At 65.1% G+C, this 50,963-nt stretch carries 60 protein-coding genes; 15 read left to right on the forward strand and 45 right to left on the reverse strand.

Going from position 1 to position 50,963, the window contains the following annotated elements:
- Positions 1 to 6: 6 nt before the first annotated feature.
- From ABD974_RS08915 to ABD974_RS08930, 4 genes are all read right to left on the reverse strand, one after another.
- Positions 7 to 339 carry a hypothetical protein gene (locus ABD974_RS08915; protein ID WP_345303023.1) on the reverse strand — a complete coding sequence of 111 codons (333 nt, stop codon included), beginning with the start codon at positions 337 to 339 and terminating at the stop codon, positions 7 to 9.
- 130 nt (positions 340 to 469) lie between these two features.
- Positions 470 to 1,339 (reverse strand): pseudouridine synthase, encoded by an 870-nt coding sequence (locus tag ABD974_RS08920; protein ID WP_425562666.1) that lies wholly within the window; start codon positions 1,337 to 1,339, stop codon positions 470 to 472.
- Complete coding sequence (locus ABD974_RS08925) at positions 1,228 to 1,755, reverse strand: hypothetical protein (protein WP_345302961.1); 528 nt, start codon at positions 1,753 to 1,755, stop codon at positions 1,228 to 1,230. Before ABD974_RS08925 ends, ABD974_RS08920 begins: the two co-directional genes overlap by 112 nt.
- A gap of 196 nt (positions 1,756 to 1,951) precedes the next feature.
- Positions 1,952 to 3,070, reverse strand: a complete 1,119-nt coding sequence (locus ABD974_RS08930) for an OmpA family protein (RefSeq protein ID WP_345302962.1) — start codon at positions 3,068 to 3,070, stop codon at positions 1,952 to 1,954.
- A 454-nt stretch (positions 3,071 to 3,524) separates the two neighbouring features.
- On the opposite strand from ABD974_RS08930, the gene ABD974_RS08935 reads away from it, so the two are divergent.
- From ABD974_RS08935 to ABD974_RS08945, 3 genes are all read left to right on the forward strand, one after another.
- Positions 3,525 to 5,615, forward strand: a complete 2,091-nt coding sequence (locus ABD974_RS08935) for an oxidoreductase (RefSeq protein ID WP_345302963.1) — start codon at positions 3,525 to 3,527, stop codon at positions 5,613 to 5,615.
- A gap of 468 nt (positions 5,616 to 6,083) precedes the next feature.
- Entirely contained in the window at positions 6,084 to 6,557 is a 474-nt protein-coding gene (locus tag ABD974_RS08940; protein WP_345302964.1) for a cell wall hydrolase, read from the forward strand.
- A gap of 160 nt (positions 6,558 to 6,717) precedes the next feature.
- On the forward strand, positions 6,718 to 7,329 hold the full coding sequence (locus ABD974_RS08945; RefSeq protein ID WP_345303020.1) for a glutathione S-transferase family protein: 612 nt from the start codon (positions 6,718 to 6,720) through the stop codon (positions 7,327 to 7,329).
- A 69-nt stretch (positions 7,330 to 7,398) separates the two neighbouring features.
- Here ABD974_RS08945 and ABD974_RS08950 read toward each other — a convergent pair whose 3' ends face one another.
- From ABD974_RS08950 to prpB, 3 genes are all read right to left on the reverse strand, one after another.
- Positions 7,399 to 7,875: a potassium channel family protein gene (locus ABD974_RS08950; protein WP_345302965.1), complete on the reverse strand. Its 477-nt coding sequence runs from the start codon at positions 7,873 to 7,875 to the stop codon at positions 7,399 to 7,401.
- Positions 7,876 to 7,958: 83 nt separating this feature from the next.
- Complete coding sequence (prpC, locus tag ABD974_RS08955; RefSeq protein WP_345302966.1) at positions 7,959 to 9,110, reverse strand: bifunctional 2-methylcitrate synthase/citrate synthase; 1,152 nt, start codon at positions 9,108 to 9,110, stop codon at positions 7,959 to 7,961.
- 31 nt (positions 9,111 to 9,141) lie between these two features.
- Positions 9,142 to 10,041, reverse strand: coding sequence for a methylisocitrate lyase (gene prpB / locus ABD974_RS08960; RefSeq protein WP_345302967.1), 900 nt, complete (start codon positions 10,039 to 10,041; stop codon positions 9,142 to 9,144).
- Positions 10,042 to 10,172: 131 nt separating this feature from the next.
- Here prpB and ABD974_RS08965 point away from each other — a divergent pair, with 131 nt between their 5' ends.
- From ABD974_RS08965 to ABD974_RS08975, 3 genes are all read left to right on the forward strand, one after another.
- Positions 10,173 to 11,375 carry a citrate synthase family protein gene (locus ABD974_RS08965; RefSeq protein ID WP_345302968.1) on the forward strand — a complete coding sequence of 401 codons (1,203 nt, stop codon included), beginning with the start codon at positions 10,173 to 10,175 and terminating at the stop codon, positions 11,373 to 11,375.
- Between the two features lie 454 nt (positions 11,376 to 11,829).
- Positions 11,830 to 13,107: a hypothetical protein gene (locus ABD974_RS08970; RefSeq protein WP_345302969.1), complete on the forward strand. Its 1,278-nt coding sequence runs from the start codon at positions 11,830 to 11,832 to the stop codon at positions 13,105 to 13,107.
- 198 nt (positions 13,108 to 13,305) lie between these two features.
- A complete protein-coding gene (locus tag ABD974_RS08975; protein ID WP_345302970.1) occupies positions 13,306 to 13,641 on the forward strand; it encodes a hypothetical protein in 336 nt (111 codons plus the stop codon).
- A gap of 201 nt (positions 13,642 to 13,842) precedes the next feature.
- Here ABD974_RS08975 and ABD974_RS08980 read toward each other — a convergent pair whose 3' ends face one another.
- The 4 genes from ABD974_RS08980 to ABD974_RS08995 form a co-directional block, all read right to left on the reverse strand.
- Positions 13,843 to 15,102 (reverse strand): FG-GAP repeat domain-containing protein, encoded by a 1,260-nt coding sequence (locus ABD974_RS08980; RefSeq protein ID WP_345302971.1) that lies wholly within the window; start codon positions 15,100 to 15,102, stop codon positions 13,843 to 13,845.
- 1,018 nt (positions 15,103 to 16,120) lie between these two features.
- Positions 16,121 to 18,022 carry a propionate--CoA ligase gene (prpE, locus tag ABD974_RS08985; protein ID WP_345302972.1) on the reverse strand — a complete coding sequence of 634 codons (1,902 nt, stop codon included), beginning with the start codon at positions 18,020 to 18,022 and terminating at the stop codon, positions 16,121 to 16,123.
- A gap of 275 nt (positions 18,023 to 18,297) precedes the next feature.
- Positions 18,298 to 19,281 (reverse strand): malate dehydrogenase, encoded by a 984-nt coding sequence (locus tag ABD974_RS08990; protein ID WP_345302973.1) that lies wholly within the window; start codon positions 19,279 to 19,281, stop codon positions 18,298 to 18,300.
- A gap of 97 nt (positions 19,282 to 19,378) precedes the next feature.
- On the reverse strand, positions 19,379 to 20,584 hold the full coding sequence (locus tag ABD974_RS08995) for a pyridoxal phosphate-dependent aminotransferase (protein ID WP_345302974.1): 1,206 nt from the start codon (positions 20,582 to 20,584) through the stop codon (positions 19,379 to 19,381).
- A 160-nt stretch (positions 20,585 to 20,744) separates the two neighbouring features.
- Here ABD974_RS08995 and ABD974_RS09000 point away from each other — a divergent pair, with 160 nt between their 5' ends.
- From ABD974_RS09000 to ABD974_RS09010, 3 genes are read left to right on the forward strand one after another with little or no spacing between them, the layout of a single operon-like run.
- Positions 20,745 to 21,494 carry a hypothetical protein gene (locus tag ABD974_RS09000; protein ID WP_345302975.1) on the forward strand — a complete coding sequence of 250 codons (750 nt, stop codon included), beginning with the start codon at positions 20,745 to 20,747 and terminating at the stop codon, positions 21,492 to 21,494.
- 5 nt (positions 21,495 to 21,499) lie between these two features.
- Positions 21,500 to 22,690: a M48 family metalloprotease gene (locus ABD974_RS09005; protein WP_345302976.1), complete on the forward strand. Its 1,191-nt coding sequence runs from the start codon at positions 21,500 to 21,502 to the stop codon at positions 22,688 to 22,690.
- Positions 22,687 to 23,271, forward strand: a complete 585-nt coding sequence (locus tag ABD974_RS09010) for a hypothetical protein (RefSeq protein ID WP_345302977.1) — start codon at positions 22,687 to 22,689, stop codon at positions 23,269 to 23,271. The genes ABD974_RS09005 and ABD974_RS09010 overlap by 4 nt, the downstream gene beginning before the upstream one ends.
- Before the next feature lie 93 nt (positions 23,272 to 23,364).
- Here ABD974_RS09010 and ABD974_RS09015 read toward each other — a convergent pair whose 3' ends face one another.
- The 5 genes from ABD974_RS09015 to ABD974_RS09035 all read right to left on the reverse strand — a co-directional run bounded on the left by ABD974_RS09015 (position 23,365) and on the right by ABD974_RS09035 (position 27,780).
- Positions 23,365 to 25,599, reverse strand: coding sequence for an XVIPCD domain-containing protein (locus ABD974_RS09015; protein ID WP_345302978.1), 2,235 nt, complete (start codon positions 25,597 to 25,599; stop codon positions 23,365 to 23,367).
- 177 nt (positions 25,600 to 25,776) lie between these two features.
- Positions 25,777 to 26,238, reverse strand: coding sequence for a hypothetical protein (locus tag ABD974_RS09020; protein ID WP_345302979.1), 462 nt, complete (start codon positions 26,236 to 26,238; stop codon positions 25,777 to 25,779).
- 69 nt (positions 26,239 to 26,307) lie between these two features.
- The gene (locus tag ABD974_RS09025; RefSeq protein WP_345302980.1) at positions 26,308 to 26,802 is read right to left on the reverse strand and encodes a peptidylprolyl isomerase; all 495 of its coding nucleotides are present in this window, start codon (positions 26,800 to 26,802) and stop codon (positions 26,308 to 26,310) included.
- Positions 26,803 to 26,912: 110 nt separating this feature from the next.
- Positions 26,913 to 27,404: a macro domain-containing protein gene (locus tag ABD974_RS09030; protein WP_345302981.1), complete on the reverse strand. Its 492-nt coding sequence runs from the start codon at positions 27,402 to 27,404 to the stop codon at positions 26,913 to 26,915.
- Positions 27,405 to 27,549: 145 nt separating this feature from the next.
- Positions 27,550 to 27,780, reverse strand: coding sequence for a hypothetical protein (locus ABD974_RS09035; RefSeq protein ID WP_345302982.1), 231 nt, complete (start codon positions 27,778 to 27,780; stop codon positions 27,550 to 27,552).
- A 120-nt stretch (positions 27,781 to 27,900) separates the two neighbouring features.
- Here ABD974_RS09035 and typA point away from each other — a divergent pair, with 120 nt between their 5' ends.
- The 6 genes from typA to ABD974_RS09065 all read left to right on the forward strand — a co-directional run bounded on the left by typA (position 27,901) and on the right by ABD974_RS09065 (position 33,940).
- A complete protein-coding gene (typA, locus tag ABD974_RS09040) occupies positions 27,901 to 29,748 on the forward strand; it encodes a translational GTPase TypA (protein ID WP_345302983.1) in 1,848 nt (615 codons plus the stop codon).
- A 24-nt stretch (positions 29,749 to 29,772) separates the two neighbouring features.
- Positions 29,773 to 30,258, forward strand: coding sequence for a DUF2127 domain-containing protein (locus ABD974_RS09045; RefSeq protein WP_345302984.1), 486 nt, complete (start codon positions 29,773 to 29,775; stop codon positions 30,256 to 30,258).
- Between the two features lie 14 nt (positions 30,259 to 30,272).
- Entirely contained in the window at positions 30,273 to 30,764 is a 492-nt protein-coding gene (locus ABD974_RS09050; protein WP_345302985.1) for a DUF2127 domain-containing protein, read from the forward strand.
- An 88-nt stretch (positions 30,765 to 30,852) separates the two neighbouring features.
- Positions 30,853 to 31,626 (forward strand): sulfite exporter TauE/SafE family protein, encoded by a 774-nt coding sequence (locus ABD974_RS09055; RefSeq protein ID WP_345302986.1) that lies wholly within the window; start codon positions 30,853 to 30,855, stop codon positions 31,624 to 31,626.
- A gap of 140 nt (positions 31,627 to 31,766) precedes the next feature.
- Positions 31,767 to 33,107, forward strand: coding sequence for a S41 family peptidase (locus ABD974_RS09060; RefSeq protein ID WP_345302987.1), 1,341 nt, complete (start codon positions 31,767 to 31,769; stop codon positions 33,105 to 33,107).
- Between the two features lie 56 nt (positions 33,108 to 33,163).
- Positions 33,164 to 33,940 (forward strand): hypothetical protein, encoded by a 777-nt coding sequence (locus ABD974_RS09065; RefSeq protein WP_345302988.1) that lies wholly within the window; start codon positions 33,164 to 33,166, stop codon positions 33,938 to 33,940.
- An 89-nt stretch (positions 33,941 to 34,029) separates the two neighbouring features.
- Here ABD974_RS09065 and ABD974_RS09070 read toward each other — a convergent pair whose 3' ends face one another.
- The 29 genes from ABD974_RS09070 to rpsJ all read right to left on the reverse strand — a co-directional run bounded on the left by ABD974_RS09070 (position 34,030) and on the right by rpsJ (position 50,440).
- On the reverse strand, positions 34,030 to 35,424 hold the full coding sequence (locus ABD974_RS09070) for a class II 3-deoxy-7-phosphoheptulonate synthase (protein ID WP_345302989.1): 1,395 nt from the start codon (positions 35,422 to 35,424) through the stop codon (positions 34,030 to 34,032).
- A gap of 50 nt (positions 35,425 to 35,474) precedes the next feature.
- Entirely contained in the window at positions 35,475 to 35,981 is a 507-nt protein-coding gene (locus ABD974_RS09075; protein ID WP_345302990.1) for a disulfide bond formation protein B, read from the reverse strand.
- A 222-nt stretch (positions 35,982 to 36,203) separates the two neighbouring features.
- Positions 36,204 to 36,575 carry a 50S ribosomal protein L17 gene (gene rplQ / locus ABD974_RS09080; protein ID WP_137851381.1) on the reverse strand — a complete coding sequence of 124 codons (372 nt, stop codon included), beginning with the start codon at positions 36,573 to 36,575 and terminating at the stop codon, positions 36,204 to 36,206.
- A 68-nt stretch (positions 36,576 to 36,643) separates the two neighbouring features.
- The gene (locus ABD974_RS09085) at positions 36,644 to 37,642 is read right to left on the reverse strand and encodes a DNA-directed RNA polymerase subunit alpha (protein ID WP_345302991.1); all 999 of its coding nucleotides are present in this window, start codon (positions 37,640 to 37,642) and stop codon (positions 36,644 to 36,646) included.
- A gap of 151 nt (positions 37,643 to 37,793) precedes the next feature.
- The gene (gene rpsD / locus ABD974_RS09090; RefSeq protein ID WP_345302992.1) at positions 37,794 to 38,420 is read right to left on the reverse strand and encodes a 30S ribosomal protein S4; all 627 of its coding nucleotides are present in this window, start codon (positions 38,418 to 38,420) and stop codon (positions 37,794 to 37,796) included.
- Between the two features lie 26 nt (positions 38,421 to 38,446).
- Positions 38,447 to 38,839, reverse strand: coding sequence for a 30S ribosomal protein S11 (rpsK, locus tag ABD974_RS09095; RefSeq protein ID WP_137851378.1), 393 nt, complete (start codon positions 38,837 to 38,839; stop codon positions 38,447 to 38,449).
- 12 nt (positions 38,840 to 38,851) lie between these two features.
- Positions 38,852 to 39,208 (reverse strand): 30S ribosomal protein S13, encoded by a 357-nt coding sequence (gene rpsM, locus ABD974_RS09100; protein ID WP_345302993.1) that lies wholly within the window; start codon positions 39,206 to 39,208, stop codon positions 38,852 to 38,854.
- A gap of 440 nt (positions 39,209 to 39,648) precedes the next feature.
- A complete protein-coding gene (gene secY / locus ABD974_RS09105) occupies positions 39,649 to 40,980 on the reverse strand; it encodes a preprotein translocase subunit SecY (RefSeq protein WP_425562667.1) in 1,332 nt (443 codons plus the stop codon).
- Between the two features lie 28 nt (positions 40,981 to 41,008).
- Positions 41,009 to 41,449: a 50S ribosomal protein L15 gene (rplO, locus tag ABD974_RS09110; RefSeq protein WP_345303021.1), complete on the reverse strand. Its 441-nt coding sequence runs from the start codon at positions 41,447 to 41,449 to the stop codon at positions 41,009 to 41,011.
- Positions 41,449 to 41,640, reverse strand: a complete 192-nt coding sequence (rpmD, locus tag ABD974_RS09115; RefSeq protein WP_137851375.1) for a 50S ribosomal protein L30 — start codon at positions 41,638 to 41,640, stop codon at positions 41,449 to 41,451. Before rpmD ends, rplO begins: the two co-directional genes overlap by 1 nt.
- Entirely contained in the window at positions 41,633 to 42,172 is a 540-nt protein-coding gene (rpsE, locus tag ABD974_RS09120; RefSeq protein WP_345302995.1) for a 30S ribosomal protein S5, read from the reverse strand. The genes rpmD and rpsE overlap by 8 nt, the downstream gene beginning before the upstream one ends.
- Positions 42,173 to 42,335: 163 nt before the next feature.
- Positions 42,336 to 42,695 (reverse strand): 50S ribosomal protein L18, encoded by a 360-nt coding sequence (rplR, locus tag ABD974_RS09125; protein ID WP_345302996.1) that lies wholly within the window; start codon positions 42,693 to 42,695, stop codon positions 42,336 to 42,338.
- A 32-nt stretch (positions 42,696 to 42,727) separates the two neighbouring features.
- Positions 42,728 to 43,255: a 50S ribosomal protein L6 gene (gene rplF / locus ABD974_RS09130; protein WP_345302997.1), complete on the reverse strand. Its 528-nt coding sequence runs from the start codon at positions 43,253 to 43,255 to the stop codon at positions 42,728 to 42,730.
- Positions 43,256 to 43,268: 13 nt separating this feature from the next.
- Positions 43,269 to 43,664 carry a 30S ribosomal protein S8 gene (rpsH, locus tag ABD974_RS09135; RefSeq protein WP_345302998.1) on the reverse strand — a complete coding sequence of 132 codons (396 nt, stop codon included), beginning with the start codon at positions 43,662 to 43,664 and terminating at the stop codon, positions 43,269 to 43,271.
- Positions 43,665 to 43,861: 197 nt separating this feature from the next.
- A complete protein-coding gene (gene rpsN / locus ABD974_RS09140) occupies positions 43,862 to 44,167 on the reverse strand; it encodes a 30S ribosomal protein S14 (RefSeq protein ID WP_345302999.1) in 306 nt (101 codons plus the stop codon).
- Positions 44,168 to 44,184: 17 nt separating this feature from the next.
- Entirely contained in the window at positions 44,185 to 44,727 is a 543-nt protein-coding gene (gene rplE, locus ABD974_RS09145; protein WP_345303000.1) for a 50S ribosomal protein L5, read from the reverse strand.
- An 11-nt stretch (positions 44,728 to 44,738) separates the two neighbouring features.
- Positions 44,739 to 45,053, reverse strand: coding sequence for a 50S ribosomal protein L24 (gene rplX / locus ABD974_RS09150; RefSeq protein ID WP_345303001.1), 315 nt, complete (start codon positions 45,051 to 45,053; stop codon positions 44,739 to 44,741).
- A 14-nt stretch (positions 45,054 to 45,067) separates the two neighbouring features.
- The gene (rplN, locus tag ABD974_RS09155) at positions 45,068 to 45,436 is read right to left on the reverse strand and encodes a 50S ribosomal protein L14 (RefSeq protein WP_345303002.1); all 369 of its coding nucleotides are present in this window, start codon (positions 45,434 to 45,436) and stop codon (positions 45,068 to 45,070) included.
- 16 nt (positions 45,437 to 45,452) lie between these two features.
- On the reverse strand, positions 45,453 to 45,716 hold the full coding sequence (rpsQ, locus tag ABD974_RS09160; protein ID WP_345303003.1) for a 30S ribosomal protein S17: 264 nt from the start codon (positions 45,714 to 45,716) through the stop codon (positions 45,453 to 45,455).
- Between the two features lie 10 nt (positions 45,717 to 45,726).
- Complete coding sequence (gene rpmC / locus ABD974_RS09165; RefSeq protein WP_345303004.1) at positions 45,727 to 45,912, reverse strand: 50S ribosomal protein L29; 186 nt, start codon at positions 45,910 to 45,912, stop codon at positions 45,727 to 45,729.
- A complete protein-coding gene (gene rplP / locus ABD974_RS09170; RefSeq protein WP_345303005.1) occupies positions 45,912 to 46,325 on the reverse strand; it encodes a 50S ribosomal protein L16 in 414 nt (137 codons plus the stop codon). Before rplP ends, rpmC begins: the two co-directional genes overlap by 1 nt.
- A gap of 2 nt (positions 46,326 to 46,327) precedes the next feature.
- Positions 46,328 to 47,080: a 30S ribosomal protein S3 gene (gene rpsC / locus ABD974_RS09175; protein ID WP_345303006.1), complete on the reverse strand. Its 753-nt coding sequence runs from the start codon at positions 47,078 to 47,080 to the stop codon at positions 46,328 to 46,330.
- 2 nt (positions 47,081 to 47,082) lie between these two features.
- Positions 47,083 to 47,430 carry a 50S ribosomal protein L22 gene (gene rplV / locus ABD974_RS09180; RefSeq protein ID WP_345303022.1) on the reverse strand — a complete coding sequence of 116 codons (348 nt, stop codon included), beginning with the start codon at positions 47,428 to 47,430 and terminating at the stop codon, positions 47,083 to 47,085.
- A 13-nt stretch (positions 47,431 to 47,443) separates the two neighbouring features.
- Positions 47,444 to 47,710, reverse strand: coding sequence for a 30S ribosomal protein S19 (gene rpsS, locus ABD974_RS09185; RefSeq protein WP_345303007.1), 267 nt, complete (start codon positions 47,708 to 47,710; stop codon positions 47,444 to 47,446).
- A 6-nt stretch (positions 47,711 to 47,716) separates the two neighbouring features.
- Entirely contained in the window at positions 47,717 to 48,544 is an 828-nt protein-coding gene (gene rplB / locus ABD974_RS09190; protein WP_345303008.1) for a 50S ribosomal protein L2, read from the reverse strand.
- 10 nt (positions 48,545 to 48,554) lie between these two features.
- A complete protein-coding gene (gene rplW / locus ABD974_RS09195; protein WP_345303009.1) occupies positions 48,555 to 48,854 on the reverse strand; it encodes a 50S ribosomal protein L23 in 300 nt (99 codons plus the stop codon).
- Positions 48,851 to 49,456 carry a 50S ribosomal protein L4 gene (gene rplD / locus ABD974_RS09200; protein ID WP_345303010.1) on the reverse strand — a complete coding sequence of 202 codons (606 nt, stop codon included), beginning with the start codon at positions 49,454 to 49,456 and terminating at the stop codon, positions 48,851 to 48,853. Before rplD ends, rplW begins: the two co-directional genes overlap by 4 nt.
- A gap of 11 nt (positions 49,457 to 49,467) precedes the next feature.
- Positions 49,468 to 50,118 (reverse strand): 50S ribosomal protein L3, encoded by a 651-nt coding sequence (gene rplC, locus ABD974_RS09205; protein ID WP_345303011.1) that lies wholly within the window; start codon positions 50,116 to 50,118, stop codon positions 49,468 to 49,470.
- Positions 50,119 to 50,128: 10 nt separating this feature from the next.
- Positions 50,129 to 50,440: a 30S ribosomal protein S10 gene (gene rpsJ, locus ABD974_RS09210; protein ID WP_005408208.1), complete on the reverse strand. Its 312-nt coding sequence runs from the start codon at positions 50,438 to 50,440 to the stop codon at positions 50,129 to 50,131.
- Between the last annotated feature and the right edge of the window lie 523 nt (positions 50,441 to 50,963).

Below are 50,963 nucleotides of genomic sequence, written 5' to 3' on the forward strand. Positions count from 1 at the left end.
GCGATGTCAACGCTTCTGACGCTTCGCCGATGTGGCGGCGGGCTGCGGCTTGGGTTCCGCGCGGGCCTGAGCTTTGGGCCGGGGCTTCGGCTGCGCCTTTGGTACCGGCTTCGGAGAAGACCGCTCCGTTGGCCCCTTGGCGATGCGGATGCCCCGCGCCTTCATCCATGCGTCGAAATCGCTGGCGCTCATCCTGCGCCCGTTCTGGGTCATCTCGAAACGATTCGACTTGCCGATCGCGACCGGCGGCGGCGGCAGATCGTCGGCGGTGGGCGTGCGGCTGGCGCAGCCGGGCAGTGCGACGACGACGGCGAGCGCCGTCAGCAGGATGATGCGCATGAATCTGGATCCTCTTCGATCGCCGGATCCCCCCGGCCGCGAGTGTAGGCGGGGCTTCGATCGGGTGCCTGAACATCGACGGGCGTCGCGCACAGATCGACGCATGCCGCAGGGTCCGACGTGATCCGGGTCACGCATCGCGCGCAGGTGCACCGAGGCATTGTCGTTCCGCCGCCGTCAACACCCGCCACTGCCCTTTCGGCAGTTCGCCCAATACAAGATCGCCGATGGCGACGCGAATCAAGCGCAGCGTCGCGATGTCGAAGGCGGCCAACAGGCGCCGGATCTGCCGGTTGCGGCCTTCGTCGAGCACGATCTCGACCCAGGCATTCTTACCGCCGGCGCGCAGCAGCGTGGCCGAAACGGCGGACAGTCGCTCGCCATCCGCATCCACGCCGTCGCGCAGGGCCGCCAGCAGCGCGTCGTCGGGCACACGGTCGATCTGCACCCGATAGGTCTTGTGCGGGCCCGTCGCAGGATCGGTGATGCGCGCCGCCCACAGCGGATCGTTCGTGAACAGCAGCAGCCCTTCGCTGGCCTTGTCCAAGCGTCCCACCGGCGCAATCCACGGCAACGGTCGACCGTCATCGAGCCGGGCACCGTCGAAGCAACGATAGACCGTGTCGCGGCCGCGTTCGTCGTTCGCGGTCGTCACCAGCCCACGCGGCTTGTTCAACATCAGATGGATCGGCGCGACGATGCCCGGGGTTTCGCCATCGACGACGATGTCGTCGCGGGCCAGGTCGGTCGGGAATTCGGGGTCGCGCACCACGCGTCCGCCCACCCGCACGCGTCCCGCGCGCACCCATTCCGCGGCCTGACTTCGCGAGCAGATGCCGCGCTTGGACAGGACCCGGGCGATGCCGTAGCGCGGGCCGCGCGAAGCCGTCAGCGTCGTTTCTTCTTCGGCGGTTCCGGCGCGGGAGCCGGCGGAGGGGGCGGCGGTGCAACCGGTTTGGCCGGACCCTGCACGACCCGCACGCCACGCGCCTTCATCCAGGCGTCGAATTCGTCGGCGGTCATGCGCTTGCCGTCCTGGGTCATGTTGAAACGCCAGGCCTGAGCATCGCCGGGTTTCGGCTGATAGGCACCCGCGGCGCCCGACAGCGGCTGGGCGGCTGCCGCGGTAGCGCGGCATTCGTTGTGCTTCACGCGCGCCAGCACCAGATCGACCGATGTGCCTTCCACGAACAACTGCGCGAAACCGACGCCCGAACCGATCTGTGCATTCGGCGCAGCCAGTTCCTCGGCGATCGGCGTGGATTGCAGGATGTTGCCCTTCGCCGGCGCCTGCGGCTTCAGCGCAGTGCAATCGACCGAAGCCTGCGCGACAGCGGCACAGGTGAACAGCGAAAGGCCGACCAGACAACCGATCATGCGCGCACGCGGAAGGACGGAAACCGGATTCGGGCGCATGGAAGCAACTCTCGCAGGGTCGAAGCGTCGAGTGTAGGCCCGGCGTGGCACGACCGACAACCGGAGGCGACCTCAGGATTGCGGGATCGTGATCGTGCGCCGGAAACACCGAACGGCAAAACACCGACATCGGCCCTGAAACGCCGAAGCCCGGCACGAGGCCGGGCTTCGGGGATTGCGACGAGCGTGTCCGGAATTACTGGACGTTGAGCTCGGTGCGACGGTTGGTCTCGTTCTTGCACTCCGGCAGGGTCTGCGCGGTGGCAACGAGCGGACGGCTCTCGCCGTAACCGTTCGGGCCGGCCAGACGGCCAGCGTCGATACCGTTGTCGGTCAGGTACTTGTACACGGTGTCCGAACGACGCTGCGAGAGCGACTGGTTGTAGCCGTCGTTGCCGCAGAGGTCGGTGTGACCGGCGACTTCGACGCGCAGGTCGGGGTAACGCTTCAGGATTTCGACAGCCTCGTTCAGGATCGCAACGGCGTCCGGACGCAGGGTGGCCTTGTCGAAGTCGAAGTTCACGCCCTTCAGGTCGATCGAGATCTGGACTTTGCAGCCGTCCGGACCGATGGCTTCGCCCGGCTGCGAGTTCGGGCAGCGGTCGTTGCAATCGTTGACGCCATCACCGTCGCTGTCCTTGTCGGCGCAGTTCGGGGCCGGCGGCGGCGGCGGCGGAGCATCGGCCACCGGTTCCGACGGTTCCGGACCCAGCGGGACGATGAAACCGACCGAGGCCAGCACGTCGCCGAACCAGCTTTCGTTGGAGGCGTTCACGCTGGTGTCGTCGGCGTCGAGGCGGTAGGCGACTTCGGCGCGAAGGCCGATGCGGCCCAGGTCACCCTGGAGACCGCCACCGATCTTGCCGGCGAGATTGCCGTCTTCACGCTGACCGGGGGAGTTCGGGCTCGGGAAGGCGTCGAATTCTTCTTCCGAACGCTGGTAGCCGAGGCCGGCCACCACATACGGGTTCCAGTTGCGGCCTTCGGCGATGAAGTGACGACGCAGGTCGATCGACACGCCGTACTGGCTCCAGTTCAGATTGCCGGCGCGCTGGAAGGGCGCACGGATCACGTCGGGGTTCTCGAAGTGCGGGTTCTGGTAGTTGAACTCGCCGTCGAGCGACCAGTTGTCGCTGATGAACTTGCCGAAGCCGATGGTGCCGAACGGCGCGTTGCGGGTACCGCGGTCGCCGTCCTGGATGTTGAAACCGGCCGAGGTGGTGAGATACCAGCGGTCATCGAAGTCCTGCGCGGAGGCGGTCTGGGCCACGGCCAGCCCGCTCAGCAGCGCGGCACAGAGGAGTTTCTTGTTCATTGACTCAATGCTCCTTGGAGGAATTGATTTAAGGACTCGGTGGTGTCGATCAGGACGAAAAGACTGCCGCGAAGGGGCCTGTCCATCCATAGCATCCGGCCGCGTCATGGGCTTGTTAACACTAGCATAACAGTTTCGGGAATCCAAGCACAGTTCAGGTTCCTGAGGAACCATTTGGTCCGGATTGTTGTCCCGCCCTGGTGGCTATGATTCACCTTTAAAGCTGAACGGATTCAGTCATGCGGAAAACATGACCGATCGTGCGACAAGCGGTGGTCGCCGGTCGGTCGCCGACGGGTGATCCACTCCGCAATCAGCGCCATCCGCTGCGCCATGGTTGGAGGCGCTGGCCGCCGCCTGCACGCTTATTGTAAGCCGGCCCCTTGAGACCGAGGTGCTTTCCCGGCATGGTGCGCGCTCCATACGTCCACGAATGCCACCCGGGCATCGATCGATGAACGCGCAATCCGCCGCCGCTTCGCCCTACCCCCATCTCTTCTCGCCCCTGGATCTCGGATTCACGACGATCCGCAATCGCGTGCTGATGGGCTCGATGCACACCGGGCTTGAGGATCGCGCAAGCGATTTCCCGAAACTGGCCGCCTATTTCGCCGAGCGTGCGGCAGGCGGCGCAGGTTTGATCGTCACCGGCGGCTTCTCGCCGAACATGATGGGCTGGCTGAAGCCCTTTTCCAGCAAACTCAGCTGGCCATGGGAAGCGGGCAAACACCGCCAGGTCACGTCCGCGGTGCACGCGCACGGCGCGAAAATCTGCCTGCAATTGCTGCATGCAGGCCGTTACGCATACCACCCCTTGTCGGTGGCGCCCTCGCGGATCAAGGCGCCCATCAACCCGTTCACGCCGCGCGCGCTGACCGGCTTCGGTATCGAACGCACGATTTCCGCGTACGCGAACGCCGCGAAACTGGCGCGCGACGGCGGCTACGACGGCGTCGAAGTCATGGGTTCGGAAGGCTATCTGATCAATCAGTTCCTCAGCGCGCGAACCAATCGCCGCGACGACGCGTGGGGCGGCGACCTGCAGAAACGCATGCGCTTCGCGACCGAGATCGTGCGCCGCGTGCGCGAAGCCTGTGGGCCGGATTTCATCATCATCTACCGGCTCTCGATGCTCGAACTCGTGCCGGAAGGCTCGACCTGGGACGAGATCGTGGCGCAGGCGAAAGCCATCGAAGCCGCGGGCGCGACGATCCTCAACACCGGCATCGGCTGGCATGAGGCGCGGGTGCCGACGATCGCGACCTCCGTGCCGCGCGCTGCGTTCGCGGGCGTGACCGCGAAGCTGCGCCCGGAAGTGCGGCTCCCGCTGGTCGCGACCAATCGCATCAACATGCCTGACGTGGCCGAAGGCATTCTTGCGGGCGGCGGCGCCGATCTGATTTCCATGGCGCGCCCGCTGCTGGCAGATCCGGAGTGGGCCAACAAGGCCCGCACCGGCCGCGCCGACCGCATCAACACCTGCATCGCCTGCAACCAGGCCTGCCTGGATCATGTGTTCGAGCAGAAGAAGGCCAGTTGTCTGGTGAACCCGCGCGCCTGCGCGGAGACCGAACTCAATTATGCGAAGACGAACGCGCCGAAGCGCATCGCCGTGGTCGGCGCCGGCCCGGCGGGGCTGGCCTGCGCCACCGTCGCCGCGGAACGCGGGCATCGCGTGGTGCTGTTCGATGCCGCCGCGGACATCGGCGGGCAGTTCAATCTCGCCAAGACCATTCCCGGCAAGGAGGAATTCCACGAAACCCTCCGCTATTTCCGCCATCGCATCGCGGACACCGGGGTCGAGCTGAGGCTGTCGACCACGGCGGATGCCGATGCGCTGAAAGGCTTCGACGAGATCGTGCTGGCGACCGGCATCGCGCCGAGGACCGTTCGTTTTCCCGGTTCGGACCATGCCCGCGTTGTCGGTTATCTCGATGTTCTCAACGGCCGCGTGAAGATCGGCGCGCGGGTCGCGATCGTGGGCGCCGGCGGCATCGGTTTCGATGTCGCCGAATATCTCGTGCATCAGCCGATCCTCGACGACGCCCGCTTCGCCGAGGATCCCTTCCATGCCGGCGCGCCTCACGTTTCTCCCACGCAGGATCCCGTGCGCTGGATGGCCGAATGGGGCGTGGACCCGAGCTTCTCCGGGCCCGGCGGCCTGCGCAAACCGCAGCCGGAGCCGCCGAGCCGCGAGGTGTGGCTGCTGCAGCGCAGCCCGGGCAAGCCCGGCGCGCGACTGGGCAAGACCACCGGCTGGATCCACCGGGCCGCACTGAAGGCCAAGCAGGTGAAGATGCTGGGCGGCGTCGAATATGTCGGCGTGGACGACAGCGGCTTCCGCATCCGCGTCGATGGCCAGGAGCAGACCCTGGCGGTCGATCACATCGTGATCTGCGCCGGCCAGGAGCCGCGCCGCGATCTGTTCGATGCACTGCAGAGCGCCGGCATCGCCGCACATCTGATCGGCGGTGCGGACGTGGCCAGCGAGCTCGACGCCAAGCGCGCCATCGCCCAGGGCAGCCGGCTGGCGGCCGGGTTCTGATCGTTCCGGCCGGGACACGCGACAACGCCCGGCGGCCCTTTCCGGCCCCGCAAACCGCGCATTCCGTGAACCTGTCGGCGGTGGGCCATGGCGCGCCGCAGCAACGCTGGCACGACTCAGCGGCCGGTGATACGCCTGTTCAGACAGGGGCTTACGGACCCTTTCGAACAAAAACTCCAGTCTAATCAGAGATTTCCGATTTTTCATTCAGCCACCGTTATGGTTCGCTGGCTACCCTACGCCCGCTTTCCCGCCACCGGATGCGGGACCAGCGCGAGATCGCGGCAGGCGACAACCCACCCCAAGAGAGGGTGATTCGCTGCCCGGTCCACGTTTGGGCTACAAGCGGCCATAGAGCACGCAGCCCTCCCCAGTACGCCATGTCGTCCCCGACCATCGCTTTGCTTTGCAGGATTCACTGCCCGCAGCGTCGATGGCCGGCCCGAAGCAACGGAGCAAGGAGTCCTCATGAAGCTCGCATGGATCCTCTGGATCGCCTCGGTGTTGCCCCCTCAGGCCGCCGATTCACTGTGTCTCAGCACCACCCTTTATCTCGAAGCGCGCGATCAACCCGTCCGCGGCCAGCAGGCCGTCGCCGAGGTCGCTCTCCGTCGCGAGGACAGCGGGCTGTGGGGCGACTCGATGTGCGAAGTCGTCACCGCCCGCAAACAGTTCGCGCCGACCATCGTGTCGCCGCGGACCCAGCTCGGCAATGCGGAAGCATGGTCGCAGGCGGTCACCATCGCCCTCGACGCGGAACGCAACTGGGCCCTGCCGCCCGGCGAACGCCAGGAGATCGTTCCCGGTGCCAGCCACTTCGCCGCCCTGTCCATCGCCCAGCCAAGCTGGCGCAATGCCTATCAGGTCGCGACCATCGGCGATCACACCTTCCTGAAGGTGCAGTCGTTGAAACCACAGAAAGACAAACCCGTCCGCCGCTGAGCGGCGCGACGGTTTCGATCCGGTATCGAATCTTGCAGGCCGCAGCGATGCGGCTTTCTTTTTTTCCGTCGTCCGGCGCACGACGCTGCGTTCCGGCGGCCGCGGTTGAGGTGCGTGGACGCGGACACCATGATCGGGATCCCTTTCGATGGAATCGATCATGAAGCTCTACTACTCCCCCGGCGCCTGCTCGCTTTCCGACCACATCGTGCTGGAATGGATCGGCCAGCCCTACGAAGCGGTGAAAGTCAGCCGCGAAGAGCGCAGGAAACCCGAATTCCTCGCCATCAATCCCGCCGGCGCGGTGCCGGCGCTCGAGCACGACGGCTGGGTGCTGACCCAGAACTCGGCGATCCTCAACTATCTGGCGGACCTGCACCCCGGCGCCGGCCTCGGCGGCGACGGCAGCGCCAGGAGTCGCGCCGAAGTGAACAAATGGGTCGCGTTCTCCAATTCGGACGTGCATCCGGCATTCCATCCGCTGTTCGGCAGTACCGCCTACCTCGAAGATCCGGCGCTCATCGACAAGAGCAAGGACGCCGCGCGTGCGAAGATCCGCACCCTTTACGAACGTGCCGATGCGCACCTCGCCGACAAGGAATGGTTGGCCGGCAGCCGTTCGGTGGCCGACCCGTACCTGTACGTGACGTATCGCTGGGCGCGCGCGAACGGCGTCGATCTCGGCGGCCTGGACAACCTCGCTGCGTTCGCCTCGCGGATGGAAGCCGACCCCGCGGTGCAGAAGGTGCTGCAGGACGAAGGTCTGGCCTGAGCGACCGCAGCCCGATGCCTCCGGAAGCCGCCTGCGGGCGGCTTCCGTTTGTTGCGCGATGCGGGAGCCTCAGGACTCGTGGCGCCAATAGCGCGACATTTCCAGGTAAGTGAAGGACGCCGACCACGTCACCAGCAGGAAGCCGGTCAACGATTCCATGCCCGACACCAGGCGGATCGCACCGACCGGCGCGAGGTCGCCGAATCCCAGCGTGGTGTAGGTGGTCGCGGAGAGATAAATCGCATCGAACAGATTGTCGAGGCCGTGCTCGCCGTGGACGAAGCCGGCGCCGGGCACCTTCAGCAATCCCCAGAACACCAGGCCGTAGCACCAGATTTCGATGATGTGCAGGCCGAGCAGCGCGAAGATGATGCGCAGCATGACGCCGCGATCGCGCTTCGGCGCGCGCCCCGAATAGCGATGCGCGAGCCAGTGCAGGCCTTCGTAATGGATCACCACCACCAGCGCGGTCACGAAGGCCGCGGTGAAGGCGACGAGCACATGCTCGCCCCATTGCTCGGCGGGAATCAGCCAGGATGTATCCATCGGATCGATGTGCGGAGGCGGAACACGATCCTAGCCTACGGCATGCCGGGGCGTCGCGGACGCCCCGGCGAGGCACCGATCGATCAGCGCTGTTCGATCGACACGTAAGCGCGGTCTTCGGGACCGGTGTAGTTCGCGCTGGGACGGATGATCTTGCCGTCCTCGCGCTGTTCGATCACGTGCGCGCTCCAGCCGGTGGTGCGGGCGATCACGAACAGCGGCGTGAACATCGGGGTCGGGATGCCCATCATGTGATAGGCCGACGCGCTGTACCAGTCGAGGTTCGGGAACATCTTCTTGGTATCCATCATCAGCGTCTCGATGCGTTCGGAGACGTCGAACAGCATCCGGTTGCCGCCGCTTTCGCACAGCGTCTTCGAGATCGCCTTGATGATCGGGTTGCGCGGATCGCCGATGGTGTAGACCGGATGACCGAAGCCGATGACGATCTCCTTGCGCTCCATGCGCGCGCGGATATCGGCTTCGGCTGCATCGGCGCTGTCGTAGCGGCTGATGATGTCCATCGCGACTTCGTTCGCACCGCCGTGCTTCGGCCCGCGCAAGGCGCCAATGGCGCCGGTGATGCACGAATGCAGGTCGCTGCCGGTGCCGGCGATGACGCGCGCGGTGAACGTGCTGGCGTTGAACTCGTGCTCGGCGTAGAGGATCAGCGACTTGTCGAGCGCGTCGGCATGCAGTTGGCTCGGCGGCTCGCCGTGCAGCAGATGCAGGAAGTGCGCGGCGACCGAATCATCGTCGGTTTCGAGATCGATGCGACGGCCGTTGCGGGTGAAATGCCACCAGTACAGCAGCATCGAGCCGAAGCTGGCGATCAGCCGATCGGCGATGTCGCGGGCCTCGCTGGCGGGATGGCCTTCGCGCTCCGGCAGCACCGTGCCCAGCACCGAGCAGCCGGTGCGCATCACGTCCATCGGATGCGCGTTGGCCGGCACCAGTTCCAGCGCCTCCTGGACGATCGCGGGCAGGCCGCGCAGGCGCTTGAGCTTGGTGCGATACGCCTTGAGCTGCGATGCGGTCGGCAGTGCGCCGTGCACCAGCAGGTGCGCGACTTCCTCGAAGGTCGATTTCGTCGCGAGATCGTGGATGTCGTAGCCGCGGTAATGCAGATCGTTGCCGCTGCGGCCGACCGTGCACAGCGCGGTGTTGCCGGCGGCGGTGCCGCTCAGCGCGACGGATTTCTTGGCTTTCGGAAGCACTTGCTGGGAATCGCTCATGGTCCTGTCCTTTCGTCTTGTGTCTTCTGCGTCATTTCTTCGCGGCGAACAGCGCGTCGAGCTTCTGTTCGAAGGCGTGATAGCCGATGCGGTCGTAGAGTTCCTCGCGGGTCTGCATCGTGTCGACGACGGCCTGCTGGTGGCCGTCGCGGCGGATCGCCTGATAGACATTCTCCGCGGCCTTGTTCATGGCGCGGAACGCGGACAGCGGGAACAACTGGATGGCGACACCGGCCGAAGCCAGTTCGTCGCGGCTGAACAGCGGGGTCTTGCCGAATTCGGTGATGTTGGCCAGCACCGGCACCTTCACCGCATCGACGAAGCGTCGGTAGGTCGGCAGGTCGTAGGCGGCCTCGGCGAAGATGCCGTCGGCGCCGGCCTCGACGCAGGCGATGGCGCGTTCGATCGCCGCGTCCACGCCGTCGACCTGGATCGCATCGGTGCGCGCGATCAGGAAGAAGTCCGGATCGGTCTTCGCATCCGCCGCGGCCTTCACGCGATCGACCATCTCGCCCTGCGACACGATCTCCTTGCCGGGACGATGGCCGCAACGCTTGGCGCCGACCTGGTCCTCGATGTGGCAGGCGGCGGCGCCGGCCTTGATCAGCGACTTGATCGTGCGCTCGATGTTGAAGGCGCTGGGGCCGAAGCCGGTATCGATATCGACCAGCAGCGGCAGGTCGCAGACATCGGTGATGCGGCGGGTGTCGATCAGCACGTCCTCGAGCGTGTTGATGCCGAGGTCGGGCATGCCGAGCGAGCCGGCAGCGACGCCGCCGCCCGAGAGATAGATCGCGCGGTAGCCGGCGCGTTTCGCCAGCAAGGCGTGGTTGGCGTTGATCGCGCCGATCACCTGCAACGGCGACTCTTCGGCGAGCGCGGCGCGGAACATCGCTCCGGAAGAGCGTGCGCCGGCGGAAAGCTGGGTCATGGTCGGAACTCCTGGTCGTCCACGGGTCCGGACAGCGGCGGCGTTCGAGATCGTACGCCCCGCCCGGGGCCGCAAATCTGGCACCATCCCGAGGGTTGATCAATCTTGATCGAACCAATCAATCTGTCGCCATGGCCGACCTGCTGACCGCCCGCGAAACCTGCCGCCTGCTCGGCATCAGCCAGGCGACCCTGTATGCCTACGTCAGCCGCGGCCTGCTCGAATCCCGCCCCGGCCCCGACCACCGCACCCGGCTGTATCCGCGGCTCGACGTGGAGCGGCTGGCGCAGCGCAAGCAGGTCGGCCGCAGCGCCGCCGCGGCCGCCGCGCACAGCCTCGACCGCGGCCTGCCGGTGCTGGAAACGCGGATCTCGCTGATCCGGCCCGACGGCCCGTATTACCGCGGCCGCTCCGCGATCGCCGCGGTGCGCGACGGCGCGACGCTGGAGGACGCGGCGCGCCTGCTCTGGGACTGCGGCGAGCACGATCCGTTCGCCGCGCTGCAGGGCGGCGACTGGCCGGCGCATGTCGCCGCCATCGCGGCAGACACATCACTGCCGCCGCTGGAACGCGCGATGGCCGCGATCCCGCTGCTCGCGCTGGGCACGCGCGGCGCGCTGAATTCCACGGCGCGCGCGCGTCACGAGATCGCCGCCACCCTGCTCCGCCAGAACGCCGCACTGCTGGTCGGCCGCCCGCCGCCGGCCGGGCCGACGCATGCGCTGCTGGGCGACGTCTGGAAACCCGGCGACGCCGGTTTCGCCGATCTCGTCCGCGCCGCGCTGGTGCTGTGCGCGGACCACGAGCTCAACGTCTCCGCCTTCGCCGCGCGCGTGGTCGCCTCCACCGGCGCACATCTGCATGCGACCGTGTGCGCGGGCCTCGCCGCGCTCTCCGGCCCGCGCCACGGCGGCGCCACCGCGCGCGCCTACGCATTGATCGCCGACGCCCGCGAGGCCGCATCGCCGCGCGATTTCATCGAAACCCGACTGCAGCGTGGCGACGACCTCCCCGGCTTCGGCCACGCCCTCTACCCGCACGGCGACCCACGCGCCGCCGAACTGCTGACACGCCTGCGCGCACAGCACGCCGACGCACCCGCGATGCGCGCACTCGACGCCATCATCACCGCGACCGAAGACGTCAGCGGACAGCACCCGAACATCGACTTCATGCTCGCCGCGATCTGCCACGCCAATGCATTGCCGGCGACGCCGGCGCTGGTGATGTTCGCTGCGGGGCGGCTCGCGGGGTGGCTCGCGCATGCGCTGGAACAGCAGGCGGAGGGGAAATTGATTCGGCCGAGGGCGAGGTATCGGGGGGTGGAGCCTTGATTGGCTGCGGCAGCGGAACCTGTCGCTTCTGACAGGTGCAATTACAGAGGAATTGCGATCACCTTCCGCAGATTAAAATTGCGAAAAATCTATTTCATAGCCACGGATTAGCCGCAAGAAGGCTGGATCGCCTTACCAGCAACGAGCCTCGAAAATTTTCTCTCATTTTCGGTCAATGCTTTTCGGATTTGACTGTGGGGCACTGCTTGATAATTACGTCACGCCCCTCCTGACAGGAAACATCAAGACCCAAATTCCGCATTCACAGCAACTCATGACGGCGACTGCCACCGAAAGTCCTGTCGACACCATTTTTGCAGTTCGATCCTCTCGGTTAATCGGTTTTGAGACTGCTGCAATCTCGATGTTATGCTCCAAATCTGTGTCAATCGCGTTTAGGCCTTGCAAAGCAATCCTATTCTCACAAAAGAGCCAAAAATTTCAGGAGTCATGTATGCCCGAGGCGACTCACCGCGCGGCCGATGTCTATGGAATCGGCCGAGAGCTACCCCTCAACTATGTCTCTCGCAAGGAGGTGGACGAATACTTCGTCGCCAATCTCACGCGCGACAAACATGTCATCATCTACGGAAGCTCAAAGCAGGGCAAGACTTCGCTTCGCAAGAGCCGCCTTCAGGATAACGATTACATCGTAATTCACTGCTCAAACAAATGGAGTATCGCTGATCTCCACGCCGCAATTCTGAAGAAAGTCGGCTACGAAGTCACACAAGCAAACACCAAGACGACCACTGGACGGAACAAGATATCCGCCGGCTTCACCGCGACCCTTCAAGTCGTAGGCATTAACCTTGGCGGCGAGAAAGAAAAAGAGATAGCAGACTCAAAAACAACTGCGCCCCTAGAACTCGACCCGGAAGACGTAAACGACATCATTGGTGCACTTTCCGGTTTCAAAAAATACATCGTCCTCGAAGACTTTCACTACCTATCAATTGAAACCCAGAAAGACTTCTCCGTTGCGCTCAAGGCGTTCCACGAACAGTCTGCAATTTGCTTCATCATTGTTGGGGTTTGGCTCGAAGAGGGAAGACTGACCGTTTATAACGGAGATCTAACGGGGAGAATAGTTGGTGTCAACGCAGACAAATGGACGAAGGAAGAACTATACGAAGTCATATCTTCAGGAGAAGCCCTGCTTAACATAGAATTTTCGCAAGCATTCAAGGATGCAGTCATCGCTGGCAGTCTGGATAGTGTTTACATCGTCCAGGAAGCTTGCCATCAGGCATGCGTAGCCAAAGCCATCCATTTCACGCAAGACAATCAGCTTTCAGAAGTAGGCTCAGATCTTGATGTGCCTTCGATTATCCGACAAGTAGTGAATCAGCAGACTGGAAGATACAACTCTTTCATCACGCTATTTGCAAGCGGATTTCAGGAAACGGCTCTTCAAATGTATAAGTGGCTTCTATATCCCGTGCTTACGTCTGATACGAAAACACTTGAGACTGGTCTGACTTACCGTTCAATGCGTGACATCCTGAGGCAGCACCACCCTGAAGGCGCCGCCCTGAATATAGGAAACCTCACGCAGGCACTTCAATCCACTGCATCGCTTCAAGTTAAGAAGGATATTAAGCCAATTGTTCTTGATTACGACCAAACCAACTTGAAGCTGAATGTTGTCGATCGTGGCTTCCTCATTTGGCTGGCGAATCAAGATCGCAAGGACCTACTCGAACTGGCAGACTTACCTTTGCCGGCGTGAATAACTTGCAAACCACAATTTAATCGTGAAGACAGCAAGCTGGGCATCGACGTAGCTACAGCAAGTAGCAAGGACCGTAGGCTGGGTCATCGACCCAGCGACAGGAAAAAATCGTAGCTGGGTCGATGACCCAGCCTACGCAAAGTGGCGATAGTGAACTCAAGCGTTGTACGGACACAACCAATTACCGGGGGATGGATGTTCAGATTTTTGACGTTTTGCCTAAAGCTCTCCATCTACACGGGAGCGCTGCTCACAGTCATTTCCGGCGCGGCAATCGGTCCGGAGATCATGACGGAATTGGGCTTCCCGGACGTGCTGGAGGGAGTCGCATACGGCCTCGGCGCGGTGATCGGCATTTTCTCTGCGTCGATCCTCTTCGGCATGCCCATCGTGCTTCTCAACATCAACGCGAATCTCGCACAGGCCGTCGATTTGCTGAAAACGATGCAGCCTGGCAAATCACCCGGAATCATCGAGGCTGTCGCCCCCGTTTTCGTTGATCATGCATTGGACGCGTTGGAGTCCGAGTAAAAACCCGCAAGAGCTTCGTAAGGCCGCAAGTCGCATACGCAGGGCGCATAAGCGAAGCGTCATGCGCCGTTTGAGTCTCCAACGTCGGTAACGTGCAACGGCGCATGACGCCTTCGGCACATGCGCCCTACGGGCTAAAATACTGCGGCAGCCAATCCATTTTCAGGAATTCGCGAGCGCAGGGGCGAGACTCAGCCAACATCAAGGGCGTCCGTTGCGAAAAAGCGCGCCGGCGCGTCGTGGCAACGCCTGTTCGACGTTGACACCCGGATTGTCGTCGTACCGATCGACGACCTGAGATGCGAAGCCCGCCGCTTCGAGCCTCGAACTCTGCACCACACCTGCCGGAAAGCGGCAATTGGCGATGCGTGGACGGGGACAGCCTCTGCCGTAAAGCAGCACGGGGGACTGGCTCGTTCGGGCGATCACCAGATCGCCGCACCCGTCGCGATTGAGGTCACCCGCCGCAAAGTAGTAAAGACGACCCTGGAATTGATAGGCGTTGACGAGGGTCTCGGGGGTGAAACCGGTGCCCGTCTGCAGGTAGTACCCGATATAGCCCCATCCGCTGTGCCCCATCGCCACATCGGTCCGACCATCACGATCGAGATCCGCCGCGATGAGGGTCCCGGCGCCGCGTTCCCTCGGGATGGCGACGCTCGGCGCTAGATTGCCCTGCGCATCCTGGAGATAGAGGTGAAGGCTTGCGCTGTCCTTCGCTTCGTCCAGCACGAGGTCGCCGCGACCGTCTGCGTTGAAATCACCGACGGTGAGCGACGACGTGTGATTGGCATCCTGCGGCCGCGACAATACGATCGGCGCGGCGTATCCGCCCGATGCGAGCGCCGGGTAGATCCGGAATTCCTGCAGTGGCCGATTGAAGATCGTGGCGAGAATGAGATCGTCGAGACCATCGCCGGTGACATCGCCAGTCGTGCGCACCGCGGACGCGGGCAACGGCAGCGTCGATGTTCCTGCGATACCGCCAAGGCCATCGCCATGCACGACGGTGGCCGACGCGTCACTGGAATCGACGAGAATGTCTAGGCGACCGTCGCGATCGACATCGGTCACGCTGAAATCCGCGGGATCGCCGGCCACGGCCGTGCTCGACGCGAATGTGCCATCGCCGTTCGAGCGCAGCAACAACACGCCATCTCGGGTGGTGGTCACGATGTCGGCCCTGCCGTTGCGGTCAAGGTCGGCGGTCGCGATCTGGTAGGCGAAAGTGTCGTTCGACTCCGCGATCCTGACCGCCGCATCGAGGCGACCATCGCTGCGCTGGTAGGCGACGTAGATCTCCATGCGGCTATCCGCCGGATTGGGGGTAGAGCGCAGGGACAGGAACGCGATGTCGTCCCGCCCATCGCCGGAGACATCCCCCACGGCGACGGAAAGCGCTCCCGCGGCTGCGGGATCGGAGAGGAATTCCGGCGCCGACATCGAGTAGGACGACTGCACCAGGGAGACCGCTGAGATCGACGGAGAGGTGACGCCGACGACACTCTGCGACGCTGGGCCAGACGTCGCACCTGCAGGCGAATGGACGTCGGACGTCGCTGCTGACCGCAGGCGTGCGATAGGCATCGCGGCTGTGGGAACGCTGGCCCGGGGGATGGGGGGGCGGCGGACGAGGTCAACCATCCCCTGCGAGGCCCACAGCAGACCAGCGCACACACCGCTGGCCGCGATCGCCGACACCACGCCCGTTCGCCTATTCATGTCTTCTCCCGCGCCGTCCGCCCTGAGTATATCGACCGGCATGCAGGAACGTCAGGGCCGTAGGCTGGGTCATCGATCCAGCGACAGAGAGAGAATCGGAGCTGGGTCGATGACCCAGCCTACTCGACTCAAGCCTGAGGTATCCCCACGAATTTTCCATGAGACGCAGTAATTTCTCAGTTCCGACGGCATTCGTGAGCCGGTTCTGGTCTTGATCTTCCGGGGCCCCTGGTCGCGACGGGTTTCGTGGATCAGGCCCAACGGGCGCGCGGCAGGACGCCGCGCGTTTTTCGACAGGACACGGACGTCCTGTCGAAAAACCCCGCGAAACCCGTGGACCCGGCGCAACGCGCCGGGCGCGACCGACGGGGTGTGCTTTCTTTTGGTTATCTTTTCTTTGCACAAGCAAAGAAAAGTGACTCGCTCGCGGCAGCGAGCGAAACCAAGGCCATGCGGCAGATCGTTCCGTTAGCCTGCGTAGCGAGTTGGATTCGAATCGATCACAAACAGGTCCCTCGCCTGCGGCTCGGGATGACAGTCGTATCAGAATGATCGTAACCCGATGATCTACTGAGCGAAAAAGTGGGGATACCTCAGGCTCAAGCCCGCCGCGATGTTGACTTGCATCGTCACAAACAGCCGACGATCACATCCCGATCATCGCCGACAACAACGGATACGTCCCGAAGGCGGGCTTGAGCCCGCCCTACGATTCGCGATTCGGCCAAATCGCGTGGGCTGGATACGGTCGCGCGGCTCAGCCCCCGAATTCCGGCCCCCGCTGCAGCGCCCGCTTCACATCCTCCAACGCATTCGGATCATCCAGCGTCGAGAGATCGCCCGGGTCACCGCCCTGCGCTAGGGCGAGCAGCGAGCGGCGCAGGAGTTTGCCGGAGCGGGTTTTCGGCAGTGCGTTGACGATGTAGATCCGCGCGGGGCGGGCGACGGCGCCGAGGCTGTGTTCGACCTGCTTGCGCATGCTGTCGGCGGCGTCGATGCGCACCTGCGCTTCGCCCGTCGCCTGGCGCAGGGTCGCGAACACCACCGGCACCTGTCCTTTCAGTTCGTCGGCGACGCCGACGACCGCGGCTTCGGCGACGACCGGGCAGCTCGACACCGATTCCTCGATCTCGCGCGTACCCAGGCGATGGCCGGCGACGTTGATCACGTCGTCGGTGCGGCCGAGGATGAAGGTATAGCCCTCCTCGTCGCGGATCGCCCAGTCCAGCGAGCTGTAGAGCAGCCCCTTGAAGTGACCGAAATAGCTGCGCAGGAAGCGCGCGTCGTCGTTCCACAGCGTGGTCATGCAGCCCGGTGGCAACGGCGGTTCGATCACCAGCACGCCCTTCTCGCCGGCGCCGACTTCCTCGCCGGTGGATTCGTGGATGATCTTGGTGCGGTAGCCGAGATTCGGAAAACCGGGCGAGCCGAACTTCACCGGCTTCATGTCCAGGCCCGGCAGCAGCGCCAGCACCGGCCAGCCGGTTTCGGTCTGCCAGTAGTTGTCGATGACCGGCTTCCCCAGCGCATCGGTGATCCAGTGCGCGGTGGGTTCGTCCAGCGGTTCGCCGGCGAGAAAGAGATACTGCAGCGACGACAGATCGTGGCGTCGGATGTAATCGACGTCGTGCTTCTTCAGCACGCGCGCGGCGGTCGGCGACGAGAACATCGTGCGCACGCCGTACTTTTCGCACAGCGACCACCAGATGCCGGGGTCGGGATTCACCGGCAGGCCTTCGTACAGCAGCGAGGTCGCGCCGACGATCAGCGGGCCGTAGACGTTGTAGGAATGGCCGACCGCCCAGCCCACGTCGGACGTGGAGAACATCACCTGCCCGGGGCCGACATCGAACACCGTGCGCATCGACAGCGCCATCGCCACCGCATGGCCGCCGACATCGCGCTGCACGCCCTTGGGCTTGCCGGTGGTGCCGGAGGTGTAGAGCAGATAGCTGGGCGCGTTCGATTCCAGCCATTCGACCGGCACCTGCGCATCGCCGACGGCGGCGCGCAGGGTCGCGTAGTCCTCGTCGCGGCCGGCGACCTTCGGCTCGGCGGCATCGAGACCGCGCGAGACGATCAGCACCTTCGCCGGCGGCGAAGCGGCTTCGGCGCAGGCGGCGTCGACCAGCGGCTTGTACGGAATCACCTTGCCGCCGCGCATGCCGGCATCGGCGGCGATCAGCAGCTTGGGCGTGGCATCATCGATGCGCAGCGCGAGGTTGTGCGCGGCGAATCCGCCGAACACGACCGAATGGATCGCGCCGATGCGCGCGCAGGCCAGCATCGCGAACACCGCTTCGGCCATGTTCGGCATGTAGATCACGACGCGATCGCCGCAGCTCACGTCCAGCCGCTGCAGCACCGCGGCGAAGGCGTTCACTTCGCGATGCAGTTCGCGATAGGTGATCTCGCGGACGAGATTCGTTTCGGTGGAGATCGCGACCAGCGCGAGCTGATCGCCGCGCGCGTCCAGATGCCGATCGACGGCGTTGTAACAGAGATTGGTCAGCCCGCCGACGAACCACGACCGGAACGGCGGGTTGTCGTAGTCGAGGATCTTCGCCGGCGGCACATGCCAGTGGATGGCCTTCGCCTGCTCCGCCCAGAACCCTTCGGGGTCTTCGATCGAGCGGCGGTATTCGTCTTCGTAGCGCATGCGCCCTCCCGCGTATCACGCAATGGAGGGAGCTTAGTCTTCCGCGCCGGGACCGGCCTTCAGACCTTGGTCGCAGGCGGTGTTTCGTGAAGCCGCACCATGCTCGGTAGAGCGGCCTTCAGGCCGCTGTCTTTGTCGGAATTCACGAAGAAGAAGCAGCGGCCTGAAGGCCGCTCTACCGGAGCGGGAAGTCTCCAACGAAAAATGCCAGCCGGCATGAGCCGACTGGCATTCGGGCGATCTTGCCAAAAGCGAGGGAAACCCCGCGACCGGAATTACAGCAGATGCGCCACGCCGGCGCGCTCTTCTTCCAGTTCGGCCAGGGTCTTGTCCATCGCCGCGCGGCTGAAGTCGTCGACCGGCAGGCCTTCGATGCGGGTGTATTCGCCGTTGGCGCAGGTCACCGGCACGCCGTACATCACGCCTTCCGGAATGCCGTAGCTGCCGTCGGACGGCACGCCCATGGTCACCCACTTGCCGTCGGTGCCCAGCGCCCAGTCGCGCATGTGGTCGATGGCGGCGTTGGCGGCCGACGCGGCGGACGACAGGCCGCGGGCTTCGATGATGGCGGCGCCGCGCTTGCCGACCTTCGGGATGAAGTCGTTGGCGTTCCAGTCGGCGTCGTTGATCTTGTCCTTCAGCGATTCGCCGTTGACGGTGGCGAAGCGGTAGTCCGGATACATGGTCGGGCTGTGGTTGCCCCACACGACCAGCTTCTCGATGTCGGCGACGGCCACGCCGGCCTTGCCGGCGAGCTGCGACAGCGCGCGGTTGTGATCGAGGCGCAGCATCGCGGTGAAATTCTTCGCCGGCAGGTCCGGGGCGGACTTCATGGCGATGTAGGCGTTGGTGTTGGCCGGATTGCCGACCACCAGCACCTTCACGTCGCGCGAGGCGACGTCGTTCAGCGCCTTGCCCTGCACGGTGAAGATCTCGGCGTTCTTCAGCAGCAGGTCCTTGCGCTCCATACCCGGGCCGCGCGGCATCGCGCCGACCAGCAGGGCGTAGTCGGCGTCCTTGAACGCGACCTTCGGATCATCGGTGCCGACCATGCCGGCGAGCAGCGGGAACGCGCAGTCTTCCAGCTCCATCATCACGCCCTTCAGCGCGGCCTGGGCCTTGTCCAGCGGCAGTTCCAGCATCTGCAGGATCACCGGCTGGTCCTTGCCCAGCATTTCGCCCGAGGCGATGCGGAACAGCAGGGCGTAACCGATCTGGCCGGCTGCGCCGGTGACGGCGACTCGGACGGGTTGTTTCATGACGGAACTCCGGAGGGATGACGAGTGACGAAAGAGAGGAAGTTCGACCGGACCGGAGACGAAGGGCAATTCGACTTTCGTCTCCGGCAGTCCGGCCTCAGTGCAGTTCGGCGAAGAATTCCTGGATCCGCGCCAGGCCGGGCGCCAGCTGCGGCGTCGGGCAGGTGTAGCTGATGCGCAGCGCGCGCGGCTCGCCGAAGGCCGAGCCCGGCACGCAGGCCACGCCCTTGGCGTCGAGCAGCGCGTTGCACAGATCGACGTCGTTGGCGATGGCCAACCCGGTCGGGCCGTGGGTCTTGCCGAAGTAGGCGCTCACGTCCGGGAACACGTAGAACGCGCCCTGCGGTTTCGGGCAGACGATGCCCGGGATCGCGGCGAACGTGGCCATCACCTGATCGCGCTTGGCCTGGAACTCGGCGTTCTTCTGCGTCGGCACGTCCTGCGGGCCGGTCAGCGCGGCGATCGCCGCGGCCGTGGTCAGTTCGGGGATGTTGGTGATGTGGTTCGAGTTCATCGTCACCACCGCGGCCGCCACCGCTTCCGGGCCGGCCATGAAGCCCACGCGCCAGCCGGGCATGCCGTAGGTTTTCGACAGCGAATCGAGGAAGATCGTGCGGTCGCGCAGTTCCGGACGGAACTGGACGAAGTTGTGATAACCGATGCCGTCGAACACCATGCGGTTGTAGATGTCGTCGGTGATGATCCAGGTGTCCGGATGCTTCGCGACCACGTCGGCCAGCGCGGCGATCTCGTCCTTCGTGTACACCATGCCGGTGGGATTGGACGGGTTGTTGAACAGAAAGACTTTCGGCTTCTTCGCCAGCGCGGCATCGAGCTGCGCGGGCGTGAGCTTGTAGTCCTGTTCCGGCGGGCAAGGCAGCAGATCGATTTTCGCATCGACGATTTCGGCGATGTCGAGATAGCTCGTCCAGTACGGCGTCGGAAACGCGATGGTGTCGCCTTCGTCGAGCAGCACCTCGGCCAGGTTGTAGATCACGTGCTTGGCGCCGATGCCGGTGGCGATGTTCGCGCGGGTGTAGCCGGTCAGCCCGATCGCTTCCATATGTTTCATGAACGCGTCCAGCAGGGCGTCCGCGCCGCGGTTGCTGCCGTACTGACCCGAATCCTTGTTCAGCGCTTCACGCACCGCGTCGTACACATGCGGACCCGGCAGGAAATTCGGGACGCCGATCGAGAAACTGATGATGTCGCGGCCTTCGGCCTTGAGGCGCTTGGCCTTTTCGGCGACGACCATGATCGCGCTGGGCTTGGCGCGACCGACGCGCCGGGCAAGTTGGGGCATGGGGGTTTGACCTGCGGAAGGTTTGGACTATTGTAGCCGCGCGGGTTCCGGACCGCAGCAGGGCCCGCATGCAAAGCGGTCCTTCGCGGCCGCCACCGCATCATCCACGGCACGACGACCGGACAAAGACCGGGCAAAGACCGGAAAGGGGACACGCCGCGTGAACACTCGTTTCTTCGCCTTCGCGACGCTGATCGCGCTCGCCCTCGGCGCCACCTCCGCCACCGCGGCCACCCGGGCCCGCGTCGCCACCGACGACAGCGGCAACCAGGTGAAGATCGACGGCAACATGGTGCTGGTCGAACCCGACATCGAGCTGTATCTGTTGACCGCCGGCGGCCTGACCGAGCCGCGCAAGGAATGGTCCGACGCCGCGCGCCGGCTCTACCCGGCCGAAGTGCACGCCCAGTTGCAGGGCAAGAGTGTGGTGCTGGTGCCGGACTACGACATCCCCGACGGCCTCGACCCCACGTCGCAGCTCGGCCAGATCATCCGCCTGAACCAGGCGGTGGCGGTCAGCATCAGCCAATACTCCGTCCCCGGCAGCGTGCTGGCGACCAAAAAGGACGCCAAAGGCAAACCGCGGATGGACTGGAGCCTCGGTCCGGGCGTGTCTGCCCTCCGCGAGCAGACCGGGGCCGACTACGCCCTTTTCACCTACGTCCGCGACAGCTACGCCAGCGGCGGCCGCACCGCGCTGCGCGTGTTCGGCCTGCTGATGGGCGCGGCGATGGGCACCGGCCTGGATATCGGCGGCGGCGTGCAGCTCGGCGTGGCCACCGTGGTCGACCTGCGCACCGGCCAGGTGGTCTGGTACAACCTGCTCGCCAACCAGTCGGGCGATCTGCGCGACCAGAAGGGCGCGGCCAAGACCGTGCAGCAGATGCTGCAGAAACTCCCGGTGAAGTGATCGCCATGCGCGGCTTCCGTCGATCCTCGATCCGCACCGCGCTCGCGACCGCAGCGCTGACGGCAATGGTCACCGGCATCGCCGGCGCCGCCACGCTGCCGCACATCCAGCCCGGCGAACGGCCGGCCGTCGGCTCGGTCGAGGCCGAGCTGTGGTACGGCATGGACCAGGCGGAGAAAGAGATCCGCCAGTCGCCGCAGATCGTCCGCGATCCGGAACTGCAGCGTTACGTCGAACGCGTGACCTGCAAGGTCACCGGCGAGTACTGCAAGGATCTGCGCGTGTACATCGTCGATGTGCCGGTGTTCAACGCGTCGATGGCGCCGAACGGCGTGACCCTGATCTTCAGCGGCGCGCTGCTGCGGATGCGCGACGAATCCGAACTCGCCGTGGTCCTCGGCCACGAATTCGCGCACTACAAGGCGCGGCATTCGCTGGAGGGCTGGCAGACCGCGAAGCGCACCACCGCGTTCCTCAACACCTTCGCCCTGGTCACCCTGGGCGTGGGCGTGCCGATCGCCGGCGACCTCGCCTATCTCGGCGGCATTTCCGGTCTCTACAAACAATCCCGCGACAACGAACGCGAAGCCGACAGCCTCGGCTTCGCCAGCGCGGTCGCGCAGGGCTACGACCCGCAGGGCGGCGTGCGCGTCTGGGAACGCCTGCGCCGCGAAGAGAAGGCCGACCGCACGCACAAGGATCGCGCGGTGTTCGCCAGCCATCCGCAGAGCGCGGAGCGCATCATCGACATCAGTGCCGCCGCGGCCAAGGTCAGCGTCGCCGATCCGCAGACCTACACGGCCGAATATCGCGCCGCGATCAAACCGTTCCTGCAGCGCTGGATGGACAGCGAGCTGTCGCGCCGCACCTACGACACCAGCATCCAGGTGTTCTCGGAACTGAAGCAGGACGCCGCGCCGGACACCGCCGCGCTCGCCACGTTCTATCTCGCCGAGGCGCACCGTCGACGCAACAAGAACGACGACATGACCCGCGCGGGACAGCTCTATGCGGAAGCATTGACGCTGCCCGAACCGCCGGCGGCGGCGTGGCGCGAACAGGGCATGCTGCTGCGCACGCAGGGCGATGCCGCGGGCGCCGCCAACGCGCTGCGCACCTATCTGCAGACCGCGCCCGATGCGGCCGACGCCGCGCTGATCAAACACTATCTGACCAAGCTGGAGCCCACCCCATGACGCTGCGCCCGCTGAAATGGCTGCTGCCCGTCGCGCTCGCCCTGCTGCTCACCGCCTGCGCCTCGGCCGGCGGCAAGCTGCAGACCAGGGGCGACGTGACCACGTTCGACATGACCATGACCACGTCGCTGGACTGGGCGCGGATCAAGTCCCGCCGCAACGAGCTGTGGACCATCGACGGCGTCGCGCTGAACCGCCTGATCATCTTCTCGAAGATCAAGCCCGGCGAACACGTGTTCCAGATGGTGCGCGAGCGCAAATCGCGCCCGGACGGCCCGTGGTATCGCGCCGGCATGCGTCTGGACGAACAGCAGAAACTGGTGGCCGACGGTTTCGCCGACCAGCAGTGGGTCGGCATCCAGACCTCGAACCTGCGTCCGCACACCTTCGGCACCGTGGAAGGCATCCGCTTCGACGTGGAGATGACCAATCCCGACGGCCTGATCTACAAGGGCACCGCCGCCGTCGCCGAGCGCAACAACCTGCTCAACGTGCTGGTGTGGATCGCACCGAAAGAGTATTACCACGGCCGCGACGTGGCCGCGGTCGAGACGATGCTGGACGGCATGCGGTTCAAATGACCCGCGATCGCTGACCGGCGCGGTCGCGCCGAAACACGAAGAGAGCGCCGCAAGGCGCTCTCTTCGCATGCGCGACGCGTGGGCGTCACGCCATCAGCGTCTCTGCGCGACCGCCAATTCCGGCGTCTCCTGGGTGTGCGGCGCAGGCGTATCCTGCGTGCGCGGCGCCTGCTCGGGCGGGGCCGGCGTGTCCTGCCGCTGACGCCCCAGCTGGGCGAAGCTGTCTTCGGCAGGCGTCTGCACTGCCGCCTGCGTCGGCATCGCCGCCACGCGGTGCGCGGGATCGTCGAGCGCGCCCTGCACGATGATGACGTTCTCGCCCTGCCCCACGGTGCCGTTGCCGGTGCTCAACAGCACATGATCGATGCGCATGTCGTTCTGGCGGGCCAGCAGGGTCAGACTGGCGGCCAGCGATTCGCTGGCGCCGTCCGGCGGGCGTCCGAGCGAGGCGTCGAGACGCTGGACCGCGCCGGAAGCCTGCCGGTACAGGGCATGATCCGGATCGTCGGGCTGTCGCGGATCGGCGCTCGCGCGCGGCAAGGTCACCGGCGACGACAGCGGCGTCGCATCCGGGACCGCCGGCGTCGCCACGGAACGCTCGACGGGGGCAGCTTCGGTGCGGACGGCTTCGGAACGGGCAGGATCCGTGCGGGCAGGATCCGTGGGAGCAGGATCGGCGGCCGCACGCGTGTGTTCGAACAACGGTGTCATCGCACGATCGCGCAGGGTCAGATCGCCCGGGAGCCGCGGATCGTGTCCGTTGGCTTGCGCACGCATCGACAACGTCAACAACGTTTCCGACAGCGCGCCGCTGGACTGTATCGGCGCGACGAAACCGGCGCGGAACACTTCCTCCGGGGTCTGCGCCGCGGCCATGCGCTGCAGGACACTGCCCGGGTCGGCAGTGCGCATGCCGAACGGCTGATCGCGGCGCGCGTCGATATAGGCCAATGCCTGCGGGTTGATGCTGCCGAGTTCGTCGCGCGCGAGATCGCGCATCCGCATCAGGTCGCGATCGGTGAAACGCATGTCCGCAGTGGTGCCGGCCGGCAGATCGGCGGCGTAATCGGCGCCGGAAAAAGCGGTTCGCATGTAGCTGGCCGCGGCCGGATGCATGCCGGTCAGCGCCACGCGCCACGAGCGGCTGGCCTCGTCGACGCTGCCGTCGGGCCGGGTCTGCGCGGTGACTTCGTAGGCGTCGCCGTTGGGGCGCTGGCCGCTGACGCGCTGCTCGCCGCTGCCGTCCTGCCAGCGGGTGGACGCATTCTCGTAACGCCAGTCCGAGAGCGTCGCCGCCCACGAGATTGGCCCGAGGTTGGCCTGCGCCGTGGTCTGGCTCTGCGCCTCCACCTGTCTGCGCTCACCGGCCTGCGGCACGCCCGGACCGGCGCGGTCCGGCACGAAGCCGGTCTGCATGAACTGCCGGTACGCGTCCTGCCCTTCCGGCGTGCCCAGATCCATCCGCGCCACCGAGAGGCGCTCGTCGGAAAGGCGTCGTTCGTTGCCGATACCGACATTGACGCTGGCGAGACCCAGGCCGAGATAGGCCTCGCGCTCCACCGCGGCGATGGCGCCGGTGGTCACTTCGACCATGTTGCCTTCGAGACGGCGCACGCCGAAGCCCTGCCCGCGCAGTTCGGTCAGGCTTTCGTTGCCGCGCACCATCCGGTAGGACGCCGCGAACGCGGTGCCTTCCAGCGACTCGCCGCGCATCACCACCGATGCGCCGGCCGGCATCGACAGGGGATCGAGCGGATTGGGTGCCGCGCGCAGATCGCCCGCGGCGATGCGCGCACCCAGTTCCGGCGGCACCACCGCTTCGTAACTCAAGCGACCGCCGCTGAACTGTTCGGCCGAGACCGATCCGCGAAAGTCCGGGCCGCGCACGGCCCATTGCGCGGCCCGCGGCCAACCGTCGACGCGATCGCGGACGCCGTCGGGCAGCACGTCGAAACGATCGGCGTAGCGATACAGCCGATTCAGATCGGTGCGCCCGTAGGCGGCGCCGATCTGGCTCAGCAGTTCCACCGACATTTCCAGCACCTGGGTGCGCTCGCCGCCCGGGCCGACACGGACGCGCGACAGCGCCACCTCGCCGCCGGCCTCGAAATTCTGCCCGCCGCTGACCGGCAGCACGCCCGGGACGCCGAGGCCACCGAGCGGCGTCGTGAAATTGACCTGGGTGCCGGGATTCAGCGCCGCGGCGACGGCTTCGCGCGGCAGCGCCTGCGCCAACGCGGCCGCGGCGGCAAGATCGGCCGGGCTCATCTGCGCCGGCGGTTCGTAGCCCAGCCATTGCATCACGCCGCGCAGTTCCCGCGGCGTCATTCTGGTGACATCGACCGACCCACCGGGGGACGGTGTCGTGGTTCTATCGTCCGGATCCGCCATCCCAGCCTCCGATCGGAAATCGATGGCCCGGAGTATAGCCAGACAGCCGCCCGCCGATCATCGGACGATCGGCCGGTGCCCGGCGCCGGCCTCAGCCGACGCCGGCGCTGCGGATCACTTCAGCTCGTAGCCTTTTTCCGCGGCCAGTTGCTTCAACGCATTGACCTGCACGACCAACTGCGTATTCCCCTGCGTGATCTTGATGGCGGCGTCGTTCATCATCATGCTGTTGTTCGCCGCGAGCGCCGCACGCACCGCGCGCGCGCCTTCGATGCTCGACGCCAGACTCTGGTTGAGCCCATCTGCGATCTTCGCCACTTCCGGCGTCTTCGCCTTGAACGTGGCCAATGCGGCGGTGTTCTTGTCCATCACCGCAATCCACTCGTCCAGGATGGTGATGCGCTCCTGCGTCGTCTTCGCCGCGGCGAGACGCTGTTCGATGCCGCTCGACACCGGATCGCGGATCACCGCGGCGGCATGTCGATCGAAAGCTTCGAGATCGGCGACCACGGGATCCCGGGTGCAACCACCGAGCAGAACGAGAGAGACAACGAGAGCGGAAAGGAGGCGCTTCATGACGATGGTTCCCGGAGGAGGATGAAACGCTGCGCGACGCGCTCGCCGCGCAGCGGAAACGACGATGGATCAGGCGGCGAGAATCTTGTTCCACTCCGCCACGCGATCGGCCTTGGCGGCCAGCGCGGCCTCGGCGTCGCCTTCGATCTTCAGCGACTTGATGGTGTCGCCCTGACGGATGCTGTCGACGACGTCCATGCCTTCGAGCACCTTGCCAAAGACCGTGTGCTTGCCGTCGAGCCAGCCGCAGGGGACGTGGGTGATGAAGAACTGGCTGCCGTTGGTGTTGGGGCCGGCATTGGCCATCGACAGCACGCCGCGCTCGTGACGGACGCCATTGTTGGCTTCATCCTCGAACCGGTAGCCCGGGCCGCCGGTGCCGCGCCCCTGCGGGCAGCCGCCCTGGACCATGAAATCGGCGATCACGCGATGGAAGATCAGGCCGTCGTAGAAGCCGCGCTGGGCCAGATTGACGAAGTTGGCGACGGTCAGCGGCGCCTTGTCGGCGTGCAGTTCGATGCGGATCGGGCCGCGGTCGGTGTCGAAGTGGGCGATCAGGCTCATGGCGGGCTCCGGAAGGGGCGGATATGGACGAAAAAACGGGGCAACACCGTACCACGCCCGCCCTCCTCGGCGAACGTGGCCGGTGCGCCCCAAACCGGATCCGGTGCGGATCAGAGCATTTCGTCGGCGACCACGCCCGCCCGATAGGTGGCATAGACGAAGACCGGAATGCCGGCGTCGGCGAGGTATTCGTGGATCAGCGGACGCACGTCCTCCCAGTCCAGGCCGCCGACCCCGGTGGCGAGCCGCGGAATGGCAAGACTCGCGATCTTCTGGTCGTCGATCTCCGCCCGCAGCGCCTTCAGGGCATGGCGGACATGCTGCAGGCTGGCCTTGCCCGGCTTGCCACCGTGATGGCCTTCCGCACCGTCCTGGGTGAACAGGTTGACGATGCGCCGGCCGTCGGCCCCGGTCCAGGTCCACAGACTGCCGCTCTTCGGGTGGGTGGACTGGCAGTAGTGGCGGAAATCCTTGTACAGCGCCGGCGCATGTTCGCGCAGCGACAGCGCCAGACCGGTGTGGAAGTCGTCGTTGGGGGCCACGCCATGCGCGATGGCCTGGGCTCGGGTCTTGAGGATGTCGCCGCTGGTTTCCTGGATCATGTGGCCGCCTGTGGGCTGTTGGGAATGACCACAGACTCCCACGTGAGGGCCCACCGCGCCTTGTCGCGGGGCAGGCGCGCGGACCAGGGAAAGGACTAGAATCGGAAGGTTTGCAGCGACGACCGCAATGGCTGCGGTGGATGGATCAGCGGCGGCGGTGCGCCAGCAGCGAAATCACCATCCCCGCCCAACCCAGCGCAGCCATGCCGCCACCGACAATCAGCAGCGGCAGGCGCAGTGCGGCTGGCAGGGCCTGCGCCAGCGATGCGTCCGGCGCGAACTGCATCACCAGTCCCACCGCCAGCAGCGCAACACCGAGGACATCCAGCAGGAGCAGGCCGATCGGCGGCTTCCAGGCGGTCTTGGCGGGGTGCATGCGACGCGGTCTCCTGACTCTGAACAGGGGAAACCGAGCCATTGCTCCCGGTCAGCGGCTATAATAGTCGGCTTCCTTCACGAAAATCAGCGTCCGGCCACCTCCGGGCGCGCATTCGCCATGTCCATTGAACGCCTGCGCAATATCGCCATCGTCGCCCACGTCGACCACGGCAAGACCACCCTCGTCGACCAGCTGCTCAAGCAGTCCGGCACCCTGAACGAGCGCGCCGTCGTCCCCGACCGGGTGATGGACAGCAACGATCTCGAAAAGGAACGCGGGATCACGATCCTGTCGAAGAACACCGCGATCCGCTGGACCAACCCGAAAACCGGCGAAGTCTGGCGCATCAACATCGTCGACACCCCGGGACACGCCGACTTCGGCGGCGAAGTCGAACGCGTGCTGTCGATGGTCGACTCGGTGCTGATCCTGGTCGATGCGATGGACGGCCCGATGCCTCAGACGCGCTTCGTCACCCAGAAGGCGTTCGCGATGGGTTTCAAGCCGATCGTCGTCGTCAACAAGGTCGACCGCCCCGGCGCCCGCGCCAGTTGGGTGCTCGACCAGACCTTCGATCTGTTCGACCGCCTCGGCGCCACCGACGACCAGCTCGATTTCACCACCGTCTACGCGTCCGGCCTGCAGGGCTACGCCGGCATGACCGAAGACGTGCGCGGCGGCGACATGACCCCGCTGTTCGAAGCGATCTGCGACCACGTGCCGGCGCCGCCAGTCGATCCGGACGGCCCGTTCCAGATGCGCGTGACCTCGCTGGACTACAACAACTACGTCGGCATCATCGGTGTCGGCCGCATCCAGCGCGGCAAGGTCAAGACCAATCAGCAGGTCACCGTGATCGACCGCGAAGGCAAGACCCGCAACGCCAAGGTGCTGCAGGTGCTCGGCTTCATGGGCCTGGAGCGCATCGAAGTGCCGGAAGCCTCGGCGGGCGACATCATCGCCTTCAGCGGCATCGAGGGCATCGGCATTTCCGACACCCTGTGCGCGACCGATGCGGTCGAACAACTGCCGGTGCTCGCCGTCGACGAACCGACGATCTCGATGACCTTCCAGGTCAACGATTCGCCGTTCGCCGGCGTGAAGGACCGCAGCGGCGGCAAGTTCCTGACCTCGCGCCAGCTGCGCGACCGCCTCACCCGCGAAACCCAGCACAACGTCGCGCTGAAGGTGGAAGACACCGCCGACGCCGACAAGTTCAAGGTCAGCGGCCGCGGCGAACTGCATCTGTCGATCCTGATCGAAACCATGCGTCGCGAAGGCTACGAACTCGCGGTGTCGCGTCCTGAAGTGATCATCCGCGAGATCGACGGCGTGATGCAGGAACCGATCGAATCGCTGGTCGTCGACATGGAAGAACAGTTCCAGGGCGGCGTGATGGGCCGCCTCGGCGAGCGCAAGGCGCTGCTGCAGAACATGGAACCGGACGGCAAGGGCCGCGTGCGTCTCGACTACATGATCCCGGCGCGCGGCCTGATCGGCTTCCAGACCGAATTCCGCACGCTCACCGCCGGTACCGGCCTGCTGTTCCACGTGTTCGATCATTACGGCCCGAAGACCGAAGGTTCGATCGGTCAGCGTCAGAACGGCGTGCTGATCTCCAACGGCACCGGCAGCTCGCCGGCCTACGCGCAGATCGCGATGCAGGAACGCGGCCGTCTGTTCATCGAGCCGGGCGAGGAAATCTACGAAGGCCAGATCGTCGGCATCAACAGCAAGGACAACGACCTCACGGTCAATGCCCTGCGCGGCAAACAGCTGACCAACTTCCGCGCGTCCGGCAAGGACGACGACGAAGGTCTGATCCCGGCGATCAAGTTCTCGCTGGAGCAGGCGCTGGAATTCATCGACGACGACGAACTGGTCGAAGTCACGCCCAAGCAGATCCGCCTGCGCAAGAAGTTCCGTCTCGAAACCGACCGCAAGCGCGCCTCGCGCTCCGCCTGATTCCGGGAGCGTCGGTCGCTTTTCATGCCGCACAACGCGACAGGCACGTCAGCCGCACCGTCGTCGCGGACGGTACGGGCCATCGCGCTGATCGAATGGCTGAAGGGCGCGCTGGCCCTGATCGGAACCTCGGCCCTGCTCGCCGTCGGCGCGCAGGGCGTGAACCATGCCTTGGACCGGCTCGCGAAGCTCGCGCCCTACGACGCGGTGCATCGCGCGATTGCAGCGGTGATCCGGCATGTCGACGGCGGATCGGTGCTGCTCATCGCGACGTTTCTCGCCGCCTACGCCGCACTGCGCTGCGTCGAAGGCTGGGGATTGTGGCGCGGCCGCGCCTGGGCCTCGCTGCTCGGCGTCGTGTCCGTCGCACTGTATCTGCCGTTCGATCTGTACGCATGCTGGCGCGACCCCGGCGCGGCGTCCGCCGCCCTCGTGGCGGTGAATCTGGCGATGCTGTGGATCCTCGCCCGGGACCTTGCGGCCCGCCGCCGCGCAGCCCTCTCTTCCTGACTCGCGATCTCCGCATGCGCCCGACGTCCGTCTACGATCCCAGCCCACGTGCGCATCCCGGGCTGCATGTCATCGCGTTGATCGAACTCGGCAAGGGCATGCTCGCCAGTGCGTCCGCGATCGCGCTCGCTGCGGTCGGCCCGGCGCCGATCCGTGCCGTCATCGCCAGCGTGGGCGAGCGTCTGCATTTCGATCCGCACCACAGCGCGCTCGGCCGTCTGCTCGTCCACATCACACCGGATACCGTGCTGCTGGCGGCAACCGCCATCGGCGTCTACGCCGCGCTGCGTTTCGTGCTGTTCTATGGGCTGTGGCGGGTGCGCGCCTGGGCCTCGTGGCTGGGCGCATTCGCGGCGGCGCTGTATGTGCCGTTCTGCGTTTACGCACTGTGGCGATATCCCGGCTGGCCCACGCTCGCGGTATTGATGCTCAATCTGGCGATCGTCGGCGTGCTGGTGCGCGATCTGATGAAACGTCGCCGCGCGGCCCGCCTCGCCGCGCCCTGACTCGCCGCGCGCCGATACGCCTGCCGGCGCCCGCGGCGCCCGCCTACAATGCCGGCTGTTTTCCGCCCGATGCGAGCGCCGGCCACCGATGGATCTCGATCTCACGCTTTGGCTGCTCACCGCGCTCGCAGGCTTCGCCGCGGGGCTGATCGACAGCATCGTCGGTGGCGGCGGCCTGGTGTTGACGCCGGCGATGTTGAATCTGCACCCGCAGTTGCACATCCTGCAGGCCATCGGCACGCAGCGGACCAGTTCGATCTTCGGCACCAGCGTCGCGGCCTGGAATTATCTGCGCCGGATCCGGGTGGAAGGCCGCATCCTGATCCCGGCCTGCATCGCCGCACTCAGCGCATCGGCGGTCGGCGTGCAGCTTGCGAAACGCATCGATGGCGAAATCCTGAAATGGACGGTGCTCGCGATCTGCGTGCTGCTCGCGCTCTACACCGTGTTGCGCAAGGACCTTGGCCTGCGCGAAGAGCGCCGTTTCCACCCGAAGCACGAATCGCTCGCCGCGATCGCCATCGGCGGCGCGACCGGTTTCTACAACGGGCTGATCGGCCCGGGCACCGGCACGATCATGGTGTTCGCCTTCGTCAGTTTCCTCGGCCTGGATTTCCTGAAATCGTCGGCGGTGTCGAAAACCACCAATGTCGCCGCCGATCTCAGTTCCTGGACGGTGCTCGCATTCGGCGGCTACGTCATCTGGGTACTGGCGATTCCGCTGATCGTCGGCAACATGATCGGCAGTTGGATCGGCAGCCATCTGGCGATCCGACGCGGCCAGGGGTTCGTGCGCGCGGTGTTCCTTGTCATCGTGCTCCTGCTGATCGCGCGCCAGGCGTGGCAACTGGCGACCGCCTGAGTGCGCCGGAGATCGCGCCGGCAAGCGGAGACCCCCTGCCATCGGTCATGGTCACATTCGCCGCGGATCGCTGTCGTGTGGACATGCGAACCGGAAGCGAACCCGCTCGCCCCTCTCTTGTCCCGGAAGGAACATCCACCATGACATCCCGCCTCTCCCGCACGTTGCTTGCGTTTGCCCTGACCGCGCTGCTGACACCTGCGGCCCATGCAGACGCACCGACCGGACCGGCGGCGTCCGCCGACATCCGCGCAAAGGACACGTTCGACATCGTCTGGGCCCGCCTGCAGAGCAGCGGCTTCAAGGGCGAACACGAACAGCTGGACTGGGCAACGCTGAAAGCCGAACACCAGCCCGACATCGAGAACGCGAAAGACATCGCCGCGCTGCGCAGGGAAATCAACGAACTGCTGCAGGATCTGCGGGCATCGCATCTGGTCCTGATCCCCGCCGAAGCGATGCCGCAGGCCGGCAAGCCGTTCGAGGTCGGCAACGGCGAACTGGGCATGCGCCTGACCATCGTCGACGGGCGGTTCCTGGTCGAACAGGTGATCGATGGATTCCCGGCCCAGCGCGCGGGCATCCGCCCCGGCTGGGTGGTCGAACGTATCGGCGATTTCGATGCCGTATCGACGCTGACCTCGCTGTCGAAGGCGTCGCCGGACGCCGCGCGCCGCGGCTCGACCATGCTGCAACTGCACGCCAACGATCTGGTCGACGCGGTGAGCCCCGGCGCACGGATCGCGCTGCAGTTGCGCGACCTCGCCGGCGAGACGCGCGATCTCTCGCTGACCGCGGTCGCCAATCCCGACATACAGACGGTCTCCCTGCCCGGCCTGCCGCCGATGCCGCTGCGATTCACGCAGCGCAAGCTCTCCGCCCGCGATGGCGACTGCGTGCTCTATGTCGAATTCAACCAGTGGGCGATGCCGGTCTACGATCGATTCGTCGCGGCCCTGCGCGAACACGGCGGCTGCCGCGGCGTGGTGATCGACCTGCGCGGCAATTCCGGCGGGTTGATGGCGTCGATGAGCGCCGTCGGCGGATTGTTCTTCGACAAGCCGGTGTCGCTCGGCACGCTGATCACCTCCGGCGGCGACCTGAGGCTCACCGCGCTGCCGCGACAGGTGACCGACGATGGCCGCGATGTGCGTCGTTTCTCCGGGCCGCTGGCGATCCTGACCGACCGCGCGTCGGTGAGCTGTTCCGACATGTTCCCCGCCGGGATGCAGGCGCTGCAACGCGCGCGCATCTTCGGCGACACCAGCGCCGGCATGGCCCTTCCGGCCGGCGTCGCCCCGCTGCCGTCCGGCGACCGCCTGATGTACCCGATGGCCGATTACGTCGACGCCAAGGGACGCCGCATCGAAAGCATCGGTGTCATTCCCGACGCGCCCAGCGCCCCGACCGCGGCCGCGCTGCGCGCCGGCCGTGATCCTGCGCTGGACGCTGCACTCGCATGGATCGGCGAGGCACAATGATCCATCCCCGTTCCCTTTCTCCCGTCCGCATCCCTTCCCCGACCCCGGAGTCGCCCATGACACGCTTCGCCCGCACCGCCCTCGCCTTCGGCTTGGCGCTCTCTCTCGCCCCGCTCGCCCAGGCGGCGGATCTCCCCGACGCCCGCCGGCTCATCGACGCGCACATCGCCGCCACCGGCGGCAAAGAGGTCTACGCCAAGTACGGCGAAGGCACCACCAAGGTCCAGATGGAGATCGTCGAGAACGGCATGAAACTCGACATGACCCTCTACGGGCGCGGCAGCGATCGGCTCTCGGTCATGTCCATCCCGGGCGCCGGCGATTTCCGCAGCGGCTACAGCGGTGGCGTCGCCTGGGGCATGGACCCGATGAACGGGCCGCGCCTGCTCGAAGGCAAGGAGCGCGACCAGCAGATCGAGCAGAGCGATGCGCGCATCGCGCTGCACGACCCGGCCGTGATCGCCTCGGCCAAGACCGTCGGCCTGTCCGATTCCGAAGGCCGGCCCTGCTACCGCGTCGAGATCAAATGGGTGTCCGGTCGTGAAAGCGCCGAGTGCTACGGCACCGAGGACGGACTGCTGCTGTCCAGCGAAAGCACGGTCACCACACCGATGGGCGACCTCAAGCAGGTCAGCCACATGTCCGATTACAAGGCCTTCGGTGCGATCAAGGTTCCCGCCAAGACCAAGAGCCAGGCCGCGGGCATGACCCAGCTCATCACCATCGTGTCGATCGATCCGACCGCACCGGACGCCACGCTGTTCGCGCTGCCCACCGCGATCGACGCGCTGGTGAAGAAGCAGACGGGCACCCAGGCAGGCAGCGAGAAGTAAGCCGCAACGCTGCCGAATCGGCGGCAGGCATTCCGCGACACGAAAAAGCCCGCTTGCGCGGGCTTTTTCGTGGATGCTCGATACGCCAATCAGATCGGCGTCGGTGCGTTGATCTGCGCCTGCTTGCGCACGATCAGCATCGCGATCTCCAGCGCCTGTTCGTAGTTGAGGCGCGGATCGACGGTGGTGCGATACGCGCGCTCGAGGTCGATGTCGGTCAACTCACGGGCACCGCCGGTGCATTCGGTCACGTCCTCACCGGTCAGCTCCAGGTGCGCACCGCCGAGGCGGGTGCCGATGGCGGCATGGATCTCGAACGCCTGCTCCAGTTCGCTGCGGATGTTCTCGAACCGCCGTGTCTTGTAACCGTTGCTGGTCGACTCGGTGTTGCCGTGCATCGGATCGCAGATCCACAGTACGCGGCGACCGTCGCGCTTCACCGCCTCCAGCAGCGGCGGCAGCTTGTCGGCGATGCTGGTCGCGCTCATGCGGTGGATCAGACTCAGACGACCCGGATCATCGTTCGGATTGAGGACATCGATCAGGCGCAGCAACTGATCGGGCGTCACCGACGGACCGATCTTGATCGCGACCGGATTGCAGATGCCGCGGAAGTATTCGGTGTGCGCGCCGTCGACCGCCGCGGTGCGCATGCCGATCCACGGAAAATGCGTGCCGAGGTTGAACCAGCCGGCCTGTCGCGGCACCTGGCGGGTCACGCCTTCCTCGTACGGCAACAGCAGCGCTTCGTGCGACGTGTAGAAATCGACGCTGCGCAGGTTGTGGATGGATTCGCCGGACAGCGTCTCCATGAACCGCACCGCGTCGCCGATGCCGGCGACCATCGTCTGGTACTCCTCCGCCAGCGGCGAATGGCCGACCCAGGCGAGGTTCCAGTATTCCGGGTGATGCAGGTCGGCGAAGCCGTCGTCGATCAGGGCGCGGATGAAGTTCATGGTCATCGCCGAACGGGCGTGCCCCTTGATCATGCGGCGCGGGTCCGGGATGCGCGCCTCGGCGTTGAACTCCGGTCCGTTGACCAGATCGCCGCGATAGCTCGGCAAGGTTATGCCGTCCTTCGTTTCGGTATCGGCGGAACGCGGCTTGGCGTACTGGCCCGCGAAACGACCGACACGCACCACCGGCAGGCGCAGGCCGTGCACGAGCACAAGGCTCATCTGCAGCAACACCTTCAGGCGGTTGGAAATGACTTCCGGCGTGCAGTCGCCGAAGATTTCGGCGCAATCGCCGCCCTGCAGGAGGAAGCGTTTGCCTTCCTGCGCATCGGCGAGTTGATGCTTGAGATTGAGCACTTCACGCGACGTGACCAGCGGCGGCAAGGCATGCAGCTCGTTCAGAACGCCTTCCAGGGCGGCGGCATCGGGATAGGTCGGCTGCTGCAGCGCATGGCGTTGGCGCCAACTGGCGGGCATCCAGCCTTGGGGGGGCGAAGCGACGGCTTGGAGCGTTTCGGGGCGGGTCATGATCTCGTCCTGTGGGGGTAGGGCGATGGCGGGGAAGAACGCAGATGCCGTCAGCGCGAACGATAGCCGGCGTAGACGGCCCAGATGGCCAGCAGCAGGAACCACACGAGACTCCATGCCGGCATCGACAGGCCCAGAAAATCCCAGTCGACCTTGGCGCACTCGCCGGAGCCGTTCAGCACCTTGCTGATCGTCTGCGTGAAGGAATTGGTTTCCCAGATGAAACCGAGCGGCGGGCCGCATTCCGGCACCTGATCCGGCGGCAAGGTGGTCAGCCAGACGTGTTTGCCGGCGATGTAGGTGCCGACCCCGGCGGGAATCAGCGCCAGCAGGCCGTAAAGCCGACGGCCGCGGACACCCTTGGGCCCGTGCAGCGCGCCGATCAGGAACACGAGACCCAACGCGGCGAAGGCGATGCGCTGGAAGATGCACAGCGGGCACGGAATCAGCCCCCACTGGAACTGCGAGAAGATCGCGAAACCGATCAAGCCCGCGCAGGCGAGAAACCCCAGAAGAAACTGCGAACGGTAGGACCAGCGGAAAGGATTCGGTTGCATGGGCACGTCTGCGTGATGGGTTCCGGAAGAATGACCGCGGCGACCGACGGCGGTTCCCTTCCCGGGTTGAAGCGCGGCTCCGGAATTCGCGAACCGCGGGGGATTTCCGGCTCCACGATAGCAAAAACCCCGGCGGATGCCGGGGTTTTCTCGGAGCGACTACGCAGACGATCGCGTCTGCACAGCCTTCGACCGGGCGATCGCGCGGCCGGCAGAGCGCGATCAGGCCGCGGCTTCAGGGCGGTCGACCAGCTCGACGTAGGCCATCGGAGCATTGTCGCCGTCGCGGAAGCCGCACTTCAGGATGCGCAGATAACCGCCCGGACGCTCGCGATAACGCGGGCCGAGGGTGGTGAACAGCGTGCCGACGGCCTCCTTGTCGCGGAGACGGGCGAAAGCGAGCCGGCGGTTGGCCACGCCGTCGATCTTCGACAGGGTGATCAGCGGCTCGGCGACGCGACGGAGTTCCTTGGCCTTCGGCAGCGTGGTGCGGATCAGGCCGTGCTTGATCAGCGAGGCGGCCATGTTGCGGAACATCGCTTCGCGATGGGCGCTGGTGCGGCTGAATTTGCGGCCGGACTTCTGGTGGCGCATGGTCGTGGTTCCTGGTTATCCCCGGCACCCTGTGCCGGAATCAATTTTCGAAAAAGTTGGACCGGTGCTCAGCCCAGCATGCCGTGGGCGGCGATGCCGGCCGGCGGCCAGTTCTCGAGCTTCATGCCGAGCGAGAGGCCGCGCTGCGCGAGGACTTCCTTGATCTCGGTCAGCGACTTCTTGCCGAGGTTCGGGGTCTTGAGCAGTTCGACTTCGGTCTTCTGGATCAGGTCGCCGACGTAGTAGATGCTCTCGGCCTTCAGGCAGTTGGCCGAACGCACCGTCAGCTCCAGATCGTCGATCGGGCGGAGCAGCAGCGGATCGATACCGGTGGCGGCCGGCTTCGCGGCACCGCGGTCGCGGTGGGTGAAGTCGCCGAACACCGACAGCTGATCGGTCAGGATGTCGGCGGCGGTGCGCACGGCTTCCTCGGCGTCGATCGTGCCGTTGGTTTCGATGTCGAGCACGAGCTTGTCGAGGTCGGTACGCTGTTCCACGCGGGCCGCTTCGACTTCATAGGCCACGCGGCGGACCGGCGAGAACGAAGCGTCGAGCATCAGGCGGCCGATGGCACGGGTCTCTTCGTCCGGGCGGCGACGGGCAGCGGCCGGCTGGTAGCCGAAACCGCGCTCGATCTTCAGACGCATGTTCAGGGCGGCATCCTTGGTCAGGTGCGCGATGACATGGTCGGTGTTGAGGATTTCGACGTTGTGGTCCGTCTTGATGTCGCCGGCGGTGACCACGCCCGGGCCCTGCTTGTTCAGGCTCAGGGTGGACGATTCGCCGGTGCCCATCCGGATCGCGACGTCCTTGAGATTCAGCAGCACTTCCAGTACATCTTCCTGCAGGCCTTCGACCGTGGTGTACTCATGCAACACGCCGTCGATCTCGACTTCGGTGATGGCATAGCCGGGGATCGAAGACAGCAACACGCGGCGCAACGCGTTGCCGAGGGTGTGGCCGTAACCACGCTCCAGCGGCTCGATCACAACCTTGGCGCGGTTGCCGGCAAGGCGCTCGATCTGCGGAGCGCGCGGACGCAGGACCTGGTTGGCGGATACCGTCATCTTGTGGTGTCTCCTGGAGCCGGGGCCTCGCGGCCGCGGCGGTGTTTCTGAGGGCCTCCCCGGGCGAGGGAGGCGGCCGACACGCGGAGCGCGACGACCGTGGGGGTCGGGAGTCTTGCCGCCGGGGGCACCGGCGGCATCTCGCCATCGCTTACTTCGAGTACAACTCGACGATCAGCGCTTCGTTGATGTCGGCCGGCAGATCGCTGCGATCCGGAACAGCCTTGAACACGCCGCTGAACTTCTTGCTGTCGACTTCGATCCAGCCCGGGGCGAGATCCATGGTCGACGAGACGTTCAACGCTTCCTGCACGCGCATCTGCTTCTGCGCCTTTTCGGACAGCGTGATCGCATCGCCGGCCTTGACCTGGTAGGACGGCAGGTTGACCGACTTGCCGTTGACCAGCACGCCGCGATGCGACACGAGCTGGCGGGCGGCCGGACGGGTCACCGCGAAGCCCATGCGATAGACGACGTTGTCGAGACGGGTCTCGAGCATCTGCAGCAGGTTCTCGCCGGTGTTGCCCTTCTTGGTCGAGGCCTTCTTGTAGTAATTGCGGAACTGACGTTCCAGCAGGCCGTAGATGCGCTTGACCTTCTGCTTCTCGCGAAGCTGGGTGGCGTAGTCGGACAGCTTGCCCTTGCGCGACGCGCCGTGCTGGCCGGGCTTCTGCTCCAGCTTGCACTTCGAGTCGAGCGCACGCGCCGGCGACTTCAGACTGAGGTCTGCGCCCTCGCGACGGGCGAGTTTGCAGGTGGGACCGATATAACGAGCCATGGTGTTCTCTGCTCCTCAGGCCGCGATCAGACGCGACGCTTTTTCGGCGGACGGCACCCGTTGTGCGGGATGGGCGTCACGTCGATGATGTTGGTGATCTTGTAGCCGACGCTGTTCAGCGAGCGAACGGCCGATTCGCGACCCGGACCCGGGCCCTTGATGCGCACTTCGAGCGCCTTCAGGCCGTAGTCGAGGGCGGCCTTGCCGGCCTTCTCGGCGGCGACCTGCGCGGCGAACGGGGTCGACTTGCGCGAACCGCGAAAGCCCGCGCCGCCCGAGGTCGCCCACGACAGCGCGTTGCCCTGACGGTCGGTGATGGTCACGATGGTGTTGTTGAAAGAAGCGTGGACGTGGGCGATGCCGTCGGTGACGACTCGCTTGATCTTCTTCTTGGTCTTGGTGGCTGCCGGCTTGGCCATGATCGATGCCCCTTACTTCTTGATGGCCTTGCGCGGACCCTTGCGGGTACGGGCATTGGTCCGGGTGCGCTGGCCGCGGAGCGGCAGACCGCGACGATGGCGGAGGCCGCGATAGCAGCCCAGGTCCATCAGACGCTTGATCGCGATGCCGATTTCGCGGCGGAGGTCGCCCTCGACCGTGAACTTGCCGATCTCGGCGCGAAGGCGCTCGACCTCGGCTTCGGACAGATCGCGGATCTTGGTGTTCGAAGCGACGCCGGCGGACTCGCAGACCTGCTTCGAACGGGTACGGCCAATGCCGTAGATGCTTTGCAGCCCGACCCAGACGTGTTTCTGGGCAGGCAGGTTGACACCTGCAATACGCGCCATGCGCGGATCTCCAACTGGTTTGGCGGCCGGGTTTCCCCGGCGGATGGGGCACTTGGGCTAAGTGAACTCGAAATTCTAACAGGGCCTCGATGATCATGGAAGGGGCGTGGCCGAAGCCATGCACCGCCGGAGCCCCGAAGGGATCCAGCGAGCCTTCCGGCATGGGGAGAGTGCCCATGCTCCGGCGACGGAACGAAACTGGCTGGCAGGGAACTTCCGGATCGGAATTCCCCTCCCCGCCGGCCGGCACTCCTCAGGTGCCGGCACTGGCTTCGGCCCACCTGCGCTCGAGACCGCCGCACAGGTCGCCCATTTCCCCGGTTTCCGGCCGGGGGACCGGGATCATCCGCGAAGGAGTATCCCGGTGTTGCGATATCGACCGTGTGTCGGTCGACACCGCTTGGCGGAGCGACTGGATCGCTCCACCCTTGTGAATGCATTTACCTCGAACCGCGACTACCGCCCTTCAGATTCGCTTTCTTCAGCAGGCTCTCGTACTGGTGCGACATCAGGTGCGCCTGGATCTGGGCGATGAAGTCCATCACGACCACGACCACGATGAGCAGCGAGGTGCCGCCGAAGTAGAACGAAGTACCCAGCTCGGTCTGCATGAACGTCGGCAGCAGGCAGACGATCACCAGATAGATGGCACCGGCCGCGGTCAGACGCGTCAACACGGCATCGATGTAGTCCGCCGTCGCCTTGCCCGGACGGATACCGGGAATGAGCGCACCGGACTTCTTGAGGTTGTCGGCGGTTTCCTGCGAATTGAAGACCAGCGCGGTGTAGAAGAACGCGAAACCGATGATCAGCGCGGCGAACAGGATCATGTACAGCGGTTCGCCGGGCGACAGCGCCTGAGCGATCTTCTGCAGCATGCTGACGTTGCCGGTGGCGCTGAACCAGGTCGACGCGGTGGCCGGGAACATGATGATCGACGACGCGAAGATCGCCGGGATCACGCCGGACATGTTGAGCTTCAGCGGCAGGAACGACGTCTGGTTCATGTACGCGTTGCGGCCGCCCTGGCGTCGCGCGTAGTTGACCGTGATCCTGCGCTGGCCGCGTTCCACGAACACGACGAAATAGGTGAAGACCAGCACGATCGCGAGGATGAAAATCACCGTCAGCGAGCTCATGTCGCCGTTGCGGGCCTGTTCGAGCGTGTTCAGCACAGCGCCCGGAAGACCGGCGACGATGCCGGCGAAGATGATCAGCGAAACGCCATTGCCAATACCGCGTTCGGTGACCTGCTCGCCCAGCCACATCAGGAACATCGTGCCGGCGGTCAGCGAAACGACCGCGGTCAGGACGAAGCCCATGCCAGGCGAGTAAACCACCGGAATGCCGTTGTTGGCGCCGGAAGCCTGCAGGGCGGTTGCGATGCCCGCCGCCTGGAACACCGCCAGCGGGATCGCGCCGATGCGCGACCACTGGGTGATGCGGCGGCGGCCGGACTCGCCTTCCTTCTGGATCGCCTTCAGGCTGGGCACGATCTGCACCAGCAACTGGACGATGATCGAAGCCGAGATGTAAGGCACGACGTTGAGCGCGAACAGACTGAAACGCTCCAGCGCACCGCCCGAGAACATGTTGAACATGTCCACGATGGTGCCTTCCTGGGTCTTCATCAGCTCCAGCATGGCCTCGGGATTGACGCCGGGCACCGGGATGTAGCACCCGATGCGGTAGACGATCAACGCCCCGAGTACGAACAGGAGGCGGGAACGGAGCTCGGTGAACTTGCCGAGCCCGCCGCCGATACCGCTCATCGCATTCGCGCTTCGCGCCATGCTTCGATTACTCCTCGACGCTGCCGCCGGCGGCTTCGATCGCCGCCTTGGCGCCAGCCGTCGCCGCGAGACCCTTGATCACGAGCTTCTTGGTCAGCTCGCCCTTCTTGACGATCTTGGCCTTCTTCGCGTCGCTCGGGACCAGCTTCGCAGCGCGGAGTGCGGCGAGGTCGATGGTGCCTTCCAGCTTGTCCAGCTGGTACAGCAGCACTTCGGCCGTATCTTTCGCCATCTTCGAGCGGAAGCCGATCTTGGGAAGACGGCGCTGCATGGGCATCTGGCCGCCTTCGAAGCCGGCCTTGATCTTGCCCTTGCCGGCGCGCGCGAACGAACCCTTGTGGCCGCGGCCTGCAGTCTTGCCGAGACCGGAACCGATACCACGACCGACACGGGTGCGTTCCTTGCGGGCGCCGTCGGCGGGCTTGAGAGTATTGAGACGCATATCGATCACTCCTCGACGCGAACGAGATAGTGCAGTTGCGTGATGAGGCCACGCACCTGCGGGCTGTCCTTCAGCTCGCGGACATCATTGAGTTTGTTCAGGCCGAGCGCCTTGACCGACAGGCGGTGACGTGCCTGGGTACCGCGCAGACCCTTGACCAGGCGAACCTTGACGGTGCCGTTCTTGGAATCAGCCATTGAGGAGATCCTCCGCCTTCTTGCCGCGCTTGGCCGCGATGCGGGTCGGCGACTGCATGGATTCGAGACCCTTCAGCGTGGCGCGAACCAGATTGATCGGGTTGCGCGAGCCGGTAGCCTTGGCCAGCACGTTCTTCACGCCGACCGCTTCGAGCACGGCGCGCATCGCGCCGCCGGCGATCACGCCGGTACCTTCGGAAGCGGGCTGCATGAACACGTGCGCCGCACCATGGCCGGACTTGACCGCGTGCCACAGGGTGCCGTTGTTCAGGTCGACGTTGCTCATGTTCTTGCGGGCGTATTCCATCGACTTCTGGATCGCGACCGGCACTTCGCGCGCCTTGCCGTAACCAAAACCGACCTTGCCAGCGCCGTCGCCCACCACCGTCAGCGCGGTGAAGGTGAACTGGCGACCGCCCTTGACGGTCTTGCTGACGCGGTTGACCGCGATCAGCTTCTCGATCATGCCATCGTCGACTTCTTCGCGGTTGCGATCGCGATCGCGGCCCCGCGGTTCACGTTGTTCTGCCATTTCGATATCTCGTTGGTGATGGGAAATTTGCGGCTGCGCCGCTTATGGTTGTGATGTGGACCGGATGTTTCGCGCCGCCCGGAACCGGAGGACGCGCCCGATGTCGCCTACATCGGCAGGTGAGACGACGGATGGGGCCAAAGCCCCGTCCGTTCAATATTGCTCAGAACTGCAGACCACCTTCGCGGGCGGCTTCGGCGAGCGCCTTGATGCGACCGTGATAGCGGTAGCCCGAACGATCGAAAGCGACCTTCTCGACGCCGGCGGCCTTGGCCTTCTCGGCGATCAGACGGCCCACCTTGGCGGCGGCTTCACTGTTCTTCTTGCTTTTCAGGCCATCGCCGACCGCGGCCTGCAAGGTATTGGCCGCAGCCAGCACCTTGGAGCCGTCGGCGGTGAACACCTGGGCGTAGAGATGCTGACCGGTGCGAAGCACGGTCAGGCGCGGCACGCCGAGTTCGCGGATATGCGCGCGCGTGGATTTGGCGCGACGCAGGCGGGCAGTGTTCTTGATGCTGCTCATGATCTTGATCCTTCGGAAGCGGATAGGCCCGATTAGGCCTTCTTGGCTTCTTTGCGAATGATGGTTTCGTCGGAGTACTTCACGCCCTTGCCCTTGTAGGGTTCCGGCGGACGGAACGCGCGGATCTTCGCCGCGACTTCGCCGACGCGCTGCTTGTCGGCGCCCGAAACCACGATTTCGGTCTGGGTCGGGGTGGCAATGGTGATGCCTTCCGGCGCGGGGAACACGACCGGGTGCGAGAAGCCGAGCGCGAGGCTCAGATCCTTGCCCTGCATCGAGGCGCGGTAACCGACGCCGACGAGATCGAGCTTGCGCTCGAAGCCCTGGCTCACGCCATGCACCATGTTGGCGAGGATGGCGCGGAGGGTGCCGGTCAGCGGGATCAGCGAGTCGTCGTTGGCCGAGAGCTGGGCATTGCCGTCTTCGATCTTGACTTCGATGCCGGCGGGCTTCGCGATCGACAGGGTGCCCTTCGGGCCCTTGACGCTCACGTTGTCGGACTGGACGTTGAATTCGACACCCTTCGGAAGGGCGATAGGCTTTTTGGCGACGCGAGACATGGGCGAGCTCTCCTTACGCCACGAAGCACAGGACTTCACCGCCGACGCCCTGCTGGCGCGCCTGCGCATCGGTCATGATGCCCTTGGAGGTTGAAATGATGGCAACGCCGAGACCGCCGAGAACCTTCGGCAGCGCGTCCTTGCCACGATACTGGCGCAGACCGGAGCGCGACACGCGATGCAGGCGCTCGATGACCGGCTTGCCTTCGTAATACTTCAGAACGATCTCGAGTTCGGCCTTCGCGCCGTTCTCGGTCACGCGCAGATCGGAAATGTAGCCTTCGCTCTTGAGAACGTTGCCGATCGCGACCTTGATCTTCGAAGACGGCATTTTCACCGTCTGCTTGCCGACGGCGGCCGCATTCTTGATGCGAACCAGCATGTCGGCGATGGGATCAGTCATGCTCATTGAGAGTCACCTTATGAGTAGCACCGATATCCGCTTTCGCGAAATCTGTATGTTTTGAACGCCAGACCGGAGCCTGACACGAAAGTTCCGGTTGCCCGGAGGGATTGCGCCGCCGGAGACGGCTGCAGGCCGGACAGGCCGGCCTGCGGAACCACTCGAATCAACAGCCGCCTAGTCTAGCAGCCCACAGGGGCTGCTTACCAGCTGGCCTTGCGCAGGCCCGGCACGTCGCCGCGCATGGTGGCTTCGCGCAGCTTGTTGCGGCCCAGGCCGAACTTGCGATAGACACCGCGCGGACGACCGGTCAGGGCGCAACGCAGGGTCTGGCGGGACGGCGAGGAATCGCGCGGCAGCTTCTGCAGCTTGGCTGCGGCGGCCATCTTCTCTTCGAAGTCGCCGTCCTGGCTGTTGATGATCTTCTTCAGCGCATCGCGCTTGGCCGCGAACTTCTTCGCGAGCTTGGCCCGCTTGACTTCGCGGTTCACCATCGAGGTCTTTGCCATGAAATGCCTGTCCTGGATTAGTTGCGGAACGGGAAGCGGAACGCTTCCAGCAAGGCCTTCGCTTCGGCGTCGGTCTTGGCGGTGGTGGTGATGGCGATATCCATGCCGCGAAGCGCGTCGACCTGGTCGAAGTCGATTTCCGGGAAGATGATCTGTTCCTTCACGCCCATGTTGTAGTTGCCGCGACCGTCGAACGCGCGGCCCGAGACGCCGCGGAAGTCGCGGACGCGGGGCAGCGAGATGTTCACCAGGCGATCGAGGAACTCAAACATTTTGGCGCGGCGCAGGGTCACCTTACAGCCGATCGGCCAACCGTCGCGGATCTTGAACGACGCCACCGAGACGCGCGCCTTGGTGACCACCGGCTTCTGGCCGGAGATCTTGGCCATGTCGGCCACCGCGTTCTCGAGCACCTTCTTGTTCGCCGCCGCTTCGCCCACACCCATGTTGAGCGTGATCTTCACCAGCTTCGGCACTTCCATCGGATTGGTGTAGCCGAACTGCTTCATCAGCTTCGGCACCACTTCATCCTTGTAGAACTGTTCCAGACGAGTCGTCATTTTTGCATTCCTCAGGCGTCGACCGCCTCACCGCTGGAGCGGAACACACGCAGTTTGCGTCCATCCTCCAGCTTTTTGATACCGATGCGCTCGCCCTTGCCGGAGGCAGGGTTGAACAGCATGACGTTGGAAATGTGGATCGAGGCTTCGCGCTCGATCACGCCACCCGGCTGACCCGCCTGCGGATTCGGCTTGGTGTGGCGCTTGATGATGTTGATGTTGGAGACGACCACCCGGTCGCCCGCCACGCTGACAACATCGCCCTGCTTGCCCTTGTCCTTGCCGGCGGTCACGACCACGCGGTCGCCTTTCTTGATGCGATTCATGTCTGTTCCTCCGCTCAGAGCACTTCGGGCGCGAGCGAGACGATCTTCATGAACTTCTCGGAACGCAGCTCGCGCGTCACCGGTCCGAAGATACGGGTACCGATCGGTTCATGCTTGTTGTTCAGCAGCACGGCGGCATTGGTGTCGAAACGGATCAGCGAGCCGTCGGCACGACGAACGCCCTTGCGGGTGCGCACCACGACGGCGTTGTAGACCTCGCCTTTCTTCACCTTGCCGCGCGGGATGGCGTCCTTGATGGACACCTTGATGATGTCGCCAATGTGCGCGTAGCGGCGCTTGGAGCCGCCGAGCACCTTGATGCACATCACTTCCTTCGCACCGGAGTTGTCGGCCACTTCGAGGTGGCTCTGCATCTGGATCATGATTCAGGCTCCTCGGTTATTCGGCTGCGCGTTCGACGATTTCGACGACGCGCCAGTTCTTGGTCTTCGACATGGGGGCGCACTCGGCCACCCGCACCACGTCGCCTTCGTTGCAGCTGTTGTCGGCATCGTGGGCATGGAGCTTGGTCGAGCGACGGATGTACTTGCCGTACAGCTCGTGCTTGACCTGACGCTCGACCAGCACGGTGACGGTCTTGTCCATCTTGTTGCTGACGACGCGGCCCTGGACCGTGCGCTGCTTCTTTTCGGTGTTGTTCATGGGTCAGTCCTTACTTCTTCTGACCGAGCAACATGTTGACGCGGGCGATTTCACGGCGCACGCGACGAATGTCGTGGGTCTTGGCGAGCTGGCCGGTGGCCTTCTGCATGCGAAGCGAGAAGCGCTCCTTGTGCAGATCGGTCAGATGGGCCTGCAGCTCGGCGGCCGACTTGGCTTTGAGTTGTTTCAGTTCCATCAGCGCACCGTCCGGGTCACGAAAGTGGTGGTGACCGAGAGCTTGGCGGCGGCCAGGCGGAAGGCCTCGCGCGCGGTCGCCTCATCGACGCCCTCGATTTCGTAGATCATGCGGCCGGGCTGGATCTGCGCGATCCAGTACTCGACGTTGCCCTTGCCGGAGCCCATGCGGACTTCGATCGGCTTCTGCGTGATCGGCTTGTCGGGGAACACGCGGATCCACATCTTGCCGCCGCGCTTCACGTAGCGGCTGATCGTGCGGCGCGCGGCCTCGATCTGGCGCGCGGTCAGACGACCGGTCGCGGTGGCCTTCAGACCGTATTCGCCGAAGCTGACCTGGTTTGCGTTCCAGCTCAGGCCTTCGTTACGGCCCTTGAACATCTTGCGGTATTTGGTTCGCTTGGGTTGCAACATGATTAATCCCTCGCTTCACGGTCGCGGCGCGGGCCGCGAGGACGGTCGGCGCGATCGTTACGGTCGCCACGGTCGCCGCGCTCGTTGCGCGGGGAGTCGTCCTGCTTCTCCTGGCCCACCTGGGAGAAATCGAAGATCTCGCCCTTGTAGATCCAGGTCTTGATGCCGATGACGCCGTAGGTGGTGTGCGCTTCGGCAAAGCCGTAGTCGACGTCGGCGCGCAGGGTGTGCAGCGGCACGCGACCTTCGCGATACCACTCCGAACGCGCGATTTCGGCGCCGTTGAGGCGGCCGGCGACGTTGACCTTGATGCCGAGGGCGCCGAGGCGCATCGCGTTGCCGACGGCGCGCTTCATCGCGCGGCGGAACATGATGCGGCGTTCGAGCTGCTGGGCGATCGATTCGGCCACGAGCTGGGCATCGAGTTCAGGCTTGCGGACTTCGGTGACGTTGATGTGTGCGGGAACGCCCATCACGTCGCTGATCTCCTTGCGCAGCTTTTCGATGTCCTCACCACGCTTGCCAATGACCACGCCCGGACGGGCGGTGTGCACGGTGACGCGCGCGGTCTTCGCGGGACGCTCGATCAGGATCTTGCTGATCCCGGCGGCTGCCAGCTTCTTGCGCAGCATCTCGCGAACCTTGAGATCGGCGGCCAGGTACTCGGCGTATTCCTTCTTGCCGGCGTACCACTTCGAGTTCCAGTCCTTGGCGATGCCGAGGCGGATACCGGTCGGATGTACTTTGTGACCCATACTTATTTGCCCTCGCCCACGACCACGGTGATGTGGCTGGTGCGCTTCAGAATGCGGGTACCGCGGCCTTTGGCGCGGGCCATGAAACGCTTCAGCACCGGACCTTCGTCGACCATGATGGCCTTGACCTTGAGCAGGTCGATGTCGGCGCCCTGGTTGTTCTCGGCGTTGGCAATGGCGGACTCCACGACCTTGCGGATCATGGCGGCGGCCTTCTTGTCCGAGAAACGGAGCAGGTTCACGGCGCGCTCGGCGGAGAGACCGCGAACCTGATCGGCGACCAGACGGGCCTTCTGCGGAGAGATGCGGGCCGTACGCAGAATCGCTTTGGCCTCATTACCATTTTTCATCGTGGTCATCTCCTTACTTGCCCTTCTTGTCGCCGCCGTGACCCTTGAAGGTCCGGGTGAGGGCGAACTCGCCGAGCTTGTGGCCGACCATGTTCTCGTTGACGAGCACCGGCACGTGGTTCTTGCCGTTGTGCACGGCGATCGTGAACCCGATCATTTCCGGCAGGATGGTGGAACGACGCGACCAGGTCTTGATCGGCTTCTTGTTGTTGCCCGCGGTCTCCACCTTCTTGACGAGATGGTGGTCGACGAACGGACCCTTCTTGAGTGAACGTGCCATGGTCGATTAGCTCCTGCGGTCGCGCACGATGAACTTCTGGGTGCGCTTGTTCTTGCGGGTCTTGTAACCCTTGGTCGGCACGCCCCAGGGCGTGACCGGATGCGGGTTGCCCTGGCCGGCCTTCGCCTCGCCACCGCCGTGCGGATGGTCGACCGGGTTCATGGCCGCACCGCGGACGGTCGGCTTGACGCCGCGCCAGCGCGCCGCACCGGCCTTGCCGAGCTTCTCGAGGTTGTGTTCGGTGTTGCCGACTTCGCCGATGGTGGCGCGGCACTCGGCCGGCACCTTGCGCATTTCGCCCGAACGCAGACGGAGCATCGCGTAGATGCCTTCGCGGGCGACAAGCTGCACGCCTGCGCCGGCGGCGCGAGCGATCTGGGCGCCCTTGCCCGGCTTCATTTCGATGCAATGCACGGTGGAACCCACCGGGATGTTGCGCAACGGCAGCGTGTTGCCGGCCTTGATCGGGGCATCGTTGCTGGACATCACCTGGTCGCCGGCCTTCAGGCCCTTCGGCGCGATGATGTAGCGACGCTCGCCATCGACGTAGCACAGCAGCGCGATGTGCGCGGTGCGGTTGGGGTCGTACTCGATCCGCTCGACGCGCGCCGGAATGCCTTCCTTGTCGCGCTTGAAGTCGATGATGCGGTAGTGCTGCTTGTGACCACCGCCGATGTGGCGGGTGGTGATGCGGCCGTGGTGGTTACGGCCGCCGGTCTTGCCCTGCTTCTCGACCAGCGCGGCGTGCGGAGCGCCCTTGTGCAGGCCCGGCGTGACCACACGGACCGCGCTGCGGCGGCCGGCAGAAGTGGGTTTGAAAGTCATCAATGGCATCGGTGCGTCCTCAGACCTTGACCGCGGTGACGTCGATCGACTGGCCTTCGGCCAGCGTGACGTAGGCCTTGCGCCAGTCGCCGCGGCGACCGTTGCGGTAACGGAATGCCTTGTTCTTGCCCTTCACGTTGACCACGTTGACCGACTTGACCTGCACGTCGAACAGCTTCTCGACGGCGACCTTGATGTCGGCCTTCGTGGCGTCGGTGGCGACTTCGAAGGCGTACTGATTGGAAATTTCCTGCGCGCGGACGGTCTTTTCGGACACGCGCGGCGCACGGATCACGCTGTAGAGCTTGGCGTCGTTCATGCCAGCCACTCCTCGATCTTCTTGACCGCATCGGCGGTCATCAGGACGCTGTCGGCACCGACCAGGGCCACCGGGTCCAGGCCCTGCACGTCGCGGACCTGCACGTAGGGCAGATTGCGCGAAGACAGGAACAGGTTCTCGGAAGCGTCCTCGGTCACGATCAGCGGGCGCTGGCCGAGCTCGAAGCCCTTCAGCTTCTCGATGAGGCCGCTGGTCTTCGGCGCATCGACGTCGAAGGCCTCGACGATCGTGATCCGGCCCTGACGGTTCAGCTCGGACAGGATCGCGGCGATCGCGGCGCGGTACATCTTGCGGTTGACCTTCTGCGCGAAGCTGCGCGGCTTGGCCGCGAAGGCGCGGCCACCGCCGACGAAGATCGGAGCGGTCAGGGCGCCGTGACGGGCGCCGCCACCCTTCTGCTTCTTCGACTTCTTGGTGGTGCCGTTGACTTCGGCGCGGGTCTTCTGCGCCTTGGTGCCGGCGCGACCGGCATTGCGGTAGGCCACGACGACCTGATGGACCAGATCCTCGTTGAATTCGCGGGCGAAGATCGCGTCGGAGACCGAGACGGTCTTGGTGCTGTTGTTGATGGCGAGTTCCATTGTCGTCTCCCTTACTTCGTCGTCGGACGGACAATGACGTCGCCGCCCGGCGCGCCGGGGACCGCGCCGCGGATCGCGATCAGGCCGCGCTCGGCGTCGACCTTGACCACTTCCAGGCGCTGCGTCGTCTGCGTCTCGGCGCCCATGTGACCGGACATTTTCTTGCCCGGAAACACGCGACCGGGGGTCTGGCGCTGGCCGATCGAACCCGGCGAACGGTGCGACAGCGAGTTGCCGTGCGTCGCGTCGCCCATGGTGAAGTTCCAGCGCTTGATCGTGCCCTGGAAGCCCTTGCCCTTGGTGACGCCCTGGACGTCGACGATTTGGCCGACCTCGAAGATGTCGGCCTTGATTTCGCCGCCGACCTGGAAGTCGCCGATCTTGTCGGCTTCGACACGGAGTTCCCAGAGGCCACGGCCGGCTTCGACCTTCGCCTTGGCGAGGTGACCGGCTTCCGGCTTGTTGATCAGCGCAGCGCGCTTGACGCCGGCGGTGACCTGCACGGCGCTATAGCCGTCGGATTCCGGGGTCTTGATCTGGACGATGCGGTTCGGGGTGGCTTCGATCAGGGTCACCGGAATGGACTTGCCATCTTCGGTGAACAGGCGGCTCATGCCGGCCTTGCGGCCGACGATGCCCAACGAATATTTCTTCGCGGTCATGGTCTCAGCCTCAGGTCAGCTTGATCTGGACGTCGACGCCAGCCGCGAGTTCGAGCTTCATCAGCGCGTCCACGGTCTTGTCGTTGGGGTCGACGATGTCGAGCACGCGCTTGTGCGTGCGGGTCTCGTACTGGTCGCGCGCGTCTTTGTCGACGTGCGGCGACACCAGGACGGTGTAGCGTTCGATTTTGGTCGGCAGCGGGATGGGGCCGCGCACTTGCGCGCCCGTCCGCTTGGCCGTCTCGACGATCTCGCTGGCCGAACGGTCGATCAGACGATGATCGAACGCTTTCAGCCGGATCCGGATTTTCTGATCCGCCATGACGGAAATTCCTCGTAGAAAGAGCGACAGGCTCGACGGCTAGGTGCGCCGAACCCCCTTTTGTACCGCTGGTGTTACACAACTCGTTGAATCCAATGCCGTCCCGGAAAGAATCAACTCCGAGGGGCCGCCCACGCTTGGGCAAATACCGCTCAAAAACAAAGGCAGGCCGGTTGCCCGACCCGCCAGACTGAGATTCACGAACGCGACAACATGCCCCTGCCGCAGATGCCCCGAGCAATTCGGAGCGGGCGGGGGCGATGCCGTTGCGACCTGTCCCTGTCCGGCGAAGACGAGGTGCATCCTGCGCCTCATTTCGCTTTCCGGACAACGACCAAAGGCGTTGTCCGAAGTGGTCTTGCATTATGAGGGGTCTTCGGCCGCCTTGCAAGCAAGGTGTTGCCTGGACCTATTCCCTGCCCCACCCAGACGCTCTGGGCGGGACACGGAGGAAAGCGCATCCGCCCCTGGGGGCAAACCCTTACTTGATGATCTTGGCAACGACGCCCGCGCCGACGGTCCG

Source organism: Lysobacter hankyongensis (assembly GCF_039543145.1).
Lineage (GTDB): Bacteria > Pseudomonadota > Gammaproteobacteria > Xanthomonadales > Xanthomonadaceae > Lysobacter_I > Lysobacter_I hankyongensis.

Bases quoted from the DNA above. Each gene is read 5' to 3' on its own strand.
- rplD (WP_345303010.1), bottom strand. From the start codon at position 49,456: ATGGAACTCGCCATCAACAACAGCACCAAGACCGTCTCGGTCTCCGAC.
- prpC (WP_345302966.1), bottom strand. From the start codon at position 9,110: ATGAGCGATTCCCAGCAAGTGCTTCCGAAAGCCAAGAAATCCGTCGCG.
- rpsK (WP_137851378.1), bottom strand. From the start codon at position 38,839: ATGGCCAAGCCGGCAGCCACCAAGACCAAGAAGAAGATCAAGCGAGTC.
- prpB (WP_345302967.1), bottom strand. From the start codon at position 10,041: ATGACCCAGCTTTCCGCCGGCGCACGCTCTTCCGGAGCGATGTTCCGC.
- ABD974_RS08925 (WP_345302961.1), bottom strand. From the start codon at position 1,755: ATGCGCCCGAATCCGGTTTCCGTCCTTCCGCGTGCGCGCATGATCGGT.
- ABD974_RS09025 (WP_345302980.1), bottom strand. From the start codon at position 26,802: ATGAGCCTGATCGCCCACTTCGACACCGACCGCGGCCCGATCCGCATC.
- rplE (WP_345303000.1), bottom strand. From the start codon at position 44,727: ATGACGACTCGTCTGGAACAGTTCTACAAGGATGAAGTGGTGCCGAAG.
- rplP (WP_345303005.1), bottom strand. From the start codon at position 46,325: ATGTTGCAACCCAAGCGAACCAAATACCGCAAGATGTTCAAGGGCCGT.
- rplQ (WP_137851381.1), bottom strand. From the start codon at position 36,575: ATGCGCCACCAGAAGTCCGGCCGCAAATTCAGCCGCACCAGCGCCCAT.
- ABD974_RS09015 (WP_345302978.1), bottom strand. From the start codon at position 25,599: ATGACGCCGCGGGAACTGCGCGGCGTGATGCAATGGCTGGGCTACGAA.
- rplR (WP_345302996.1), bottom strand. From the start codon at position 42,695: ATGAGCAGCATCAAGAACACTGCCCGCCTGCGTCGCGCCAAATCCACG.
- rpsH (WP_345302998.1), bottom strand. From the start codon at position 43,664: ATGAGCATGACTGATCCCATCGCCGACATGCTGGTTCGCATCAAGAAT.
- ABD974_RS08915 (WP_345303023.1), bottom strand. From the start codon at position 339: ATGCGCATCATCCTGCTGACGGCGCTCGCCGTCGTCGTCGCACTGCCC.
- ABD974_RS09020 (WP_345302979.1), bottom strand. From the start codon at position 26,238: ATGAAGCGCCTCCTTTCCGCTCTCGTTGTCTCTCTCGTTCTGCTCGGT.
- prpE (WP_345302972.1), bottom strand. From the start codon at position 18,022: ATGCGCTACGAAGACGAATACCGCCGCTCGATCGAAGACCCCGAAGGG.
- ABD974_RS08930 (WP_345302962.1), bottom strand. From the start codon at position 3,070: ATGAACAAGAAACTCCTCTGTGCCGCGCTGCTGAGCGGGCTGGCCGTG.
- typA (WP_345302983.1), top strand. From the start codon at position 27,901: ATGTCCATTGAACGCCTGCGCAATATCGCCATCGTCGCCCACGTCGAC.
- secY (WP_425562667.1), bottom strand. From the start codon at position 40,980: ATGAGCGGTATCGGCGGCGGGCTCGGCAAGTTCACCGAGCTCCGTTCC.
- ABD974_RS08950 (WP_345302965.1), bottom strand. From the start codon at position 7,875: ATGGATACATCCTGGCTGATTCCCGCCGAGCAATGGGGCGAGCATGTG.
- ABD974_RS09030 (WP_345302981.1), bottom strand. From the start codon at position 27,404: ATGATCCAGGAAACCAGCGGCGACATCCTCAAGACCCGAGCCCAGGCC.
- rplF (WP_345302997.1), bottom strand. From the start codon at position 43,255: ATGTCTCGCGTCGCCAAAAAGCCTATCGCCCTTCCGAAGGGTGTCGAA.
- rplB (WP_345303008.1), bottom strand. From the start codon at position 48,544: ATGCCATTGATGACTTTCAAACCCACTTCTGCCGGCCGCCGCAGCGCG.
- ABD974_RS09070 (WP_345302989.1), bottom strand. From the start codon at position 35,424: ATGACCCGCCCCGAAACGCTCCAAGCCGTCGCTTCGCCCCCCCAAGGC.
- rpsS (WP_345303007.1), bottom strand. From the start codon at position 47,710: ATGGCACGTTCACTCAAGAAGGGTCCGTTCGTCGACCACCATCTCGTC.
- ABD974_RS09055 (WP_345302986.1), top strand. From the start codon at position 30,853: ATGGATCTCGATCTCACGCTTTGGCTGCTCACCGCGCTCGCAGGCTTC.
- rpsM (WP_345302993.1), bottom strand. From the start codon at position 39,208: ATGGCGCGTATTGCAGGTGTCAACCTGCCTGCCCAGAAACACGTCTGG.
- ABD974_RS09075 (WP_345302990.1), bottom strand. From the start codon at position 35,981: ATGCAACCGAATCCTTTCCGCTGGTCCTACCGTTCGCAGTTTCTTCTG.
- rpsD (WP_345302992.1), bottom strand. From the start codon at position 38,420: ATGGCTCGTTATATCGGTCCCACCTGCAAACTCGCCCGTCGCGAGGGC.
- rpmD (WP_137851375.1), bottom strand. From the start codon at position 41,640: ATGGCTGATTCCAAGAACGGCACCGTCAAGGTTCGCCTGGTCAAGGGT.
- ABD974_RS08940 (WP_345302964.1), top strand. From the start codon at position 6,084: ATGAAGCTCGCATGGATCCTCTGGATCGCCTCGGTGTTGCCCCCTCAG.
- ABD974_RS08990 (WP_345302973.1), bottom strand. From the start codon at position 19,281: ATGAAACAACCCGTCCGAGTCGCCGTCACCGGCGCAGCCGGCCAGATC.
- rpsE (WP_345302995.1), bottom strand. From the start codon at position 42,172: ATGGCAGAACAACGTGAACCGCGGGGCCGCGATCGCGATCGCAACCGC.
- ABD974_RS09060 (WP_345302987.1), top strand. From the start codon at position 31,767: ATGACATCCCGCCTCTCCCGCACGTTGCTTGCGTTTGCCCTGACCGCG.
- ABD974_RS08995 (WP_345302974.1), bottom strand. From the start codon at position 20,584: ATGCCCCAACTTGCCCGGCGCGTCGGTCGCGCCAAGCCCAGCGCGATC.
- ABD974_RS08945 (WP_345303020.1), top strand. From the start codon at position 6,718: ATGAAGCTCTACTACTCCCCCGGCGCCTGCTCGCTTTCCGACCACATC.
- ABD974_RS09010 (WP_345302977.1), top strand. From the start codon at position 22,687: ATGACGCTGCGCCCGCTGAAATGGCTGCTGCCCGTCGCGCTCGCCCTG.
- rpsC (WP_345303006.1), bottom strand. From the start codon at position 47,080: ATGGGTCACAAAGTACATCCGACCGGTATCCGCCTCGGCATCGCCAAG.
- rplC (WP_345303011.1), bottom strand. From the start codon at position 50,118: ATGACCGCGAAGAAATATTCGTTGGGCATCGTCGGCCGCAAGGCCGGC.
- rpsN (WP_345302999.1), bottom strand. From the start codon at position 44,167: ATGGCAAAGACCTCGATGGTGAACCGCGAAGTCAAGCGGGCCAAGCTC.
- rpsQ (WP_345303003.1), bottom strand. From the start codon at position 45,716: ATGAACAACACCGAAAAGAAGCAGCGCACGGTCCAGGGCCGCGTCGTC.
- ABD974_RS08975 (WP_345302970.1), top strand. From the start codon at position 13,306: ATGTTCAGATTTTTGACGTTTTGCCTAAAGCTCTCCATCTACACGGGA.
- rplX (WP_345303001.1), bottom strand. From the start codon at position 45,053: ATGAATCGCATCAAGAAAGGCGACCGCGTGGTCGTGACCGCCGGCAAG.
- ABD974_RS08965 (WP_345302968.1), top strand. From the start codon at position 10,173: ATGGCCGACCTGCTGACCGCCCGCGAAACCTGCCGCCTGCTCGGCATC.
- ABD974_RS09085 (WP_345302991.1), bottom strand. From the start codon at position 37,642: ATGACGGTATCCGCCAACCAGGTCCTGCGTCCGCGCGCTCCGCAGATC.
- ABD974_RS08935 (WP_345302963.1), top strand. From the start codon at position 3,525: ATGAACGCGCAATCCGCCGCCGCTTCGCCCTACCCCCATCTCTTCTCG.
- ABD974_RS08970 (WP_345302969.1), top strand. From the start codon at position 11,830: ATGCCCGAGGCGACTCACCGCGCGGCCGATGTCTATGGAATCGGCCGA.
- ABD974_RS09065 (WP_345302988.1), top strand. From the start codon at position 33,164: ATGACACGCTTCGCCCGCACCGCCCTCGCCTTCGGCTTGGCGCTCTCT.
- rpmC (WP_345303004.1), bottom strand. From the start codon at position 45,912: ATGGAACTGAAACAACTCAAAGCCAAGTCGGCCGCCGAGCTGCAGGCC.
- rplV (WP_345303022.1), bottom strand. From the start codon at position 47,430: ATGAAAAATGGTAATGAGGCCAAAGCGATTCTGCGTACGGCCCGCATC.
- ABD974_RS09035 (WP_345302982.1), bottom strand. From the start codon at position 27,780: ATGCACCCCGCCAAGACCGCCTGGAAGCCGCCGATCGGCCTGCTCCTG.
- ABD974_RS09005 (WP_345302976.1), top strand. From the start codon at position 21,500: ATGCGCGGCTTCCGTCGATCCTCGATCCGCACCGCGCTCGCGACCGCA.
- rplW (WP_345303009.1), bottom strand. From the start codon at position 48,854: ATGAACGACGCCAAGCTCTACAGCGTGATCCGTGCGCCGCGCGTGTCC.
- rpsJ (WP_005408208.1), bottom strand. From the start codon at position 50,440: ATGGCGGATCAGAAAATCCGGATCCGGCTGAAAGCGTTCGATCATCGT.
- ABD974_RS09050 (WP_345302985.1), top strand. From the start codon at position 30,273: ATGCGCCCGACGTCCGTCTACGATCCCAGCCCACGTGCGCATCCCGGG.
- ABD974_RS09045 (WP_345302984.1), top strand. From the start codon at position 29,773: ATGCCGCACAACGCGACAGGCACGTCAGCCGCACCGTCGTCGCGGACG.
- rplN (WP_345303002.1), bottom strand. From the start codon at position 45,436: ATGATCCAGATGCAGAGCCACCTCGAAGTGGCCGACAACTCCGGTGCG.